At 37.5% G+C, this 57,671-nt stretch carries 54 protein-coding genes (1 of these 54 running past the window's edge); 32 read left to right on the top strand and 22 right to left on the bottom strand.

What is annotated here, in order from left to right:
• The 5 genes from BUA02_RS14625 to BUA02_RS14600 all read right to left on the bottom strand — a co-directional run.
• Window positions 1-204: the 5' end (the start) of a GTP-binding protein gene (locus tag BUA02_RS14625; RefSeq protein ID WP_072705494.1), read on the bottom strand. 744 nt of this gene lie to the left of the window's left edge; only the first 204 of its 948 coding nucleotides appear in the window; it begins with the start codon at window positions 202-204; its stop codon lies off the left edge, out of view.
• Window positions 205-274: 70 nt separating this feature from the next.
• A complete protein-coding gene (gene larC / locus BUA02_RS14620; protein ID WP_072705492.1) occupies window positions 275-1,468 on the bottom strand; it encodes a nickel pincer cofactor biosynthesis protein LarC in 1,194 nt (397 codons plus the stop codon).
• A 38-nt stretch (window positions 1,469-1,506) separates the two neighbouring features.
• Window positions 1,507-1,857: a hydrogenase maturation nickel metallochaperone HypA/HybF gene (locus BUA02_RS14615; RefSeq protein WP_242946519.1), complete on the bottom strand. Its 351-nt coding sequence runs from the start codon at window positions 1,855-1,857 to the stop codon at window positions 1,507-1,509.
• A 304-nt stretch (window positions 1,858-2,161) separates the two neighbouring features.
• Window positions 2,162-3,469: an ATP-binding protein gene (locus BUA02_RS14605; RefSeq protein WP_072705488.1), complete on the bottom strand. Its 1,308-nt coding sequence runs from the start codon at window positions 3,467-3,469 to the stop codon at window positions 2,162-2,164.
• A 41-nt stretch (window positions 3,470-3,510) separates the two neighbouring features.
• Window positions 3,511-4,677: a replication initiation protein gene (locus BUA02_RS14600; protein WP_072705486.1), complete on the bottom strand. Its 1,167-nt coding sequence runs from the start codon at window positions 4,675-4,677 to the stop codon at window positions 3,511-3,513.
• Between the two features lie 2,617 nt (window positions 4,678-7,294).
• On the opposite strand from BUA02_RS14600, the gene BUA02_RS14595 reads away from it, so the two are divergent.
• Window positions 7,295-8,122 (top strand): ParA family protein, encoded by an 828-nt coding sequence (locus BUA02_RS14595; protein ID WP_071174809.1) that lies wholly within the window; start codon window positions 7,295-7,297, stop codon window positions 8,120-8,122.
• The gene (locus BUA02_RS14590; RefSeq protein WP_071174810.1) at window positions 8,122-8,655 is read left to right on the top strand and encodes a hypothetical protein; all 534 of its coding nucleotides are present in this window, start codon (window positions 8,122-8,124) and stop codon (window positions 8,653-8,655) included. Before BUA02_RS14595 ends, BUA02_RS14590 begins: the two co-directional genes overlap by 1 nt.
• A 51-nt stretch (window positions 8,656-8,706) precedes the next feature.
• Here the strand turns inward: BUA02_RS14590 and BUA02_RS14585 are convergent, their stop codons facing one another.
• The 3 genes from BUA02_RS14585 to BUA02_RS14575 form a co-directional block, all read right to left on the bottom strand.
• Window positions 8,707-8,991 carry an HU family DNA-binding protein gene (locus BUA02_RS14585; protein WP_013282588.1) on the bottom strand — a complete coding sequence of 95 codons (285 nt, stop codon included), beginning with the start codon at window positions 8,989-8,991 and terminating at the stop codon, window positions 8,707-8,709.
• Window positions 8,992-9,135: 144 nt separating this feature from the next.
• Complete coding sequence (locus BUA02_RS14580; protein WP_072705484.1) at window positions 9,136-10,506, bottom strand: MATE family efflux transporter; 1,371 nt, start codon at window positions 10,504-10,506, stop codon at window positions 9,136-9,138.
• Between the two features lie 49 nt (window positions 10,507-10,555).
• Window positions 10,556-11,404 carry a MerR family transcriptional regulator gene (locus BUA02_RS14575; protein ID WP_072705482.1) on the bottom strand — a complete coding sequence of 283 codons (849 nt, stop codon included), beginning with the start codon at window positions 11,402-11,404 and terminating at the stop codon, window positions 10,556-10,558.
• A gap of 113 nt (window positions 11,405-11,517) precedes the next feature.
• Here BUA02_RS14575 and BUA02_RS14570 point away from each other — a divergent pair, with 113 nt between their 5' ends.
• Genes BUA02_RS14570 through BUA02_RS14520 form a run of 11 tightly spaced genes read left to right on the top strand, consistent with a single transcriptional unit; the run spans window position 11,518 to window position 21,083 of the window.
• A complete protein-coding gene (locus tag BUA02_RS14570) occupies window positions 11,518-11,739 on the top strand; it encodes an acyl carrier protein (protein WP_071174813.1) in 222 nt (73 codons plus the stop codon).
• 16 nt (window positions 11,740-11,755) lie between these two features.
• The gene (gene fabK / locus BUA02_RS14565) at window positions 11,756-12,688 is read left to right on the top strand and encodes an enoyl-[acyl-carrier-protein] reductase FabK (RefSeq protein ID WP_072705480.1); all 933 of its coding nucleotides are present in this window, start codon (window positions 11,756-11,758) and stop codon (window positions 12,686-12,688) included.
• 10 nt (window positions 12,689-12,698) lie between these two features.
• Window positions 12,699-13,634 carry an ACP S-malonyltransferase gene (locus BUA02_RS14560; protein ID WP_072705478.1) on the top strand — a complete coding sequence of 312 codons (936 nt, stop codon included), beginning with the start codon at window positions 12,699-12,701 and terminating at the stop codon, window positions 13,632-13,634.
• Window positions 13,624-14,367, top strand: coding sequence for a 3-oxoacyl-[acyl-carrier-protein] reductase (fabG, locus tag BUA02_RS14555; RefSeq protein ID WP_072705476.1), 744 nt, complete (start codon window positions 13,624-13,626; stop codon window positions 14,365-14,367). Before BUA02_RS14560 ends, fabG begins: the two co-directional genes overlap by 11 nt.
• Window positions 14,360-15,592, top strand: coding sequence for a beta-ketoacyl-ACP synthase II (fabF, locus tag BUA02_RS14550; RefSeq protein ID WP_072705473.1), 1,233 nt, complete (start codon window positions 14,360-14,362; stop codon window positions 15,590-15,592). Before fabG ends, fabF begins: the two co-directional genes overlap by 8 nt.
• 12 nt (window positions 15,593-15,604) lie before the next feature.
• A complete protein-coding gene (locus BUA02_RS14545) occupies window positions 15,605-16,027 on the top strand; it encodes an acetyl-CoA carboxylase biotin carboxyl carrier protein (protein ID WP_083572791.1) in 423 nt (140 codons plus the stop codon).
• Between the two features lie 10 nt (window positions 16,028-16,037).
• Window positions 16,038-16,478, top strand: a complete 441-nt coding sequence (gene fabZ, locus BUA02_RS14540; protein WP_072705469.1) for a 3-hydroxyacyl-ACP dehydratase FabZ — start codon at window positions 16,038-16,040, stop codon at window positions 16,476-16,478.
• Window position 16,479: 1 nt separating this feature from the next.
• Complete coding sequence (locus tag BUA02_RS14535; RefSeq protein ID WP_072705526.1) at window positions 16,480-17,820, top strand: acetyl-CoA carboxylase biotin carboxylase subunit; 1,341 nt, start codon at window positions 16,480-16,482, stop codon at window positions 17,818-17,820.
• On the top strand, window positions 17,811-18,641 hold the full coding sequence (locus BUA02_RS14530; RefSeq protein ID WP_072705467.1) for an acetyl-CoA carboxylase carboxyltransferase subunit beta: 831 nt from the start codon (window positions 17,811-17,813) through the stop codon (window positions 18,639-18,641). The genes BUA02_RS14535 and BUA02_RS14530 overlap by 10 nt, the downstream gene beginning before the upstream one ends.
• Before the next feature lie 22 nt (window positions 18,642-18,663).
• Complete coding sequence (gene accA / locus BUA02_RS14525; RefSeq protein ID WP_072705465.1) at window positions 18,664-19,419, top strand: carboxyltransferase subunit alpha; 756 nt, start codon at window positions 18,664-18,666, stop codon at window positions 19,417-19,419.
• Window positions 19,420-19,424: 5 nt separating this feature from the next.
• A complete protein-coding gene (locus BUA02_RS14520; RefSeq protein ID WP_143147445.1) occupies window positions 19,425-21,083 on the top strand; it encodes an AMP-binding protein in 1,659 nt (552 codons plus the stop codon).
• Between the two features lie 30 nt (window positions 21,084-21,113).
• On the opposite strand, the gene BUA02_RS14515 is transcribed toward BUA02_RS14520, so the two are convergent.
• A complete protein-coding gene (locus tag BUA02_RS14515) occupies window positions 21,114-22,877 on the bottom strand; it encodes a methyl-accepting chemotaxis protein (protein WP_072705463.1) in 1,764 nt (587 codons plus the stop codon).
• Between the two features lie 12 nt (window positions 22,878-22,889).
• Window positions 22,890-24,188: an ABC transporter substrate-binding protein gene (locus BUA02_RS14510; protein ID WP_072705462.1), complete on the bottom strand. Its 1,299-nt coding sequence runs from the start codon at window positions 24,186-24,188 to the stop codon at window positions 22,890-22,892.
• A gap of 201 nt (window positions 24,189-24,389) precedes the next feature.
• Here BUA02_RS14510 and BUA02_RS14505 point away from each other — a divergent pair, with 201 nt between their 5' ends.
• The 7 genes from BUA02_RS14505 (at window position 24,390) to BUA02_RS14480 (ending at window position 30,436) form a co-directional block, all read left to right on the top strand.
• Complete coding sequence (locus BUA02_RS14505; protein WP_071174824.1) at window positions 24,390-24,758, top strand: response regulator; 369 nt, start codon at window positions 24,390-24,392, stop codon at window positions 24,756-24,758.
• Window positions 24,759-24,793: 35 nt separating this feature from the next.
• On the top strand, window positions 24,794-25,198 hold the full coding sequence (locus tag BUA02_RS14500) for an amino acid-binding protein (RefSeq protein WP_072705461.1): 405 nt from the start codon (window positions 24,794-24,796) through the stop codon (window positions 25,196-25,198).
• A 26-nt stretch (window positions 25,199-25,224) separates the two neighbouring features.
• The gene (locus tag BUA02_RS14495) at window positions 25,225-26,412 is read left to right on the top strand and encodes a MalY/PatB family protein (RefSeq protein WP_072705460.1); all 1,188 of its coding nucleotides are present in this window, start codon (window positions 25,225-25,227) and stop codon (window positions 26,410-26,412) included.
• Between the two features lie 117 nt (window positions 26,413-26,529).
• Window positions 26,530-26,781, top strand: a complete 252-nt coding sequence (locus tag BUA02_RS15730) for a GIY-YIG nuclease family protein (RefSeq protein WP_143147444.1) — start codon at window positions 26,530-26,532, stop codon at window positions 26,779-26,781.
• Window positions 26,782-27,822, top strand: coding sequence for a 16S rRNA (cytosine(1402)-N(4))-methyltransferase RsmH (rsmH, locus tag BUA02_RS14490; RefSeq protein ID WP_143147443.1), 1,041 nt, complete (start codon window positions 26,782-26,784; stop codon window positions 27,820-27,822).
• A gap of 22 nt (window positions 27,823-27,844) precedes the next feature.
• The gene (locus BUA02_RS14485) at window positions 27,845-28,759 is read left to right on the top strand and encodes a radical SAM protein (RefSeq protein WP_072705459.1); all 915 of its coding nucleotides are present in this window, start codon (window positions 27,845-27,847) and stop codon (window positions 28,757-28,759) included.
• Window positions 28,760-28,903: 144 nt separating this feature from the next.
• Window positions 28,904-30,436, top strand: a complete 1,533-nt coding sequence (locus BUA02_RS14480; protein ID WP_072705522.1) for a flotillin family protein — start codon at window positions 28,904-28,906, stop codon at window positions 30,434-30,436.
• Between the two features lie 61 nt (window positions 30,437-30,497).
• Here BUA02_RS14480 and BUA02_RS14475 read toward each other — a convergent pair whose 3' ends face one another.
• Window positions 30,498-30,677 (bottom strand): hypothetical protein, encoded by a 180-nt coding sequence (locus BUA02_RS14475; RefSeq protein WP_071174830.1) that lies wholly within the window; start codon window positions 30,675-30,677, stop codon window positions 30,498-30,500.
• 207 nt (window positions 30,678-30,884) lie between these two features.
• Here BUA02_RS14475 and BUA02_RS14470 point away from each other — a divergent pair, with 207 nt between their 5' ends.
• The gene (locus BUA02_RS14470; RefSeq protein WP_072705458.1) at window positions 30,885-33,029 is read left to right on the top strand and encodes an ATP-dependent helicase; all 2,145 of its coding nucleotides are present in this window, start codon (window positions 30,885-30,887) and stop codon (window positions 33,027-33,029) included.
• A 309-nt stretch (window positions 33,030-33,338) separates the two neighbouring features.
• Here the strand turns inward: BUA02_RS14470 and BUA02_RS14465 are convergent, their stop codons facing one another.
• From BUA02_RS14465 to BUA02_RS14455, 3 genes are read right to left on the bottom strand one after another with little or no spacing between them, the layout of a single operon-like run.
• On the bottom strand, window positions 33,339-34,256 hold the full coding sequence (locus tag BUA02_RS14465) for a magnesium transporter CorA family protein (protein ID WP_072705457.1): 918 nt from the start codon (window positions 34,254-34,256) through the stop codon (window positions 33,339-33,341).
• 43 nt (window positions 34,257-34,299) lie between these two features.
• Window positions 34,300-34,950, bottom strand: a complete 651-nt coding sequence (locus BUA02_RS14460) for a potassium channel family protein (RefSeq protein WP_072705456.1) — start codon at window positions 34,948-34,950, stop codon at window positions 34,300-34,302.
• A gap of 11 nt (window positions 34,951-34,961) precedes the next feature.
• Window positions 34,962-36,329 carry a TrkH family potassium uptake protein gene (locus BUA02_RS14455; RefSeq protein ID WP_072705455.1) on the bottom strand — a complete coding sequence of 456 codons (1,368 nt, stop codon included), beginning with the start codon at window positions 36,327-36,329 and terminating at the stop codon, window positions 34,962-34,964.
• Between the two features lie 360 nt (window positions 36,330-36,689).
• Here BUA02_RS14455 and BUA02_RS14450 point away from each other — a divergent pair, with 360 nt between their 5' ends.
• The 3 genes from BUA02_RS14450 (at window position 36,690) to BUA02_RS14440 (ending at window position 39,890) form a co-directional block, all read left to right on the top strand.
• On the top strand, window positions 36,690-39,101 hold the full coding sequence (locus BUA02_RS14450) for a glycoside hydrolase family 3 protein (protein ID WP_072705454.1): 2,412 nt from the start codon (window positions 36,690-36,692) through the stop codon (window positions 39,099-39,101).
• Window positions 39,102-39,255: 154 nt separating this feature from the next.
• Window positions 39,256-39,480: a hypothetical protein gene (locus tag BUA02_RS14445; RefSeq protein WP_071174836.1), complete on the top strand. Its 225-nt coding sequence runs from the start codon at window positions 39,256-39,258 to the stop codon at window positions 39,478-39,480.
• 20 nt (window positions 39,481-39,500) lie between these two features.
• Entirely contained in the window at window positions 39,501-39,890 is a 390-nt protein-coding gene (locus BUA02_RS14440) for a DUF4342 domain-containing protein (protein WP_071174837.1), read from the top strand.
• Window positions 39,891-39,951: 61 nt separating this feature from the next.
• On the opposite strand, the gene BUA02_RS14435 is transcribed toward BUA02_RS14440, so the two are convergent.
• The gene (locus BUA02_RS14435) at window positions 39,952-41,139 is read right to left on the bottom strand and encodes a cation:proton antiporter (protein ID WP_072705453.1); all 1,188 of its coding nucleotides are present in this window, start codon (window positions 41,137-41,139) and stop codon (window positions 39,952-39,954) included.
• A 169-nt stretch (window positions 41,140-41,308) separates the two neighbouring features.
• Between BUA02_RS14435 and BUA02_RS14430 the strand changes: the two genes are divergently transcribed.
• On the top strand, window positions 41,309-42,076 hold the full coding sequence (locus BUA02_RS14430) for a hypothetical protein (protein ID WP_072705452.1): 768 nt from the start codon (window positions 41,309-41,311) through the stop codon (window positions 42,074-42,076).
• Between the two features lie 91 nt (window positions 42,077-42,167).
• Here the strand turns inward: BUA02_RS14430 and BUA02_RS14425 are convergent, their stop codons facing one another.
• The 5 genes from BUA02_RS14425 to BUA02_RS14405 all read right to left on the bottom strand — a co-directional run bounded on the left by BUA02_RS14425 (window position 42,168) and on the right by BUA02_RS14405 (window position 46,044).
• Window positions 42,168-42,809 (bottom strand): DUF4867 family protein, encoded by a 642-nt coding sequence (locus BUA02_RS14425; protein ID WP_072705451.1) that lies wholly within the window; start codon window positions 42,807-42,809, stop codon window positions 42,168-42,170.
• 111 nt (window positions 42,810-42,920) lie between these two features.
• The gene (locus BUA02_RS14420; RefSeq protein ID WP_072705450.1) at window positions 42,921-44,486 is read right to left on the bottom strand and encodes a DUF4153 domain-containing protein; all 1,566 of its coding nucleotides are present in this window, start codon (window positions 44,484-44,486) and stop codon (window positions 42,921-42,923) included.
• Window positions 44,487-44,488: 2 nt separating this feature from the next.
• Window positions 44,489-44,701: a helix-turn-helix domain-containing protein gene (locus BUA02_RS14415; protein ID WP_071174842.1), complete on the bottom strand. Its 213-nt coding sequence runs from the start codon at window positions 44,699-44,701 to the stop codon at window positions 44,489-44,491.
• Window positions 44,702-44,717: 16 nt separating this feature from the next.
• Window positions 44,718-45,194, bottom strand: coding sequence for a DUF2975 domain-containing protein (locus BUA02_RS14410; RefSeq protein WP_072705449.1), 477 nt, complete (start codon window positions 45,192-45,194; stop codon window positions 44,718-44,720).
• A gap of 226 nt (window positions 45,195-45,420) precedes the next feature.
• The gene (locus BUA02_RS14405) at window positions 45,421-46,044 is read right to left on the bottom strand and encodes a polysaccharide deacetylase family protein (protein ID WP_072705448.1); all 624 of its coding nucleotides are present in this window, start codon (window positions 46,042-46,044) and stop codon (window positions 45,421-45,423) included.
• 255 nt (window positions 46,045-46,299) lie between these two features.
• On the opposite strand from BUA02_RS14405, the gene BUA02_RS14400 reads away from it, so the two are divergent.
• The 7 genes from BUA02_RS14400 (at window position 46,300) to BUA02_RS14365 (ending at window position 54,322) form a co-directional block, all read left to right on the top strand.
• On the top strand, window positions 46,300-46,965 hold the full coding sequence (locus BUA02_RS14400) for a histidine phosphatase family protein (RefSeq protein WP_072705447.1): 666 nt from the start codon (window positions 46,300-46,302) through the stop codon (window positions 46,963-46,965).
• Window positions 46,966-46,985: 20 nt separating this feature from the next.
• Complete coding sequence (locus BUA02_RS14395) at window positions 46,986-47,702, top strand: sulfite exporter TauE/SafE family protein (protein ID WP_072705446.1); 717 nt, start codon at window positions 46,986-46,988, stop codon at window positions 47,700-47,702.
• A 65-nt stretch (window positions 47,703-47,767) separates the two neighbouring features.
• Window positions 47,768-48,556 (top strand): MBL fold metallo-hydrolase, encoded by a 789-nt coding sequence (locus BUA02_RS14390; protein WP_072705445.1) that lies wholly within the window; start codon window positions 47,768-47,770, stop codon window positions 48,554-48,556.
• A 106-nt stretch (window positions 48,557-48,662) separates the two neighbouring features.
• On the top strand, window positions 48,663-50,195 hold the full coding sequence (locus BUA02_RS14385; RefSeq protein ID WP_143147441.1) for a GH25 family lysozyme: 1,533 nt from the start codon (window positions 48,663-48,665) through the stop codon (window positions 50,193-50,195).
• A 55-nt stretch (window positions 50,196-50,250) separates the two neighbouring features.
• Window positions 50,251-51,252, top strand: a complete 1,002-nt coding sequence (locus BUA02_RS15625) for a GNAT family N-acetyltransferase (RefSeq protein WP_083572790.1) — start codon at window positions 50,251-50,253, stop codon at window positions 51,250-51,252.
• A 148-nt stretch (window positions 51,253-51,400) separates the two neighbouring features.
• The gene (locus tag BUA02_RS14370) at window positions 51,401-52,456 is read left to right on the top strand and encodes an alpha/beta hydrolase-fold protein (RefSeq protein ID WP_083572789.1); all 1,056 of its coding nucleotides are present in this window, start codon (window positions 51,401-51,403) and stop codon (window positions 52,454-52,456) included.
• Between the two features lie 42 nt (window positions 52,457-52,498).
• Entirely contained in the window at window positions 52,499-54,322 is a 1,824-nt protein-coding gene (locus tag BUA02_RS14365) for an ABC-F family ATP-binding cassette domain-containing protein (protein WP_072705442.1), read from the top strand.
• 1 nt (window position 54,323) lies between these two features.
• Here BUA02_RS14365 and BUA02_RS14360 read toward each other — a convergent pair whose 3' ends face one another.
• Window positions 54,324-55,328 carry a substrate-binding domain-containing protein gene (locus tag BUA02_RS14360; RefSeq protein WP_083572788.1) on the bottom strand — a complete coding sequence of 335 codons (1,005 nt, stop codon included), beginning with the start codon at window positions 55,326-55,328 and terminating at the stop codon, window positions 54,324-54,326.
• A gap of 14 nt (window positions 55,329-55,342) precedes the next feature.
• Window positions 55,343-57,340: a methyl-accepting chemotaxis protein gene (locus tag BUA02_RS14355; RefSeq protein ID WP_072705441.1), complete on the bottom strand. Its 1,998-nt coding sequence runs from the start codon at window positions 57,338-57,340 to the stop codon at window positions 55,343-55,345.
• Window positions 57,341-57,671: the final 331 nt, after the last annotated feature.

The following is a 57,671-nucleotide window of genomic DNA, read 5'->3' as shown; positions in this document are numbered from 1 at the left end:
CCCATCTCCTCCAACTATCATCTCTAAATTGCAATTATCACTCGCAATATCCTGAAGAATCACCATGTCTACATTTATGGCACCAAAATCATTTTCAATTATGCATATTCTTTCGCCTTTATCTAATAAATACTTAGCATATTTCTTCAAAAAAGTGGTTTTCCCTGCGCCTAAAAAACCTGTTATAAGATCGATTTTAATCATTTTCATACCTCGTTTGCAAACTTTTAATAACCACCTCATTAAAAAAGGCCGCAATATTCGGCCTTTTTTATCATTTAACAATATCTTTTTTTATTTCCAGAAGTGATTTTCCAGATTTTCTTGCTAGCTCTACCAGATCATCATATTCTGGTTTTACCCTATCTACTCCATAACCGTATGATCTTTTAATTCTTATTTCTCCATACTGTGTGTCATTCTTCTTTATCTCTCTTGCAAGAACATACCTGTTGCAGACAGTTTCACGTATACCTATGGTTGTAGTATTTTTAAATAATTCCCTCACCACTTCATCTCTTTCTTCTTTTCTGCACATGCAAGTTAACAAAATTCCGGGCCTGTTTTTTTTCATTCCTATTGCTGTTGTGAATACATCCAACGCTCCTACTTCCAATAGTTTTTCCGTAGCAAAGCCTATTTCTTCAGGAGTCATATCGTCTATATTACAGGAAAGCTCAAACACCTGCTCTTTGTCTTCTTCAATCTCTCCTAAAATTACCCTAACACAGTTTACCTGTTCAAAATCTTTTTTGCCCATTCCATAGCCGATTTTGCTAACCCTCATAACAGGTTGTACGCCATTATCCGTTGCAAAATACTTGACTAATGCAGCACCCGTTGGTGTACATAATTCTGATTTTATGGTCTCGCTCTCATAATATGGGATACCTGCTAAAAGAACTGCTGTAGCTGGTGCTGGTACTGGTAAAACTCCATGCGCCGCCTTAACCGTTCCACTTCCAACGTTAATCGGCGAAACAATGATCTTATCAACAGCCAGGCAGTGTATAAGATAGCATGCTGCAGTAATATCTGCAATCGCATCTAAGTTTCCAACCTCATGAAAATGAATTTCTGACACAGCAATACCATGTACCTTGCTTTCAGCCTCTGCAAGAAGTTTATATACTTCTTTTATATCATTTTTTACATCTTCACCAATGGCTAATCCTTCAATAATCTGTTCAATTTCCGAAAGAAGTCTATGATGATGAGAATGCTCTCCAAAATCATGCTCATGACTATCTAGTGATTCACCTTCTTCATGACCATGAACCATCACTCTCATATGTCTGCCTTTGATCCCAGCTTTATTAGAATCTTCAAGTACATAATCCACATGAGGAATACCCAGCCTATTAAGTTCATTTACTTTTTCGCTAGCGTCATCAAAAAGGTCAATAAGAGCTGCTGTTAGCATATCTCCAGCGATTCCCATTTTGCATTCTAAATACAAACTCTTCATAAACGCCCCGTTTATATAACATATATTTTTGATATATGTTATATATCTTCTACAACAATATTCTTAAGTGTTACACCCTTGCCCTCAATAATGTGTGCCTTTCTTCCGCCACAGTGTGTGCAAAGATATCTGTTTTCACTAGTTGGATAGTATTCTTTACCACATTCTTCACACAATGCTTTTACTGGAACTTCCTCGCAAATAAGTTCAGCCCCTTCCAAACGAGTTCCCTTAACTACATCTGGATAATACTTATACATATAAAACGGCATTACACCGCTTGTTTTTCCTATTTGTACTTCAATACGCTTTACCTTTACTGTTGTATCCTCTTTAATAACATCCAGCGCCATTTCAACCATTCTGGTAATATAACTCATTTCATGCATATCACTTACCTACATATTTTTATTAAAAATTTTAAAGGATTTTATTGATTATATATTTTTTTCTAGCATAATTAAATATATAGGAGGATATTATGGCTCACAATATCGAAAAAACCTGTGTAGGATGCGGCAGAACCTTTATAGCACGAAATAGTAGCGCCCCTTTTTGCTGTAAAGCATGTAAAAAGAGGTATTCCTATCACTATACTTTTAAATGCAGTGAATGTCGTAATGCTTCTTGTGAAGTACGAAATAATTCTCTTAAAGGATGTGCTCCTAACTGTCCAAATTTAAAATGGGATCCTTAAGAATTTGCGCCAGCAAGATGATTAATATATTGCTGCGCGCATCTTCCCGATATTCCTCCATGATTAAGTTCCCATTTATCAGCTTCAGCAAGGAGTACTGATTCTTCAAGTTCTATTCCACTCCTTTTTGCTAGCACCTTAATTATGTCATAAAATTCCTGTCTGGATGGTTTGTAATACCCAATCGTCACGCCAAATCTGTTTGCCAGCGACAATTTTTCCTCCATGGTATCAGATCTATGTATATCACCATCCTGTTCAACATCTCTTCTATCTTTCCAGGTCTCTTTTATCAGATGTCGTCTGTTTGATGTTGCATAAATCAAGATATTATCAGGTCTCGTTTCAACTCCACCTTCAATAACAGCCTTCAAAAATTTATAATCTGATTCATCTTCTTCAAATGATAGATCATCCATGTAAATTATAAATTTATAATTTCTGTTTTTTATCTGTGAAATTAGCTGCGATAGCAGTTTAAACTGATGCTTATAAATTTCGATCATTCTAAGGCCATCACCATAGTATTCATTTACAATTGCTTTAATACTTGTTGATTTTCCTGTTCCACTATCCCCAAATAAAAGCACATTGTTTGCTTTTTTACCCTCAATGAAAGCCTTTGTGTTTGCTATAAGCTTTTTCTTTTGTATTTCATAACCTACAAGGTCATCTAAGACCACTTTGTCCATATTATTTATTGGAGCAAACGCCACCTTACCGTCTTTTTTTTCTCTGATTCTAAAAGCTTTATTAAGACCAAATTCGCCTACTCCAATATTTTTGTAAAACGAGGTAATCACATTAAAAAACTCTTCATCAGATGAAGCTTTCTCTAATGCTGTACTTAGCGCTCTCACTTTTTCGCTTACGTTGCCATTATACATAAGCTCTGGCTTTTCTATAGCCTTGTAATTTGTCAAGCAGCTAAAGCAATCTATGCCAAGTTTTTCTTCGATTTCTGAAAAGTCGTAATCAAATAAACATCTAAATTCATGAAAATCATTGATTGCAAAATGATTAACACTTCCGTCCTTACTTCCAACCTTCTCACAGCACAAACTAAAAGGATTTTCATCCATGACCAGCAAATATGCTAGGTAGTTATGCCAGAGATTATTATCAAAAGCATTATCTGTTCCAAGCACTAAAAGACGTTTTACCTGTTTGTATGTTCTCGATACAAGGTCTTCTTTGTTGTAATTCCCACTATGCAGGTCTTCAAAAACCGATGCTAACTGCATTAGAATTGTATCCTTGGGCCGATCTCCATAAATTAAGAGCTTTGACACAATCTTTTCCATCATATACCTCGCATTATAATATATATGTTATATAACATATATCAGTTATCTAGTAATTGCTTTTCAAGTTCCTCGAAGTCATAATCTGTCTTCTGTTCAAAATTATTAAATTTATTCTTTGCCTTCAACGGTTTTGATTTACTGTTATAATATTCATTTTTAATGCATTCTTTCATGAATGCGATTGGAACATCAACATCGTTATTATAGTTTTGCATATACTCATATGCTTTTTTTATCTTATCAAAGTCATAAGACGCCGCTTCAGCTATTTCCCTGATCTCTTTTATCTTGAAAGTATCATGCATAAGTTCAATAAGATCATCTAATACTTCATCCTTATTGATCTTTACTTCTTTTTCAACCTCTTTACCATTAACATCCTTTTTATCAACATAAAAACGAATACCTACAGTTTTTCTACCACTCTTTATAGGATCATAGTCAACTATAAGGCTCGTTTTTTTGTTTAGCTCTTCTTTAGCTTTTGCAAGTACATTTCTATTAAAGATTTTGTACTCTTTATATTTTGTTTGTCCCGTTTTTTCAACTAATTCCTCTAGCTTAGCGTAATCTGGATGCTTCTTTTCAAGTTCGTTTTTAATTTTATTATCTCCGCCTGAATTGATAATTCCTAATTCAAATTTAAGATCTATCAGGTTGTAGTCACAAACTTGTTCCCCTGACTGTTTTGTAATTGCCTTTCTGTAATCGTATGCTGATTTAAGCATTTCATATAAGCGCAATGAATAGACACTCTTCAAACTAAGCGTGTCAGCTAAACTAAGTACTGTATAATCCTTTTGTAGATTGACGATCTTATCTGTAAGGGAGTTATTGTATCTTAAAGTAAGCGTTCCATTTTTAAATGATGCATCTGTTACCACCTGATGAACTTCGATTTTGCCATTTTCTTTGTCTTTCATCAGAAGATTCCAGTCAAAAATAGTTGCGCCCTTTATCTGCTTGTCACAAAGTGCCTCAATATGCTCGTACAAAGATCCGGAAGATGACTTAAACATCTTTCTTAGTTCAGTACCATAAATAGTAGCTACAACGTTATTAGTATCATCTACTGTAATATTTTGCATCCCTATGGCAAAAAGTTTCTGACTGAGTGCTGTACCCTTGCCCATGGCATTAATCAGTTCATTTGATTTCTTATAGGTATGTCTCACTATAAGCTGCTCACGCTTTTCTTCTTTCATTGTTCCCCCGTATTATCTTCCACCTGTATGTATTCTTCCTTTTTTGTACACCTTAACAATTATGATATCTTCCCTTTTTTTTCACCTTTAAAAATTGTGTTCCAAATATCTATTCCCTTTTTATAAACCTTTTTCTATTATTATATTCCTTTTTTTGTCACCTTCAAGTTAATTTTCGCTAGATTTAGCGGTTTTGTCAACTTTTAACCACAATAAATAGTTGACCTAATTGGTAAATTTTTCCGTTCCCTATTTATGCACCTTAAGAGGCTATCGTTCCCCTTTTATTTACTTTTGACTATTTTACATTGACTATACAGGTAAATTCTCTTCCCCTTTTTGTCACTTTTAGCCATAAATTTCTGAGTACAATCTTTAAAGAGTCCTTTTCCTGTTTCATAAGCCTTCTACCTTATGTCCAATACTCTATGATCTTATTTGCTACTTATTTCCACATTATATACTTTGCTTATATACCTATCCTTCCAGCTCTTTTCTGTTTCTTTCATTTTTCTTTCAGATTTATTATTCTGGTAGATACTAATCTTAAAACTTGTATATTCCCTTTTTTGTCACCTATAATTTTTGTTTCTTGAAATATAGGCCCCTGATCATAGAATTTCTAACTATGACAATCCCAAAAATCGCTCTTCCCTTTTTGTTCACCTTTGCGTTCCCTTTTTTGTCACCTTATTAAAGATCCACAACCAGAAGCCCCGAGTTTACTGGCTTTTCTGTTCTTATTTCTTGTTTCAAGGCTGGAATCATCTGATTCCCTTTTTAGTCACTTTTCAACCCTATTTTGATGCTTGTGCTTCCCTTTTTATACACTTTTAACTCTTTTAACTTAATCCCTTTTATGTCACTTTTCATTCCAGAATCATTTACCTCCCAATCCCTTTTTGTTCCCCTTATATTCCCTTTTTAGTCACTTTAACTTTTATAAAGTCGCATATTCCCTGGTCATATATTGATTATTAATTAATAAACAATTGTTGTTATAAAAAACTAATAAAACAACAACATGGTAGTTAAACTGTATTACATTTAATTTTTTATATTAAATTTTTTTGTTATTTAATATTTCTAACATTATCACTTAAAATATTAAGCTTTCATTTTAAAAAGCTATTTATAAAAACAAAAAACGTATGAATTAAGATATATTAAGTTATCTTTTAACATATCTTAATTAATACGCTATTTATGGTTTTACTTTATTGTACTTTTATTGAAAATCAACTAAAATTTCTATTTCTTTTATTTCTGATACGATCATTTGATATTTTATTTGTTAACAATTGAACTGACAATAAAATGTATTGTGAAAAATCGATTATTCAATTCGGTCAATTCTTTTAATTACGCGGTCATTTTTTGATTAAATTGCACTTGTTGTTATACCTTGAATTAATTATCTTTGTTTATCCTTTATTTTTAGGTAGTTCTTTATGATTAACAACCTAATATTATCTATTCATTTTTGGAGCATTGCAAGTCCTATTGCATTCTATCTTCATTTACTTGCATTTTTTAAATTTAGCGCTGTGCTTCGCGGGGCTATGATAATTGGTGCACTTGCATCTTTTTGATTTCTTTTTTTATGTTTTGTTTAGTTTTGATTTATGTTTTTAATAGTTTGTTTATTGGGATACACGTGTTTTTAAGATCTAAAACGATAAATGTAGCTGTTTTAATTAATTTTTGTGCATTTGTTGATAAAAATTAATATAATCCTACTTCTGGGCCAGGGATTTCTTTTTTTCTTAGTTTAGTATTTCTGCTCTTTTATTTTGCTGCTTTTTTGTTGTATATTTTATGCATCATATTTATATTACATAGTGATTATATCATATCTACTATATATGAATCAACTATAATATATTACCTATATTTTTTATATTTTATATCTCTCATATTTAAATTATTTAATGTCTATTCTATATCTAACATATCTATCATCTTATAAATATATACTATCAATTAGATATATTACATATGTATGATATCTATCATATATAAAGTTCTCGCAATAGCTTTAGTAGTATATAACATATATATTATATTAACTGAAGATAACATATATAATTATATTTGCTATCTAAAATATATTATATATATAACATATATATTATATATTTCGTGTATAGCATATTTATTTAATTGTGCATGCTGGTTTATGCAGGGAAGGTATTATAGAATGTATATATGATATATATTATTAAACAAAAGATAGTGGTGGAAAACGCTTCACAAAATCGTTCTTCTATATTTGAACGAAGTAATTAAATAGAAAAGAACATTAAGTTAATATATAGATATATAACATATATAACAAAGCAAAACATAAAAAATGAAGGGCTAGCCCTAATATTAATATAACATAGATGATATAAATTACATATATTATGCATATAAGTTATATAACAGAACGCAAAGAAAGGATATATAACATATTTAAGAGAGATAACAAATATAAAGAATATAACAAAGATATAAAATATAACATATAAAGCGGATATAAAACATATTATATATTGAAAATGAATATAAATAGAATTATAATATCTAAAGACTAAATATGTTATATAACTGATATATGTTATAGGGAGGAAATATGCGAATAGTAGCATTTAGCAATCAGAAGGGCGGAGTAGCTAAAACTACATCAAGCTATGCAATGGCTGTTGGATTATCCAGAAGAGGATATAAGGTATTGGTAGTAGATGCAGATCCACAGGAAAACTTATCAATGACTGCTGGAATTGATTTAAATGAAATAGATCCTGATCCAGAAGATATTGAACTTCTTACAGAAGAGCAACAGGAATACTTTTATAGAAACGTACCTGCAAAGTTATTTGAAGTAATGGCAGGCCAAAAAGATATAAATAAAGCAATCATACCAATAGCAGAGAATCTAGACCTTATTGTAGGTGGTATTGACCTTGCTTCTGCTGATATGAATTTTGGAATGGTTGGAAGAGAACGTCTAATAAAAGAAGCATTTACAAAGCTTAAAAAAGAATATGATTATTGCATTTTTGATTGTAGCCCTGCTTTAGGCGTTGTTCTAATGAATATCTTAACTGTAGCTGATGAAGTAATTATTCCGCTCGAACCAGGTGCATATTCTTTGCAGGGACTATCAAGATTGTATAAATTTATTGGCCAGATTCATGATTTTACTAATGACAAAGTAAAGGTTGACGGTATTCTTGTTACAAAAGTAAGAAATACAGCAAACGCAAAGATCTGGATCAATGATATAGAGGAAAAAGCAGCAATTCTTGGAACTAAGGTGTTCAAATCAAAGATCAGACTTAATGTATCTGTTGAAGAGGCACAGACAATGAAGATGGATCTATTTGAATACTCAGGTGGCTCTAGTGCAGCAAGAGACTATGATGATTTTATTGATGAATTCTTAGAGGAGGGTAAATAATGGCTAGTAAAGCAAGTATGTTAAAATCTGGAGTAAAAAAGACTGGAACAGGACTTTTTGCTGGGATGAGCCCAATCAACGAAGATAAGAATAGCGTCAAATCAAATGCTGTAGTCAAAAAAGTAGAAGAAATTGTAGAAGAAACACCAATTCCAGAACCAATAGTAGAGGCGGAGGCAGAACAGGTTAAAGAGATAGTAGAAACAAAACCAGTTCAGCGTCAGAAGATTCAGCAATATGAAGAGCCTGTTCAAAGAGTTACGAACGAGTATGTTGAGAAACAAGTAGAGGAAGCTACACTTCCAGTAGCAAAGAAGACAGAGGCTAAAGCGAAAAATAGTAGATATGAAAAAGAAAAATTTCTTTTGCTTGATATAAGAGGCCTTAGAGATTATGTTGAACATATGGCTAAAGCGTCAAATACATCAGCTACTAAGTACATAAGAGAACTGATCGAGAACGATATGAAGCAAAACATGGATATTTACATTGCACATAAACAATTGGAAGAAAGACTAAAAGAAAGAAAATAAATAAAAGCAATAAAAAACGGTGGTCATAGACCACCGTTTAATATTTCAAAATTATTTCTTCTTGCCGTTAACAGCATCCTTAAGAGCCTTACCAGCTTTGAACTTAGGAACTGTAGCTGCAGGAATCTTGATAGCTGCGCCAGTCTGAGGATTCTTACCTGTTCTAGCTGCTCTCTTAGCAGTCTCGAATGTACCAAATCCAACAAGCTGAACCTTACCCTTTTTCTTGAGCTCCTTAGAAACAGCTTCTGTGAAAGCCTTTACAGCCTTCTCTGAATCCTTCTTTGAAAGACCAGTTTCCTTTGCAATAGCATCAACAAGTTCTGTCTTATTCATGGTATAATACCTCCCTCAAATTGAGTATTTTCACTACTAGAATAAATTTTAAACCCATTTTATGCACATTACAAGTATATAATAGCGAAAAAGTGCCAAAATTTATGATGTTTTTTAGTGCACTATTATGAAAAAGCGAGTATATTACAGCGTTGAAACAGTTTGCTTGTAAAGTTTCCTGAAAAATATGGTAGATAACGAAAGTGATGCAAGCTCAGCAATAGGAAATGCAAGCCAAACAAGATCAAGGATGCCAGTTTGTGAGAGCAACCATGCAACTGGGATCAGTACAACGAGCTGACGACCTACAGACACAATAAGAGAATAGAAACTGCGAGCGAAAGCTTGGAATATCGAACCCATAGCAATACAAATACCTGCAAGTGGGAAAGATAAGCAGATTATTCTAAGTGCAGGCGTGCCAATTTTTATCATATCTTCAGAAGCATTAAATAATTCAAGTAAAAGCTCAGGAACACTAAGGAAGACGATTGTGCCTACAACCATAATAGAAACAGCAAGAGTAAGAGCGAACCTTAAAGCTTCAGAAATACGCTGTTTATTACGTGCTCCATAGTTGTATGCAAGGACTGGAATAAGTCCATTATTTAAACCAAATACTGGCATAAAGAAGAAGCTTTGTAACTTAAAATAAACTCCAAATACAGCAGTTGCAGTTGATGAGAATGTACCAAGAATGCGATTCATCAGGTAAGTCATGACTGAACCAATAGACATCATAAGTATAGAAGGAACGCCAACAAAGTAGATGTCTTTTACAGTATTGAGATCAAGATGGAGAATTTTTTTAATAGAAAAGCTGATCTCTTTGTTAAATTTAAGGTTACAGAACAAACCGATACAAGAACCGATCATCTGGCCAAGAATTGTAGCATAAGCGGCTCCTGCAATGCCAAGAGCAGGGAATGGACCTATTCCGAAAATGAGGAGCGGATCAAAAATGATATTGATGATTGCTCCCGTACCTTGTGAGATCATGCTGTATATAGTCTTTCCAGTTGATTGAAGTAATCTTTCAAAAGTCAGCTGGAAGAATAACGCAATTGAGCAACAGTTGATAATTCTAAGATATGTTACGCCATAAGAGGCGATAACATATGAGCTTGTCTGGGAATGAATAAATCCCTCTACAAAAAATATTCCAATTAAAAGAAACAGCAGATAATTAAAAAATGTAAGTAGAATACCATTGTTTGCTGCTAGGTCGGATTTTTCATAGTTCTTTTCGCCAAGAGATCTAGAAAGAAGAGCATTGATACCAACGCCAGTACCTGACCCAAGAGCAATCATGAGATTCTGCATTGGAAAGGCAAGTGTAACAGCGGTAAGAGCATCTTGACCAGCGGTAGCGGTTTCTCCGACAATCTGAGAAACGAAGATACTATCTACCACGTTATATAAAGCCTGTACAAGCATAGAGATCATCATAGGCAAAGACATAGAGATGATCAGTTGTTTTACGGGCATAACACCCATTTTATTTTCTTTATTCATAAGTTAATCCTCTTAAAAATTAAATTGCATACGGCATATGAGTATAACATTACTTTACGCATATGAAAAGGTACTTGTAATATGTATGATTTTTCTCTTGATCGTAAAGGTTAATGAGGCTGATAGAGAAAAGATCAGAACATGCGGTTAGTTTGTTTCTTTTTATATAGGAAACAATTTTCCTATAGGTCTTTTCAATATCCGGGGCATTATGGTCATGGTAACATAAAACCGCTTTGGTACCAGGAAGCGGGAAAGTACCGACATTATCAGCAGGTAAGAAAGATAAACTTATAATTTTGTCGTAAACGTATTTTTTATTGATCAGGTCCTCGTAAGTAATGGTGACACCTGAAGGAAAAGCAGATAATGTATCGCTTTCGGCTGCTTTGGCAAGATGAACGGAAATGTCTGAGGCTATATCAGCGGTATGAAAAGAACTATTCTTGTCAGCAATCTTTGTTTCTGCAACGCTCATGGCAGGAAGAGAGTCCATAAAAGGAATTCCAGGTTTGTGAGATTCAAACTTTCCGAGTATCCACATCCCCAGATGAAGAGCACTTATCTTTTTATTTATAAGATAGAGTTCCTGTTGCATGGAAAGAATCTTAGAATTAACTAACTTTACTATACCGTCTTTTGTTGAGTTATGAATGATATCGCTTATCTCTTTAATAGAACATCCAGCCTGTCTCATGGTGGAAATAAAATAAAAAGAACTGATCTGAGATGCGGAATAGTAGTGATATCCATTATCTGGGTCTACCCATGGAACAATAATGTTCTGTTCATAATAATATCTCAAAGTATCTCTTGTGGTGCCACATAGTTTTGCGAACTGGCTTACGGTAAGTGAATATTCCATTTCTTTGTTTTCAAAATTATTAAATGTAGTCATATAATTCCTCAAAAAAACGACAAAAAAGTATTGACCTGGGGGTAAGCCCCAAGATTATTGTATCAAAGAATTCAAATTGTACAACCCGGTAGAACGGGAGAAGGAGAACTAAAATGAAAGACGTAAAGGGAACAATTATCAAAATAATCGCAGAATATCTCGACAAAGAAGAAGCAGAGATTTCTCCAACAGCAACATTTTCAGAAATCGGACTTGACTCATTGGACATTATGGAGCTTGTTATGCAGATGCAGGAAGAACTTGACTGCAAGATCGAACTTTCACAGGAAATTACGACAATTGATAAATTAGTAGAACTTATTGAAAAGCAGTAACTTTGGAGGAAGTTTGATGAGTAAAAATCCAATATGCGAAATGCTTGGAATCAAATATCCGGTATTTCAAGGAGGAATGGCATGGATTGCAGACGCTGAGCTTGCTTCAGCAGTATCGAATGCTGGTGGATTGGGAATAATAGCAGCCATGAACTCTAACGGAGAACAACTTAGGGAGCAGATCAGAAAGGCAAAAATGCATACCGACAAACCTTTTGGAGTAAATCTTATGCTCATGAGCCCTTATATAGAAGAAGCTGTTGACGTAGTTTGTGAAGAAAAGGTTCAGGTTGTTACAACTGGTGCTGGAAATCCTGCAAGATTCATGCAAAAACTAAAAGATTCAAACGTAAAAGTAATCTGCGTTGTAGCAAGTGTGGCGTTAGCTGTAATGGTAGAAAGAATGGGAGCATCTGCGGTGATTGCAGAAGGATGCGAATCAGGTGGCCATGTAGGAGATACAACGACGATGGCATTAGTGCCACAGGTTGTTGATGCAGTAAACATACCCGTCATAGCAGCTGGAGGAATAGCTGATGGTAGAGGAATGGCGGCATCTTTTATGCTGGGAGCTAAGGCTATTCAGATGGGAACAAGATTTCTTACAGCAAAAGAATGCAATGTTCATGAGAACTATAAAGAGAAAGTTTTAGGTGCAAAAGATAGAGACACTATCGTGACGGGTAAGTCGTTAGGACATCCAGTACGAGCTTTAAAAAACAGGATGACTAGAGAGTTTATACAAAAGGAACAAGATCCAAGTACTACGCCAGAAGAACTTGAGGCAATGGGAGCCGGAGCGCTTCGAAAGGCGGCTATTGATGGAGATGTTAAGTATGGATCATGCATGTGTGGACAGATAGCAGGATTAGTAAACAGCGAAGGCACATGTGAAGAGATAATAACGGGAATATGTCAAGAAGCATACTCTTTGCTAGGAAGTTTATAAAGGAGCACTGATGGGGAAGATCGCATTTTTATTTGCTGGTCAAGGAAGCCAGTACCCAGGAATGGGAAAAGATTTATTTGAAAAAATAAATGAAGTTCATGACTTTTTTGGAGTTGCTGAAGCTATAAGACCGGGAACATTAAGCCAAATGCTGGCAGGAACAGAGGCGGAATTAAAAAGAACTGAAAATACGCAGCCATGTCTTTTCCTAGCTGATATAGCCAGTGCTTTGGCACTTGCTTCCAATGGGATTACGCCAGATGCTGTAGCAGGATTTTCTCTAGGGGAGGTTGTCGCTTTGGCAGTTTCAGGAGTTCTGTCTAAGGAAAATGCCTTCAAGCTTGTATGTAAGCGAGGTGCTTTAATGCAAGATGCTGCTGAGAAAGAAAAGGGAAGTATGGTAGCAGTGTTAAAAATGGACAAGAGTGAACTAGAAGAAATGTGCTCTGAAGTAGGTGCTTTTCCGGTTAATTACAATTGTCCTGGACAGATAGTCGTTTCTGGAAAGGATGAAAGGATTGAAAAACTAAAAGAAAAGTTAAGCAACAAGAAAGTAAGATTCATACAGCTTTCAGTTGGAGGGCCTTTTCATACGCCTTATATGAAGGAAGCTTCGGAGGAACTGAAAAAAGAAGCAGAAATAAATATGTTATATAACATAAATAAATCATATATTCCACTCTACTCAAATATGACAGCAAAGCCATATCCAACTGATGCAGAGGGAATCATACAATCTTTTTCTGAACAGATTTCGAGTAGTGTAAATTGGGAAGGCACTATAAAGAATATGACAAAAGAAGGAATAGATACATTCATTGAATGTGGCCCTGGTAAGACTCTTACTGGATTTGTTAGGAGGATTGTTCCACAGGCACGAATATACAATGTATGTGATATGGAGTCATTAAAGGCTGTTGTAGAGGAGTTAAAAAATGATGCTTGAAGGAAAAGTTGCAGTGATTTCAGGTGGCACAAGAGGAATTGGTAATGCAATCGCTTGGAAATTTGCTGAGCAGGGTGCAAACCTTGCACTAATAGCTACCAGTGATAGCGAACGTAACAAGAAGGCGGTAAAAGAGCTTTCTGAAACAGGAAGAGATGTAAGGCTTTATATATGCGATGTAAAAGACCCTGAGCAAGTAGTATCAGTTGCAGAAGAAATTCTAGCTGATTTTGGCACAGTAGACGTGTTAGTAAATAACGCAGGTATAACCAGAGACAATCTTTTGCCAAGTCTAAGCGTAATGGACATTGATGATGTAATAGATGTGAATCTTAAGGGGACCATCTATTTAACAAGGGCTTTTGTCAGAAGGTTTGTTAAACAAAGGCACGGAAATATAGTGAACATCAGCTCTGTTGTGGGACTTATGGGCAACAAGGGACAAGCTAATTATGCCGCTTCTAAAGCAGGAATAATAGGGTTTACCAAGACGGTTGCCAAGGAATATGGACGTAGAAACATACGGTGCAATGCAATAGCACCCGGGTATATAGCAACAGAAATGACGGCAACACTAAATGAAGAACAGACTAATGAAATTGCAAAACAATTACCTCTAGGTAGACTTGGCCAACCAGATGATGTGGCAGATCTTGCGCTGTTTTTAGCTGGAGATAGCTCTCGATATATCACAGGTGAGGTAATAAAGGTTGATGGAGGTATGTATGTGTAGAGTAGTTGTCACCGGAATGGGGGTAATTTCTCCTATTGGTAATTCGGTAGATGTCTTTTGGAAGAATCTTACTGATGGTGTCTGTGGTATAGACAAAATTAACAGGTTTGATGCATCTAATCTTAAGGTGAGCCTAGATGCAGAAGTAAAGGATTTCGAGCCGAAGGATTTTTATGACACCATGCAGGAAATCAGAAAATCAGATCTTTTTATGCAGTATGCCATGGGTGCAGCAAGGCAGGCTGTAGACCAGAGTAAGATCCTAGAAAGCGATATAGATAAAGAAAGACTTGGAGTATATGTGGGATCCGGTATTGGAGGAATTAACACTACTTTGCGTGAAGTCAAGAAACTAAACGAAAAAGGCCCTGATATGGTTTCACCATTCTTTGTTCCTATGATGATAAGTAATATGGCCGCAGGTGCTATTTCAATAAAATTTGGTGCAAAGGGGCCAACACTTCCAGTGGTAACGGCATGCGCAACGTCAACACATACCATCGGTGAAGCGTACAGAACGATCAAGCACGGATATGCAGATGCAATCATCGCCGGAGGAAGCGAAGCTTCTATCAACGAGCTTGCGATGGCAGGATTTATTAATTGCCAGGCGCTGAATCTGGCTGAAGATCCATCGCAAGGAAGTCTCCCTTTTGACAAGAGAAGAGGTGGATTTGTCATGGGTGAAGGAGCTGGAATTCTGGTGCTTGAGGAATATGAGCATGCAAGGAAAAGAGGGGCCAAGATTCTGGCAGAAGTGGTTGGTTATGGAAATACTTCTGATGCATATCACATAACAGCACCAGACCCGGAGGGAGATGGAGCAGTCAGAGCTATAAAGGCAGCTGTAAATGAGGCGCATATTCAGGATAGGGATGAGATTTATGTTAATGCCCACGGAACAGGAACTCACTTAAATGATGCTATGGAGACAAAAGCTCTTAAAGAAGTATTTGGTAAAAGAGCTTACGACCTTCATATAAGTTCAACAAAATCCATGACTGGCCACATGATGGGAGCCACAGGTGCAGTAGAAGCGATTGCTTCTGTGCTTGCGCTTCATAATGGAGTAATTCCGCCAACAATAAACTACAAAGAAAAGGATGAAGAATGTGATCTTGATTATACGCCAAATAAAGCAGTGGAGGCTGATATTAACTTTGCCATCAGCACCTCTTTAGGTTTTGGCGGACACAATGCGTGTATAGCCTTTAAAAAGGCATAAGTGGAGAAAAATATGAGTAATTCTTTATTAGAATACAGCGAGTTGTTTAAAAATCTAGGGTTGACTGAACTTTCCGTTGAAGAGGGGGATTTTAAGTTATGTCTTAAACGAAAAGTACAAGTTGATCCATGCGAAAGACAAATGAACTTGAAAGTTGTTGATTCTGTTGAAAAGACAGCTGACTTAATGAAACCTGAAAAAAAGAGTGGGGATAAGGTTAAAGCACCGCTTTTAGGTATATTTTATGGAAAAGTTGGAGAAAAAGAAGCATTAAAGATTGGAGACAAGATAAAGAAAGGCGATGTTTTGTGCACCATTGAAGCTATGAAGATGATGAATGAGGTCAAAGCTTCAAAAGATGGCACCATTGCCGAAGTTCTTGCAAAAGAAGGAGATCTTGTGGAGTACAATCAGGATCTTTTCATTATTGAGTAAAAGGGGGCTTATGAATAGAGAGGAAATTAAAAAGATCTTACCTCATAGAGAGCCTATGCTTTTAGTCGATGAGGTGGTGTTAAATGAGGATGGAACCGCAACTGGTTATTATACAGTTCGAGGAGATGAATTCTTTTTACAGGGTCATTTTCCTGGCAACCCAATAGTACCAGGTGTTATTCAATGCGAAATGATGGCACAGTCTGCATGCATTATGTTTGCAGATAACATGCGAGAGAAAGGCGCGTTACCAGTATATACAGGGCTCGATAAAGTGCGCTTTAGAAATATGATAAAGCCGGGAGATACGATAAAAATAGATACAAAGTTGGTGCGTGAATATCATCCAATGTACGTGCTTCACGGAGAACTAAGCGTTGATGGCAAGAAGTGTATGAGCGGAGATTTTTCTTTTGCTATTGTTTCTGATGAGGAGAAAGCTAGTGGCTGAAATGTTTTCAAAGATCTTGATAGCTAATAGAGGTGAAGTTGCTGTAAGAGTCATAAGAGCATGTAAGGAGATGGGCATTGAGACTGTTGCAGTTTGTTCTGAAGCTGATACAGATGCACTTCATGTAGAAATGGCTGATGAAAGTTACTGTATAGGAGGTCCTTTAGCCAAGGACAGTTATCTAAATATAGACGCGATCATAACTTTAGCCAAAGAAGTAGGAGTGAAGGCAATACATCCAGGATACGGGATGCTTTCAGAAAATCCGGAATTTGCTAAAGCCTGCGAAAATAATGGAATAGTTTTGATTGGCCCTGGAGCAGAAGTTATGGAAAAAATGGGTGAGAAAGAAAGAGCGCGAGAGATAGCGATATCATCAAGCGTTCCAGTAGCACCCGGGAGCGATATATTAACTGATATTAATGACGCTGAGAATAGTGCAGAGAAAATAGGTTACCCCATAATTTTAAAGGCAAGAGCAGGCGGTGGAGGGAAAGGCATTCGTGTTGTAAGAGAGAAAAATGAGCTTTCAGGAGCGTTTTCGCAGGTCAAAAAGGAAGCCTATAACTCTTTTGGCGATGATGGCATTTTCATGGAAAAATATCTTGAAAATGTTAAGCATGTGGAAGTTCAGATTCTAGCTGATCGAAGCGGAAAAGTGATTGTTCTAGGAGATAGAGATTGCTCAGTTCAGCGCAAAAATCAAAAGCTTATTGAAGAATGTCCGGCACCTGTATTATCAGATGAGACCAGAATAAAAATGTATGAAGCAGCTGTCAGACTTGCTAGTTCTGTGGGGTACGTTACTGTTGGAACCATTGAGTTCCTGGTCAAAAATGATGATTTCTATTTTATGGAGATGAACACAAGGCTTCAGGTAGAACACTCCGTAACTGAGATGGTTTGCGGAATTGATATTGTAGAATGGCAGATCAGGACTGCAGCGGGAATAGATATTCCATTTGACCAGAAAGACATATCAAATAGCAGGCATGCTATAGAATGTAGGATTTGTGCAGAAGACTCAAAAAATTTCAGGCCTTCTACAGGCCGCGTTGAACTTCTCCATATTCCAGGTGGAGTGGATGTACGATTTGACTCAGCTTTGTATCAAAATTGTGAAGTAACCCCTTTTTACGATTCGATGCTGGGGAAGTTGGTTGTATGTTCAGATACCAGAGATGGAGCAATACGCAAGATGAAATGTGCATTGTCTGAGTTTGTGCTAGTAGGAGTTGAGAACAATCGCGAAATGCATATGAGATTTATGGAAGATAGCAAGTTTTTGATCGGTAATTATGATACCAGTATCTGCCAAAAGGTTTTACAAGCATGGAATTAAAAAAACTATTTTTAAAAGCAAATAATGAGCTGGAATATGGTGAAGTAAAAGTAAAAAGCAGGCGAGTAGTCTGCAAAAAATGCCAAAAACAGATTCCAGTATATAAGATAAGAAAAAACGACTTTGTTTGTCCAGAATGTGGGCACTATTTTCCTGTCAGAGCTAGAAGAAGAATACTAATGCTGACAGATAAAAGGAGCTTTATAGAACATGACAGGGATCTGGAATCTATTAATATTCTTAGATTTCCTGACTATGATGAGAAGCTTTCTTTGGCAAAAGAAAGAAGTCGCGAGAACGAAGGCGTAATATGCGGAGTTGCTGCTATAGGCGGTTATAGAGCCTGTATATTTGCCATGGATGCAAACTTTATGATGGGATCCATGGGAGCAATAGTAGGTGAAAAGATAACTCGATTATTCGAATATGCAACTAGCATGAGCCTTCCAGTAATAGGAGTAACTGTTTCTGGTGGCGCAAGGATGCAGGAGGGGATGATCTCCTTAATGCAAATGTCTAAGGTTTCAGCGGCAGTCAAGAGGCATAGTAATAATGGCAACCTTTACATAGCTCTTTTGACAAATCCAACAACAGGTGGCGTGGATGCAAGTTTTGCGATGTTAGGAGATATTACGCTTGCTGAGCCCGGAGCTAGAGTTGGATTTGCGGGGCCAAGAGTAATAGAAAAGAGCCTTAATCAAGAGTTGCCTAAGGATTTTCAGAAGGCAGAACGAGTATTAGAGTGCGGATTTGTGGATCTTATTGTTCCAAGGAGCAGGCAAAAGGAGACGCTTACAGCGATTCTTAGGCTGCATAGTTAAAAGCTTTTTTGAGAGGAAAAGAATGGAAGATTACGAGATTGTGCTTGGCGCAAGAAAAGATAACAGGTTAACGGCGATAGATTATATATCATCTATTGTACAGAATTTTATTGAGTTTCATGGAGATAGATATTACGGTGACGACAAAGCTGTTATAGCAGGGATAGGGCAGATTGGCAACATTCCTGTTACAGCTATAGGAATAGAAAAAGGGAAGAACACGGAAGATAGGATATTTCATAACTTTGGTAGTGCGCATCCTGAAGGTTACAGGAAAGCCCTTAGACTGATGAAGCAAGCAGAAAAGTTTCATAGGCCTGTCATTTGCTTTGTCGATACTGCAGGGGCCTTTTGCGGTATTGATGCGGAAGAGAGAGGTCAGGGAAGAGCTATAGCGGAAAATTTGTATGAAATGTCTGATCTAAAAACGCCGATTCTTTCAATTGTTATAGGTGAAGGTGGTAGCGGAGGAGCTCTTGCCCTTTGTCATTCAGACAGGATATGGATGATGGAAGATGCGTATTTTAGCGTGGTATCTCCAGAAAGCTGTGCCAATATCTTATGGAAGAGCACAGATAAGGCAGACGAGGCAGCAAAAGCGTTGGGGCTTACTGCAGATAGGCTTTATAAGCTTGGATTAATAGATAAGGTGTACAAAAAGGGAAGACTTAAAGAGTTGAAGAAGGACATTGAGGCGGAAATAGAAGTTCTTTTGTCAATGACTTCAGATCAGCTGATTGATGGAAGATATAGGCGTTTTAGAAAGGTTGGATATTAAGGACCATGGGACACATATATGAAGATTACTACAGGGAAGTAAGGGATTCAAAGGGTGAAATAGTAGAGATCAAGACGACATGCCCTCCAAATTTCAATTTTGCTTATGATGTAGTAGATAGGTTTGCATTTGAAAATCCCGATAAATTGGCTCTTGTTCATAGGAGCGCCGAAGGAAAAGAGACAAGGCTAAGCTTTGGAGAGCTCAAAAGGCTTAGCGACAAGGCAGCGAACGCATTTAAGAAGCTTGGAATTAGTAAAAACGATTCTGTTATGCTTCTTTTGAAGCGAAGATATGAATTTTGGATCAGCATCTTGGCTCTCCATAAACTTGGAGCCATAGCTGTTCCCACTTCACATATGGTGTCCGTCGAAGATATCAGTGAAAGAGCAGCTGTATCAGGCACTAAGGCGATAATCTGTGTTAATTCAGAGAGTATATGTGACAAGGTAAAAGAAGCTATAGATAAGAACGATATTATTCAGATCGTGGTCGGGGATAAATATGAAGATAAAGCAGATTTTTATGAGCTTATTGCTGGAGAAAGTGACGTTTTTGAGCGAGTAACTACGAGCAAAGATGATAGCATGCTCTATTATTTTACGTCTGGGACAAGTGGTGCTCCAAAGGCTGTTATTCATGATTATTCTTATCCGATAGCACATATTTTTACAGCCAAAAACTGGCATGGAATGAACGATGGCGACCTTCACTTGACAGTTGCGGACTCTGGCTGGGCTAAATCTGCATGGGGAAAACTCTATGGACAGTGGTTTTTGGGTGCCGCAATAATGGTATATGATTATGAGCAGTTTTATGCTGCGGACCTTCTTAGGCTTTTAGAAGAAGAGAAAATAAACACTTTTTGTGCTCCTCCAACGATATATAAATATTTAGTTTTGGAGGACCTTAAGAAGTATAATTTAAATAACTTGCGTTATGCTACAACTGCAGGAGAGCCGATGCCTAAAGAAGTGTCACAGCAGTTTACGTCACAGACAGGGATAGTTATCAGAGAAGGTTTTGGGCAGACAGAAACAGCGTTGCAGATATGTACAACGATAGAACAGAGCTCTTTTCCTGGGTCCATTGGAAAAGCATCTCCTTTATACCAGATTAAGCTTATGGATGAAGATGGAAGGATTGTACCGGCAGGGGAAGAGGGAGAAATTGTTATTGTTCCTAATGGAAATAGAAAGCCTATTGGTATATTTAAAGGCTATCTTGGGGATGAAAAGATGTATGAAGAAGTGTGGAGCGGCGGAGTCTATCACACTAAAGATAAAGCGATCATGGACAAGGACGGTAATTTCTTTTTCCTAGGAAGGAATGATGATGTTATAAAATCTAGCGGATACAGGATTGGACCATCTGAAGTTGAGGATATACTTATGAAGCACCCTGCGGTATTTGAGTGCGCAGTTACCGCGTTTCCATCTAAGAACAGAGGGGCTGTTGTAAAAGCAAGCATAATCTTAAATACCGGCTATGAAGCAAGCACAAAGCTTGGAACAGAGATTCAGGATTTTGTAAAAAAGAGAGCGGCAATTTATAAGTATCCAAGGATTATCAAATTTATTGATAAGCTTCCTAGAACAAGTAACGGAAAAATAAGCAGAGCTAAGATTAGGCAACAGGATTATAAAAAAGCATTGGAACACTGATAAGTGTCCCAATGCTTTTTAAAAACATATTTAAAGGGAAGTAAACTTCTGCGTTGTATCACTAAGTTGCTCAGTGATTTCATTGTTTTTATTGATCGCATCTGAGATCTTTTTGATACCACCAACAATCTCCGAAGAATTCTCTGCGGAAGAAGAAATTGCAATAGAACTTTCTTTTATTGAATCGGTTATCATTCTTACGGACTCAACCATTTCCTGCATTGTGGAATTGAGACTTTCCGCCTTATTATCAAATGCAGCCAGCATATTATTCATTATATCTGCTGTATGTTCGTACTTTTCACCAGTCTGAACGAAGTCATCATAATCTCCAAGAACAGTTCCATTGATATAATCAAGCGCTGCCTGGGCGTTTTCAGCAAGTCTGTTAACAGCTTCTGTTACTTCATTACTAATATCCTGGATATTAGAAGCAGTAGAACGGCTGTTTTCGGCAAGAGCGCTTATCTCTGTTGCTACAACTGAGAAGCCTTTTCCTGCTTCACCTGCTCTTGCGGCTTCGATTGAAGCATTAAGAGCAAGAAGGTTAGTGCGTTTTGCTATATCCAGGATTACATTTGTAAGTTCGTTGATCTGGCTAACTTTTTCAGAATCCTGTACAGACTGAGTGAGTACAGTAGAAAGCTGAGAAACCTGGTCGCTAGCCTGTAATTTCTTCTGAGTTACTCTTTCTTTAAGTTCGTTGGCTTCCTGCTTGATAGAGATAGCGGTTTCGGTTCCTGCCTGTGCCTGCTCTGTTATCTCCTGAGAAGCTGCTTTAACATCTTCAACCTTAGTGTTGATAGAAGAAACAGTTCCTGAAACGGTTTCCATATTTGCAGAAAGCTCTTCAAGGGCTGCAGAGGTATTTGTTACGCTATCATCTGCAATCTGGAGTTGTGAGATAACTTCCTCTGAAGAACTTGTGAGAACCACAGAACCATTTTTTACATCTCGCATGATACCTTGTAAAGTCTCGATAAAGTGGTTGATACCAGTTGTAATGAACAACAGCTCAGATTTTGTCTTGGTCTTTATTCTAGCTGTAAGGTCACCATTGCCTTTTTCGATATTAGTGATCATTGTGTTTACTTCAGAACTGATGGATTTGATCTTTTTAACTATATTGATATAGCTGATAAGGAAGTTGAGTACGATGAGTACCAGAATGATAGCCATTCCGATCACTGCGACGACTACACCTGAAACCATCAGTGAATTCATCTGGTCCGTTGTTGCATTAGCCGACTTTGTGATCGCTGCATCCAGGGCTTTTGTCGAATGGAAGATGGCTATTTTCTGAATTTCAGCTTTATCAAACAGGATAGAATAAGCAGCTGTCTGGTCACCGGCATCACATCTTGTTATAGCGTTGTCGATAAGGGCGGAGAGTCTAGAGTATTGTTCTGAGATCTCTTTTAGCTGAGCAGTTGCTTCTTCATCATTATAACCAGCGAAGTCATCGTTTAAAGTCTTGATATCTGCAGAGATTGTTTCTTTTGCGATATTTATCTGTGGTAAAAGAGCTGCTTTAGTTTCATCAGCATCTGCTGCAACATAGCTAGTTGCTTGGTCATACAGAGACATTACATCTGATTTTAAGTTGGCCTCATGGGTAGTAAGGTTCATCATAGAGCCAAACATTGTTATACTGCTTGTGGTAGATGTTTGCATAGCAGACATTACCATGACCATAACTACTATGAATGCTACTAAAATAAGCAGATTCAAGGCAGAAAGCTGAAATACTATGGAATCTTTCTTTTTTACATTTACGCCAACATTTTCTTTCACGATTCTACCTCCTTATAGTTTTGAGTACCAGTCTTTTGCAATTGACTTGATCTCTAGTACAAAACCAGCAGTATCAACTTCTCCTGCGGCAAATTTATGGAATGCGAATGCAAGGCCTTTTTGACCTAGGCCTTCAGGCATATCCATCCAGTGCCAACTGGAAGTCTTTCCTGCTGAGATATAATCTGAAATGACCTTCGCAAATGGATCAGAAGCTACATATTTGCAGTCCTTGAAAGGACTAATAAATCCGGCTTCCTCTACCAGAATCTTTTGTGCAGAATCCTCAGAACACCACTGAAGGAAGGCTTTAGCGGCATCAACTTGGCCTTCTTTTGGAATAGCCCACCAAGAAGGTGCACTCGTAAGAATTGTCTCCATTCCGTCTTGGAATGCATATGGAACCATTCCTACTGGAAAACTTCCGGCTGCCTGGTATTCGCTAGCATCATCGCCTACTAAAGTTGCTCCAATCCAAGAACCCTGGGTTACGAAAGCATACTTTCCTGATGCAAATCCAAGAACCTGATCGTTGTATGTACCTGCTGTTAACAGGTCTGGATCTGAGTACTGATTGAAAAGGCTTATCATTTCTGCATAATCTGCAAAACGGGTATCATCTACTTGTCCACCATTATTCAGAAGATCAATGTATGTAGTGTCAGATCTGTCGAGACCAGAGTCTATATATGCACCAAAGATGTGGTTTCCTGATGACCATCCCAGGTTTTCAGGTTCTGCGCAGTAACCTATGACTGCCTTAAGACCTAACTCTTCTTTCTTGGCATCAATGGCTTCAAAAGCAGCTCTCATAGCGCCTGGGCTAGTGATAGAAGCAGGATCGACTCCGCATGCTGAAAGGATATTTGCATTATAAGCAAGACCAATAGCCTCGGTTGTGTATGGAAAACCGAGGGTTCCATAGGTTGCATCTTTGTATGCAGCATCTGTTCTGGTTGCCCAGTTTTGATCACTCAGGTCCACCAAGAGACCATCCCAGTTTGCAAAGCTGGAGGCCTCGCAAGCAATGATATCTGGCATTTGATCAGATAGATAGTAGCCCTTTAACGTGGCTTGAGCATTTGCACCAGATTCAACGCCTAGAACTTCGATTTTTATCCCGGTTTCCTGCTCATATTTAGCAGCAAGGTCATTTATTTGTGATGTGACCTCGCTTTTAGTATTTAGGAGGGTCAGTTTTTCTACGGAAGTTTCCTCTTCTGGAACTTCTACTGACTCTTTTGCGCAACCATTGATTATTGTTGAGAAAACCAGTATTACGATTAGTGTTAGTGCTTTCCAGTTTTTCATTTTGATCGCCCTTCCCTTCAATAATAGAAACATTAAATCATATATTAATTATCGAACATACAAAAATTTATGCAATTAAAAAACTATTAAATCGTATGATTTCTGTTTAATTCTTAAATAATCAATATTATAGTTGTATTAGATGACCTTTTACTGTCATAATATAAGTGCTACATTTCACATTATTTCAGGAGAAAAATTATGCGAAAAAAAATATTGATAGCCGATGATACAAATTTTATGAGACAAATGTTGAAATCTGCTCTGGATCCTGAGAAATATCAGATAGTAGGTGAGGCACTAACTGGAGTGGATGCTGTAGAGCAGTATAAAGAAAAAAAGCCAGATCTGTTGATTCTTGATATCAATATGCCTAAAATGAATGGTATTGATGCCTTAACGGAAGTAATGGAGTATGATCCAAAGGCGAATGTTATTATGTGCTCAGACCAGAAGTATGAGAATATGATCATGCTTGCTCTTAAGAAGGGCGCAAAGGACTTTGTCGTTAAGCCATTCACTTCATCTGATGTTATAAAGGCGGTCAAGAAGATTTTAGGAGACGAGTAATTTTTTGCTAGCTTAGTTGGACAAGGGAGGATGTAATGCTTAAACAGGTATCTATTTACGCTGAAAACAAGAAAGGATGTTTACAAAATATTACAGGTATTTTGTGTGAGAATGGAATCAACATTTTGGGATCTGTAACTAATGATTCTGCTGAATATGGCATTATCAGGATGGTTGTTTCTGATCCTGAAAAGTGTATTGAAGTTCTTCAGAAAGAAAATTATATTTGTAAGACAACTCCAGTTCTTGCTGTAGAGTGTCAGGATGAAGTAGGAGCACTTGATAAGATTCTCAAAACGCTCTATTCAACTAATATAAATGTTAATTACACATATCTTTCATTTAATCGTGAATCAGGCAGACCTATTATGGTGATCAACACAGATGATATTGAGGCTGTCGAAAACATTCTCGTTAATAAAGAATATAACTGTATCTGATAAAAGAACTATTTAGGAGCCTTTTTATGTATGATTTTGTGACTAATCCTGTTAGTGACGCTAAAAGTTCCTATAAGTATAAGGATATGTATGATAGAAATCCGGATGTTCCTGATGGGATAGTACCTCTTTCTATTGCGGATATGGAATTTATCATAGCACCTGAGATCAGAGAGGGAATAGGTAAATACTTAGCTGATAGAACTTTGGGTTATACATTTGCTTCCGAAGATTATTACGAAGCAGTCATAGAATGGATGCAGAAAAGACATTCATATCATTTAGAAAAAGAGTGGATCGCGCCATCTGATGGAGTTGTTACAGCAATAGGAGACTTAATCCTTAGTGTAACAAAGCCAGGGGATGGCGTTATTGTCTTTTCACCTTCTTACAGACCATTTAGAAGAGCAGTGGATATAAAGGCTAGGAAACTCGTTGATATTCCTCTGATTTTTGATGAAAATGGTTACAGGATTGACTTCGAAGCGTTTGAGGAAGCAGCAAAAGAAATATCGAATAAGCTACTTATCTTTTGTAACCCACATAATCCAGTTGGACGTGTGTGGACAAAAGAGGAACTGCAGAGAGTATGCGATATCTGTCTTGCAAATGATGTATTTATCATTGATGATGAGATCCACAATGATCTAATAATGCCAGGTATTACTCATACTGTTATGAGTACAATTTCCGGTGAAGCAAGTATGAATATGGCAGTATGTACTGCCCCAAGCAAAACATTCAATTTATCTGCACTTCAAACTTCGAACATAATAATAAAGAACCAAGAGGTTAGGGATAGATTTATTGGATCGAGATTGGAAGGCTTTAGATCTGGAACTAATGCTTTGGGAATGGAAGCTTGTCGTTTAGCTTATAGAAGCTGTGAGAAATGGCTTGATGAATGTATAGCAGTTATAGCAGATAATGCTACGTATGTGAGAGATTTTTTTGCCAAGAATATGCCTGAGATCAAAGCACTACCTTTAGAGGGAACTTATTTGCTATGGTGTGACTTTAGAGCATGGAGATTGTCTGATAATGAACTAGAGAATTTCATGGTCAAAAAAGCATATATATTTGCGGATGAAGGCTATGTTTTTGGGGCATCAGGAAGCGGATTTGAAAGACTAAATCTGGCATGTCCGGAAAATGTTATCAGAGACACGATGGAACGCTTGTTACGAGCTAGAAATAAATATATTTACAAATAGGAGAAGAGAAATGTCTACAAGAAAGTTTAAAAAGCCAATAGCGATTATGGCACTTATTTTGATAGCAGCTATGGTACTTGGAACTATAGCTAGCGCACTTTTTTAATTGGAGCAAAAATGAACTATACATATATAGTTGAATGTGCAGATGGTTCGCTATATTGCGGTTGGACAAATGATCTGGATAAAAGGATAGCAGATCATAATGCAGGTAAAGGAGCCAAATACACAAAGCCTAGGCTTCCAGTAAAACTTGTATATTATGAAACCGCAAATACCAAAGAAGAAGCCATGAGCAGAGAATGGCATATAAAAAGGCTAAGCAGAAAAGAGAAGCTTAGGTTAATACAAGGAAAAAAGGGTAAATAATTGGAAGAGAAAAAGCACAAAAGACGAGTACATTACTCAGGTAAATATCCCAAAAAATTTGAGGAAAAGTATAAAGAGCATGATCCAGAAAAGTATGGAGATACAATAGCACATGTTATTTCAAAAGGCTCCACACCTGCTGGGATGCACATTTCTATCATGGTAAAAGAGATTTTGGATTTCCTTCAGATCAAACCTGGCCAGCAAGGTCTTGATTGTACTCTTGGCTATGGTGGTCACACAAGAAAAATGCTAGAGAAACTTGGAGGAAATGGCTGTATATATGGTCTGGATGTGGATCCTATAGAATCGAGCAAGACTGTTGAGAGACTTAGGAATGCGGGATTTGATGAGGATCGATTTAAGTTTAGATTGATTAATTTTGCAAACATTGATGAAGTGGCTAATGAAGCCGGTAAATTTGACTTTGTTTTGGCTGATCTTGGTGTCTCATCTATGCAGATTGATAATCCTGAGAGAGGATTTTCCTATAAGATAGATGGACCACTGGACTTAAGGCTTGATCCTTCTCATGGAGAATCTGCAGCGGAGAGACTTCAAAACATAACAAAAGAAGAATTTGTGGGAATGATGGTGGAAAATTCCGACGAGCCCTATGCAGAAGAAATTGCTGATAAAGTTTTTTCGCTTATGAAAAAAGGAAAAAACATCGATACCACGACAGCGCTTAGAGAAGCGATAGAGCAGGCTCTTTGGAAGGTTCCTAAGGAGGAAAAGGAGCAGGCGATCAAAAAGAGCTGCGCAAGGGTTTTTCAGGCGCTTAGGATCGATGTTAATAGTGAATTTGAAGTTCTTTATTCTTTTTTAGAAAAATTGCCTACAATCTTAAATCCGGGAGGAAGAGTGGCAATCCTGACTTTTCATTCTGGAGAAGATCGATTAGTAAAAAAGGCTTTTAAAGAACATCTTAAAGAGGGTGCGTTTAGCGAGATTTCATCTGATGTGATCAGGCCTTCAGCAGAGGAATGCAGGATAAATCCAAGAAGTAAGTCAACAAAAATGCGTTGGGCAATAAAGTAATTGCCATCATATGTGAATAAAGATGACAGAACAAGAATTATACAAAAGCTGTACCTTGTGTCCAAGAAAATGTTCTATAGATAGGACTGTGACCAAGGGTTATTGCAATGAAAAAAGTGAATTACATGTAAGCAGGGCTGCTCTTCATATGTGGGAGGAGCCCTGTATTTCAGGAGAGCACGGATCTGGAACCGTGTTTTTTTCTGGTTGCAACATGGGATGTGTCTTTTGTCAAAATAAAGAGATTAGTCGTGGTGAAGTGGGTAAGATAATACCTACCGAGAGATTGGTTGAGATTTTCTTTGAGCTTCAGGAAAAGGGCGCAAATAATATAAATCTTGTCACAGGTGATATGTTTATTCCCACTATCAAAACTGCAATTGAAAGAGCTAAAAGTAGAAATATAAAGATTCCTTTTTTGCTGAATACTTCATCATATATTGAGGTAGATACCCTTAAGATGCTAGATGGACTTATCGACATCTATCTTCCAGATTTTAAATATATTAGGGAACAGGATGCAGTTAGATATAGTAAAGCAAAGGGTTACGTTGATGTTGCAAAAGCTGCGATAGATGAAATGATAAGGCAGCATCCAAATTGCGAATTTGGATCAGATAACGATGAAGAAAACCTTATTAAAAAAGGGGTAGTAGTTAGGCACCTTTTGATGCCTGGAATGCTTATCCAGGCAAAAATGATCGTAAGGTATCTTTATGATAAATATGGAGACAATATTTTTATCAGCCTCATGAATCAATATACGCCTAATGGACAGCTGCAAGACTATCCAGAGATTGATAGGAAGGTCTCAGAGCGAGACTACAAGAGTCTTGTTGAATACGCAGCATCCATTGGAGTTGTTAACGGATATATGCAGGTCGGGGAAACGGCCAAGGAAAGCTTTATTCCAAGCTTTGATTGTAGCGGAGTATAAATATTCTTCCAAAAAGGAAAAATATAAGATAAAAAGACGCTAAAGACGTGATTTTTTTGGTAGTGAGTAGCATATAGAATTATCACATAAGGAACCGGTAAACAAAGTGGTTCGTTTATGTGGCACATTAAGTGCTCAGAAAGGATGATGAATATGTTATTCGACACAACAACAATTTTAATCGCAGCAGTAGTTGTTATCGCAATTATTGTAATTGCAGCGGGGTACGTAAAGGCTCCCCCAGACAGAGCGTTTATCATATCAGGTATTAGAAGAAAACCTCGAATTCTCATCGGCAGAGCCGGCGTAAAGATCCCATTCTTTGAAAGAGTCGACAAATTGTATCTTGGACAGATGACTGTAGACATCAAGACAGAACAGTCAGTTCCTACAAACGATTTCATTAACGTTAACGTTGATGCTGTTGCAAAGGTAAGGATTGGTACAACTCCTGAAGCAATTCAGCTTGCTGCCAAGAACTTCCTTAACAAGGATCCAGAGATGATCACAATGGACCTTCAGGATTCATTGCAAGGTAATATGCGTGAGATCATTGGTACACTTGCTCTTAAGACTATCAATACTGATAGAGATAGCTTCTCAGATCAGGTTATGGAAAAAGCTTCAAAGGATATGAACAAGCTTGGTATTGAGATCCTTTCATGCAATATCCAGAACGTAACTGATGAAAATGGACTTATTAGTGATCTTGGTATGGATAATACAGCTAAGATCAAGAAAGATGCAGCTATTGCAAAGGCGCAGGCTGACAGAGACGTAGCTATTGCAAAGGCAGAAGCTGATAAAGCAGCAAATGATGCAAGAGTTCTTGCTCAGACTGAGATTGCTGAAAAGAACAATGCTCTCGCTATCAAGCAGGCAGAACTTAAGAAAGAGGCAGACACAGCAAGTGCTGTTGCGGATGCCGCTTATGAAATTCAGCAGCAGGAGCAGCAGAAGTCAATTCAGACAGCTACAGTTAATGCTCAGATCGCGAAGGCAGAACGTGAAGCAGAACTTAAGCAGAAGGAAGTAGTAGTAAAACAGCAGCAACTTGCCGCTGAAATTGAGAAACAGGCTGACGCTGAGAAGTATCAGGCTGAAAAGAAAGCTGAAGCAGAACTTGTTCAGAGACAGAAGAAGGCCGAAGCTGCTAAATATGAGCAGGAAAGAGAAGCTGATGCAAAGAAAGCTCAGGCTGAAGCTCAGAAGTTCGCTGCAGAGCAGGAAGCAGCTGGTATTAAAGCAAAATATGATGCTGAAGCCGCTGGTATTGCTGCAAAAGGTAAAGCTGAAGCTGAAGCAATCAAGGCGAAAGGTATTGCAGAAGCTGAAGCAATGGAAAAGAAAGCAGAAGCTTATAAGAAGTACAACGGCGCAGCAATGGCTGAAATGATGATCAAGATCATGCCTCAGATGGCTGCTGAAATTGCTAAACCTCTTTCACAGATCGATAAGATCAATATTTATGGAACAGGGGATGGCACAAATGGTGCAAGCCAGATTTCAGGTAATATGCCAATTGTTATGAAACAGGTTTTTGATACAATGTCAGAAGCTACAGGCGTAGATTTTACTGAGATCATGAAAGCTGGTACATACGACGCTAAGGTTAATAAGAACATTAACTTAAGCGGAGATGGTGTTAGCGTAAATATTGATAAGACAAACAAATAAGCAATAAATTAAATGGGCCGCTTGTTCACAAGATGAACAGGCGGCTTTTTGGTATAAGCCTTTAACATAAGAACATAATTGCTAATGATATAGCAATCAAGGTGGTCAGTATTGCTGTTACAGAAATGATTTTTCCTTTTAAAATACTTGGATCCATATATTTGCCGTTATAGTTTACGGCGTCAATAACCTTAGCAGGTTTTTTGATTTTGCTATTGATATCTTTGTGATTAACATCCATCGCAGACACCTCCTTGATGAAGAATAATATAAGTTGAGGCAACTCATTTTTTAATACTATAACTCACAAATATTTCTTTTTCCTAACTTGGTTATAAATCTTTTATAAAAATTACCAATGGCAGGATAAATCCTATATTACGAAGTTTTTTGCTTAGAAAAAAGTATATAGACATAAGATGTGCTCGTAACATAAAATTGTATCGTTATGAGTTATTTGACAGATGAAGAGTTTTTTAAAAGATATGGAAATAAATTAAATGATGAACAAAAAAGGACCGTAAAGGCTGTTGAGGGCCCGGTCCTTCTTTTGGCAGTTCCCGGCAGTGGAAAGACGACGGTTCTAGTAAACAGGCTGGGGTATATGCTTTTTGTAAGTGGAATTGCACCAGATAATATACTAACTCTTACGTATACAGTTGCAGCAACAAGAGATATGAAAAGCCGTTTTGTAAACATTTTTGGTAACGACGGAGCAACTAACTTAGAGTTTAGAACTATCAATGGAATTTGCGCTAAGATAATAAGCCATTATGGAAGGCTTATTGGTAAGAAATCATTTGATCTTTTAACAGATGAGAAGGTTTCAGGTAAGATCTTGACTGACATTTATCTGAATGTAATGAAAGAGTATCCCACAGAGAGTGATATCAAAAACATCCGTACTTTGATAACTTACTGTAAAAACATGCTCCTTACAGAAAAAGACATAGTAGAGATTGGTAAGGATCAAGGAATAGATCTCTTTAAGATTTATGAGGAATACAATTCAGAGTTAAAGAAACGCAGCCTTATGGATTATGATGATCAGATGATATATGCATATAGGATGCTTAAGGGTTCTAAGGAACTTCTGGATCATTACAGAGATCGGTACAGGTATCTTTGCGTTGATGAAGCGCAGGATACATCCAAAATACAGCATATGATCATATCTCTTTTAGCAGGAAAAAATGGCAATCTTTTTATGGTAGGAGATGAAGATCAGAGTATATATGGTTTTAGAGCAGCATATCCAGATGCGTTGCTGAACTTTGAGAAGGATCATCCAGGTGCAAGAGTGCTTGTGATGGACAAAAATTACAGATCAAACGCTAGAATTGTTGAAGTGGCGGATAAGTTCATTCAAAAGAATTTTAGTCGCCATGACAAGCATATGAATGCTACAAGAGAAGCGGGCGAAGCTATCAGATTTGATGTACTTAGGAGCAGAGAGTCGCAATATGACTATCTTCATAAGATGGCTACCACGGTAAAAGAGCAGACGGCAGTTTTGTACAGGGATAATGAGTCTATTTTACCTCTTATTGATATTCTTGAGAGAGATGAAGTTCCATATAGGATTAAAAATACTGATATGAGCTTCTTTTCACATAGAGTGGTAGTGGATGTGACAACTATCTTGAATTTTGCATTAAGCCCTATGGATCCTGAACTTTTCATGAAGGTGTTTTATAAATTTCAGACGTACCTGAGCAAGGCTGATGCTGAGAAAATGTGCTACATTGCCGATTATAAGCATATTGGGATCCTCGATGCAGTCGAAGAACTTGAGATAAATCGAAGAATTTTAGGAAATGTCAGAGACTTGCGTATCAATTTTAGAAATATGGTATCTGAGAATCCTATTAAAGCCATAAATCGCATAGAAAAAATGGGATATGGAGAGTATCTAAAGAACAACAATATTGATGATAATAAGCTTTTTATCCTAAAGATGCTTGCCAAAAATGAGGCTACAATAGAGGCATTTCTAGACAGACTTATCCAGTTAAGGGATATTCTTGCTAACAAGGAAGAAAACTACAAGTCAAAATTTATTTTGTCTACGATTCACTCAAGTAAAGGCCTTGAATATGAGCATGTTGTTCTTATGGATGTTGTTAATGGAGTTTTTCCAAGTAAGATCATTAAATCGTTCAAGACAGCAACAGTCCAAGAGAAGAGAGATTATGAGGAAGAGCGGAGAATCTTTTATGTTGGAATGACCAGAGCAAAAGATACGCTTACCATTCTAAAATATAGTGATAAGCCATCACTTTTTGTTGGAGAGCTATGCAAAAAAGAAGAAAAAACTCCAGTGAATATTAAGGAAAAAACTAAGCCACGAGCTATTTCTTCATATAAAAAGAAGCTGCAGGCAAAGACTTCCAGCGATAATGTTCCCAAAATACTTAAGACTGGCGATAAAGTGAATCAATCAAAATATGGTGACGGTGTGATTACCGACGTAACTCTTGATGATGACGAGATACCAACAAAGTTTGTGGTTAGATTTAATGATGGAACGGAAAAGATATTTATGTTTCCATTTGCATTCATTACAGGAATGAAAATTATAAAGCGAAGATAGTCATTCACGGAAATAAAGAAAAGGTTCAGTTTCAAATAAGGAACTGAACCTTAAATAATTACTTCTTTTCAGCTTTTTCTTCTTCCATTTTCTTTATAAGTTTATCTATCTCAGCCTGAGACAGCATAACATTATCATTATTTGTTTCAGCCATATTATCACCTCTAAAAAAATCATTTGAGATATTTATAACATAACGAGTCAGTTAAATAAATAATAAAAATTAAAAAAACAGGTCTAAATGAAATAAAACTCCAAACTGAAATCGCTTTCACTGAAGCGATTTTTATTTTGGGTTGCATGACCAAATTACAGTATCTTTTTTATCTTAAAGAAGATAAGACTTCCTACTACGATCAATATGCTGAGGAGAATTACAACAGGGTATCCCATCTTTGATTCAAGCTCTGGCATGTATTTGAAATTCATTCCATACCAACCAACGATCAGTGTGAGTGGCATAAAAATTGTAGTAACCACGGTAAGCACAGTCATAATCCTATTTTGCTTAACATCGAGCTGAGACTGATATAGATCATTTAACTGGATGGTATAATCTCTTATATGAGTTGCGGCTTCATACAGTCTTTCAACTCTGCTTGAAAACATTCTGAAGTATCTGAGGTTTTCTTCATTAAAAAAGCCATTTTCATTTTCTTCTAGTTCCTGACCAAGATCTAGGAGCTGTTCATAATGAGTTCTAAGATCTCGTATGTCGCTACGAATGTCATTATTTCGGCTCATGTCAGCAGCTTCTGTATCTGTCATTATTTCTTTTTCCAGATTATCGAGCTCCATCTCATAGCGCTGCATCGTAGAGAGGTCGTCATGTATGATAAGTTCCAAAAAGTCATAGAAAAATCTTTCGAGAGAAGGTTTTTTCCATTTTTTGAATCTTTGAATGCGTTTAACGATGTTCTCTACAGTATCCCCATTATCTATGAATACAATGCCAGTTTCATCAAGTGCATATGAAAACTTTTGAGGATCATCTGTGTGAGAAGATTGAGTTGGAATGCAGAAAGTTCCAGTGAGAGAGTCATAGTTAACTTCTGCTTTTGTAGTGAATATTTCCTCATTGCTTATATCAAAATCAAGTCCCATATCAAAGTTTTCACTTTGTTCTGCCCACTGTGCAGGAGTCAAGATAGCAACATATGGGGAAGCGGCATCATGACACTGTTCTGCGCTGCATTCTTCTAAAGTGTTATTGATCAGAAAATACATATTTTACCTCCATATGCGTTAAAATCGATGATAACAAAAATCATCAGTTTTTGTTGATCTTGTTTAGCTCACTAGTTTCTATGATAACAAGTAATGTAGTGTCTTTACCAAGTTTTCTTTGAGAATCAATGAATCCCCAAGGAGTCTGGCTATCTTTAACTGCAACTACGTTTAATTTGTATTTTTTTCTGAGCTCTAATTCAATAAGATTTTTACCGATCCAATTCTCTCTAGGTTTGATCTCTACTAAAGAAAGAGTATCGTCAAGCTGGAAGTAATCCATAAATGTGTCAGAGAGCAGGATTCGAGCTGACTGATTTCCACCAAAATCCTCAGGAATTATGATCTTGTCTGCTCCAACTTTCTTTAGGATTGAAGACATTCTTTCTGATGAACTTTTGGCCACAACAAGAGGAACTCCAAGCTCTTTTGCTACGGCTACTACCATGATACTTGCTGACATGTTTCGTCCCATGGCACATACTACAATGTCCATGTTTTTGAGATCTAATGCCTTGATCTCTTCTTCGTTTTCTAGATCAGCAACGACAGCAACTGTGCAAAAGCCAGCCATTTCCTTTATGGTATCTTCGTCTTTATCAGCAACAAGGACATCTGCCCCCATGTCGTAGAGGGTCTTTGCCAGGCTGACGCCATATCTTCCAAGTCCTAGAACTGCAACTGATTTTTTCATTTTTTTCTCCTTTATCCGACGTAAAATTCGCCTTCAGCGAATTTGCATGAATTCTTATTTGGCTTACGGTTAGCAAAAAATATTGCCATTGATATTGGACCAATTCTGCCTAAATACATTGCTATGATAATTATAATACGACCGGCAAGATTAAGGGTCGGGGTAACATCTCTTGTAAGACCAACAGTGGCTGAAGCGCTTATTACTTCAAAAAGTGAATCAACTACCGTGATGGCAGGATTTGTTGCCAGTAGTATAAGAGTAAGGACAATTACTGTAAAAGAGCTAACGGCAAGTATGACAGAAGCTTTTCTCATGAGATCTTCGGTTACTCGTTTGTGAAAAACCAGATTCTTTTCATCACAATTTATATAGTTGATTATATTGATAGCTGCGAGGAAAAAAGTGACTGTCTTTATTCCACCAGCGGTACCTACAGGGGATCCGCCTATAAACATTAGAACATAGGATATTACGCATGATATATCTGTCAATCCCTTCTGCGAAAAGCTTGCAAAACCGGCAGTTCTAAGAGTTATAGACTGAAAAAAACTGTTTATGATCTTGTCGGAAAGCGACATGGTTCCTATTGTTGCTGGATTGTTGTATTCAGCAAAGAAAATGATCAAAGCACCCAAAAGTATGAGTGAAAACGTCATCGTAAGGACTAACTTGGTGTGTTCAGTAAAGCGTTTTATTATTGTTTTGGGTGAATAGTTTTTCTTGATACCTTTTTTTATTCCGGATGATATGTCGAACCAAACAACATAACCAAGGCCGCCAAGTACAATTAGTGTCATTGTGATCAAAAGAACTGCTGGATCAGAGTGAAACTGCCCCATGCTCGTTGGACCTATGATATCCATTCCTGCGTTACAAAAGGCAGAAACTGAATTAAATAATGATGCCCATAATCCCTTTGCTAGACCTAAAAGTGGTACGAGACGAAATGAATAAAGGATAGCGCCAAGAAGTTCTACCATAATTGTTCCACGGATGATCCTGACAAGCTTTCCAAGTATACCAGATCGTGAATTTAGATTTAATGCATCTTTGAGCATCATTCTTTCGCCCATAGTAAATTTCTTTTGGGATACTAGTAAAAATGTTGATGCAACGGTTATTATTCCAAGTCCGCCAATTTGAGCCAGGATAAGGATAATTACTTGACCAAAGGTGCTCCAGTGACTATATGTATCTGTAACAACAAGACCTGTAACGCAAACAGATGTAGTTGCTGTGAAAAGTGCTGTAATAAAGTCGGTAGTTTCGCCCATTGCAGTAGATATTGGAAGTAAAAGGAGTATTGTTCCAATAACAATTGCTCCTAAGAAGCTCAGTGGTATCAAATGTTCAGATGAAAAACTCCACTTTTTCATGGTGCTCCTCCACATAAAAATCATTAACAGTAATAATATAATAATACATCCCTCAAAAAGCAATAAATATCGCATTTATGGTAATTGTTAGAGTTATTTTGCTGGTGCATAGAAATAAAACAGGCAGGTCGAATGACCTGCCTGTTTTGAGCCCTCAAGAAACCACATCCACATTTTTATGCTCCGGTAAAGCTACGCTACCATCGCTAAAATGCATGTTCCAAATTTCATAAGGAGATTATACATTATATGTTCGAATGAAAGCCTAAAAAAAATAAGAAAAATTTATAACTAATCTATTAACAAAATGGTAGTATTAGATTGATTTATTTATTTTGAAAAGAATGAAAGGGATATCTTATGAAAAAATGGGTTAGAGCAAATTATCAGCCAGCTATGCCACTTTACGGCGATACAAGGGTTACAGCCGGCACTGAACATATCGAGTTGTCAAAAAATGCCGCTCTTGAAGGGATGGTACTCTTAAAGAACGAAAAGGGAGCTTTGCCGTTATCAAAGGGCAAGAAGGTAGCTCTTTTTGGAAAAGGAACCTTTGATTATGTAAAAGGTGGTGGCGGAAGCGGCGATGTTTACACCAAATATATTCATAACATCTATGATGGATTCAAAATCCTTGGAGTAGATGTATATGAACCAGTCTGTGATTTTTATAAGAAAAATGTGGAAGAGCAGTATAAAACTGGATCTGCTCCTGGAATGACAGTGGAGCCTGTCTTAGAGGATGAACTCATAAAGGGGGCTAAAGCATATACAGACACAGCGATCATCAGTATCAGTAGATTTTCTGGAGAAGGTTGGGATCGTTCAGATGTAGAATATGACGGAGAATACAATCCTTGGGGCAATGAGGTAAGCATGCCAAAAACAGCAGGAAAGATATTCCCTGAAGGAGATTTTTATCTTACAGAAAACGAGAAAAAGCTGATTAATCCGGTAAAAGAAGCCTTTGCAAATACAATAATTGTGTTAAATACAGGCGGTATTGTAGATACAAAGTGGATAAAGAACGACAGTGCTATAGAAGCAGCTCTTTTAGCTTGGCAAGGTGGAATGGAAGGCGGATTAGCTGTTGCTGAGGTTCTTATGGGATATGTTAATCCATCAGGTAAGCTCCCAGACACATTTGCTGCAGACGTAGACGACTATCCATCAACAGCAGGGTTCCACGAGTCTCCAGAATATGTTGATTACACAGAAGATATATTTGTGGGTTATAGATATTTTGAAACCCTTTCTGGAGCAAAAAATAAAGTGGTATACCCATTTGGCTATGGCCTTTCTTACACAAACTTTGAAAAAGAGATTATTAAAGTAAAAGAAAAAGGCGATGACATAACTTTTGTTGTTAATGTTACAAATACTGGAAAAGTTAGCGGAAAAGAAGTTGTAGCCATTTATCTTTCAGCACCACAGGGTAAGCTTGGAAAAGCGGCAAAAGTATTAGTTTCTTTTGAAAAGAGCAGACTTTTAAAAGCTGGAGAATCCCAGGTAATGGAGCTTTCAGTTAATAAATATCAGTTAGCTTCATATGATGATCTTGGAAAGATAGAGAAATCTTCCTATGTTGTTGAAAAAGGTGATTATAAGTTTTTCATTGGTGGAAGTGTAGCTGAGGCTGAGGAGATTGACTATACATACGCTCAGGATGACGATGAGATATATGAAAAGCTTTCTGAGAAGCTTAATCCCGTGTCATTAAAGAAAAGGCTTCTTGCTGATGGAACCTATGAAGATCTTCCTACAGGTCCAGCTAGAGACAAGGATGAATGCATTTTTGAAAAGATGGTGCCAGGAACAGAAGAGGCAATGGTCCCAGAAGAGAAAGGAAGAGCAAGGTACCTTCTCATGAATCCATATAAAGAAGGTGTTAAGCCTCTTATAGACGTGTTTGATGGCAAAATGTCTGTTGATGAATTTGTAGAGCAGCTTGATGATGAAGATCTTATAGATATTCTTGGTGGTCAGCCTAACAGAGGTGTTGCTAACACATGGGGAATGGGCAATAAGCCTGAATATGGTATTCCAAATGTTATGACTGCTGATGGCCCTGCAGGTGTAAGAATTAATTCGGAATGCGGCGTTGCAACAACAGCTTGGCCTTGTGCAACACTTCTTGCTTCTACATGGAACAAAGAGCTGCTGTATGAAATTGGTGTTGCAGGTGGAGAGGAGCTCAAGGAAAACAACCTCCAGATATGGCTTACGCCAGCTGTAAATATTCACAGAAGCCCACTATGTGGTCGTAACTTTGAATATTATTCAGAAGATCCATATCTTGCTGGAAAACTTGCTGCGCAGATGGTTAAGGGTATTCAATCAAATAACGTAGCATGTAGCGTAAAGCATTTTGCTGCAAATAATAAAGAGACCAATAGAAAACACAGTGATTCAAGAGTTTCAGAGCGTGCGCTTAGAGAAATATATCTCAAGGTATTTGAAATTATCGTTAAGGAAGCCGATCCATGGACTATCATGTCGTCATACAATGTGATAAACGGACAGAGGGCGTCAGAGTCAAAGGATCTTTTAACAGGAATTCTGCGAGATGAATGGGGATTCAAGGGAATGGTAACAAGTGACTGGTGGAATAGATCCGAGCAGTATAAAGAGATTCTTGCAGGTAATGATGTTAAGATGGCAAATGGTTACCCAGAAAGAGTAAAAAAAGCACTGGAAATGAGAGCTATTACCAGAGAAGACCTAAAAAAGTGTGCTAAGCGTGTTATTGAGATGATCTTGAAGCTGGATTGATTCATTGCAAATAGAACAATCATATCTTGCAATAAAATCGAAATATGGCACATAAATTTCCTGTTATGAATATATATTTTTAAAGCTCCATTATATACAATATTTTCAACAACAGATAACATTGGTTTTTATTTTAGAAAGGATGGTGAGGATCATGTTATCAATGCTGTTTATCATATTTTTCCTTATGATCTTTGGAAGAATGCTTGGCTTTGCAATTAAAGCTACTTGGAGCATCATGAAAGTTTTGGTGTTTCTAGTATTTCTGCCACTGATATTGATAGGTTTGTTGATGGGGGGACTTATTTACATCGCATTCCCAATTCTTATCTTGGTTGGAATTGTAAGTTTAATTGCAAAAGTTGTAGTTGCTAGTTGATTTGAAAGGAGAATACAAATATGGAAATTACATTAGAAGCTGTTGAAAAGGTAATGGATCAGACAGGAGTTGAATTCAAGGTTGCAAAAGAAGCACTTCAGAAAACTGATGGCGATGTTGATGCAGCAATCAAGCTTATTCAGCCAGATATGAAAGATATAGGTGAAGACACAAAGGCAATAATTGATAGACTTAAGAAAAAGGTTGAAGAAGGCAATGTCGATAGAATCCAGATCAAAAAGGATGACGAAGTAGTATTTAGTGTTCCAGTAAATGTTGGAGTTGTTGGTGGAATCCTTGGTTTTGCCGCAGCACCTTGGGCACTTATTGCAGGAGCTGCAGCCGCATTTGGACTTGGTTGTAAGCTTGAAGTTGTAAAAAAAGATGGAACTACAGACGAAGTAAAGTAACCGCTAAAGGAAAATATGAAAAAACAGGTCAGATGGTTTAAAATGTCTGACCTGTTTTTTTTTATGTAAGATTATTGTTTTTTTCATCTACGGAATAAATTGCTTTAAGAATTATTGGCGTCAAAATAGAGCTAACTACGATCAAAAGAATTACCGAAGTAAAATATTTACTATCGATGATCTCGGCCTTAAGCCCCCTTTGAGCAACGATTAGTGCAACTTCACCTCTTGTCATCATTCCAACGCCAATCTTAAGTGCGTCAGAGTTATTGTACTTTAAGAGTTTGGCAACTAATCCGCACCCAATTACTTTTCCCAAAAGACCGGCCAAAACAAAAGCCATGGAAAAAGCTAAAATTGAAAGATCTACGGTTCTAAGGTTGGTCTGTAGTCCGACACTTGCAAAGAAAATAGGGCCAAATATCATATATGAACTAATATCCATTTTTCTGTCGATATAAGCAGAATCGTCAAGAGAACTTAGTATAATACCAGCAACATAAGCACCGGTGATATCGGCAACTCCAAAATATTTGTCAGCAACATATGCAAGAACAAAAGCCAGTGCCATTCCTATAATTGGAATTCTACGAGTATGAGGCCATCTGCGAACAAAACGTTGCATGATCTTAAAGATAATAACACCGGCAATAAGTGAAAGTGCAAAGAACGCTACAGTTTTGATGCACACAGCACCAAGATCAGCATTTGGGTCCTTTAGACCAAGAACAGCGGTAAGCACAACAATACCGATTACATCATCGATAATAGCTGCACTCATTATTGTCGTACCTACATCAGTTGATATCTTGCCGAGCTCCTTAAGGGCTGAAACAGTGATGCTAACAGAAGTAGCAGTAAGAATAGTTCCAATAAATACAGCTTCCACAAATGTAGAAGTTCCAGGAGCAGAAAAACCATAAAAGCACATATACATAATTGTTCCGAGAACCAGAGGAAAAGAAACTCCAGCAATAGCAATTGCTGTAGCCTTTAGGCCAGATTTCTTTAGGTTGTCGATATTGGTTTCAAGACCAGCGCTGAACATTAGGAGTATTACACCAATTTCAGCCATTCCTGACCAAAAATCATTGTCAACAACTATATTAAAAAGAGAGGGACCAATAAGTAGACCTGCGATAATTTCTCCAGCTACTTGTGGAGCCTTGAGTTTACGGGCAATAAGACCAAATAGCTTAGCGCTTATAACAATGATAGCCAGATTTCTCAATATTTCTAATGTATCCATTTTAAAAATCCTTTCGAATCCTAGTAATTTTCGTGCAACGTCTTAAATTATACTTCCGACTTTTGTTAATAACAAGCGTCAAACTGCAACTTATTTTTTCGTAGTAAATGTGTTATACCTGTAAGGTGTGCTTAAGGGCATCAATTTTTTGTTGAAAGGGTATACAAAAATGAAAAAGGTATTTGTTATTATGCTTACAGGGCTCATGATAATAGGGACTATGGGTTGTGCAACAGAAAATAAGAAGGAATTTGTAGTAGCCGAGCATGAATCTGTAGAAGCTATTTCAGAAGAGTCTTTGGACGAGGTGACTGAAGAGGAATCCACAGAAGTTGTTACGGAGGCTTCTTCAGTTGAATCGACAAATGAAGGAAAAAGAGCCGCTAAAGAGGGCAATGAATTGTTTCAGCAATTTCTCAATGATGAGCTTGAAGTTAACGGAAGTACATTTTCTGAGATATTTGAAGAAGTAATAGAATTCAATGGAACTCCTGATGCTTACTACATTGATCTTGACGATGATGGAGAAGATGAGCTACTTGTGGATAGTTTCTACTATGGTTGGGAAGTATACGACATTATTGATGGTGAGATTAAGCATATAGATGGCGGATGTGGAACAGCAGACAACACTAGTATTAGAAAGGGAAATGGGCATTATTATATTGCACATACTGACTTCATGCATTCAGGAAGAAAGTTCATGGAGCTTGTAAGGTTTGATGAAAAAGGCGAAGTAATTGAAACCATCTACATTATTGCTATCTATGAAGGACAGGATGACTATGACGAAAACAGTACCTTCTATTATTACGAAGGCGATATAGAGAATGCCTATGATGACGCTAATCTCATAACAATGAAGCAGTATGATGATTACATGGATAGTTACGTTTCTCTAGAAGAATCGGAATATAAATCAGCTTGGGAAGAATAAAAAAGTCATATAAATAGGATACGCCTCGATGAGCGATGCTCCTCGGGGCGTATTTATTAGGATTATAATTGGTTGTTTTTGATAAAAGGAATTAGATATCAGCTGCTATGTCAATGTTCTCGCCTGTGATTCCAATCCAAGCGCCGTTCTTGGCTTCTGATGATTCAGCATGAGCAAGGAGCCACTTATTTGTAGCTGTCATAAGCTTGTCTTCCTGATTGGCAGGTGTAAAGCTAGGCATTCCTACGTTTGTGCCTTTTGGCAAACCAACAAGAACCTGGAAGCCTGAATCTTTGCTAGCCTGACATGGAGCATAATGAAGCGCTGTAGCGTACACCTCGATCATTGTTCCTTTAGGGCAAAGGAAAGCCTTAACTTTGCTGGAATCTATCTTGTGATCTACAATCTCTTCTCTTTTCGCAAGAAGAAGGATAAAGTCTGTAGCACCAAGGTTGATCTCGCTTGAACGATGATATTCAAGGCAGTTAAGTTTTGTGTTGTGACCATTGCACCATCCAAACTGCATTGGTGAGCCGCCAAAAAGAGAGTTAGCGATTCTGTCAGCTGCTGGAAGCTCCTGAAGAACTTTCTCTTCAGCTACATAGTCTGTTCCTTCAGGGATTGGAGTTTTATCTCTTAATGCTTCTTCAATCTGTTTTTTTTCTTCTTCGTAGCCTTCAATGATTCTTCCATAGTTTGTAAACTCTGGATCTGTTACTTTTAATATTTTCATTTTGCCCTCCTATAATAGTCAAAATACATCCTCTCATTTTTCAATGATACATCTTGTGACGGATCATTTCTTATCATTATGTAGCGAAAACAGTTCAAATATTGCTGAGAGTTATTTCAAATATTGCATGGCTATATAGTAGGAGATATTAAATCTTCTAAATCCTGAGTATTTTTTACTGTCTATATAGATCTCAGAATATCTGGAATAATGAGCAGTTTCAAAGGCGTTCATTAATTCTTCATTATCTATAATTGCAGGAACGGCGTCGTAGGATAAATTGTTGCAAATGTAACTTTTGACGGAGTCGTAATCATCAATCTGTTCTTCTGCAGCAGTAAGATCATAGCGGGCAATTTGATAATCTGGGTTGCTATAAATGAAGGCTAAAAATGCGAGGGTGATCGCTACCATGCAAGCTCTGAATACAGGAAAATTCTTGACGTACATGCTTGCAATAAGGAACGCGAGCCAAAAGCACAAAACTACGAGGAACCATAGAACAAAGAGTCTAAGGAATGTTAAATGATATACTTCAACGTAAAGGATCATTCTCATGGCAGATGAAGCGATCATTATATATGTGCAGGTTGCAATTAAGGTCAAAAGAATCTTCAACACCTTGGATTTGCTGAAAAATGCCTGGCAGATTGAGACCATTATAATGTTTAAGATACATACTGCAAGAAGCTGGTAAAAGCCTTCGTGGGCATATTCTGCGTATGTATATCCCGCGGGAAGAGCTATGCTTCCGCTAAAGAGATAGAGAAGCTGAATGGCGCAAAATAAAACATAAACAAGTCCTATAATGCTAGTAAATGTGATGGCTATTACTGGATTTGTTGTACCTTCACCTTTAACTTTGATTCTAAGCTCTTTTAAAACCATGGAAGTAATAATGGTATATGCGCTCCAAAATCCCAAAAGGGCTGTCAGAAACATCATGATTCCGTGATATACGTCTTCAGATATATCAAAGTCAAACTTGATGCTTGAAAGGAAGTTTTCAAAAACAAGGTCAGCAGAGCACAGTAGTGGAATAATAATTATCAAAAGTGGAATGGCGATAGAAATACCAAGGAACACTGCTGTAATTGTTTTTTTCTTCTCGTTATCGACAATTTTTCCATTAGTTATCTTGTAAGCCTTATGATCTGAGATAGGACGAGCAAGGTGTTCAAGTGGCTTGAAAATGACACACAACAAGCTTAAAAACCATGCGCCAATATCAAAACCTGTTGTATCAACATACAGATAGACGATAAAGCTAAAGAATAAAAGAAAAATGGCAAGCCTCTCTAAAAATTCGAGAGCAGAGCTGGTTGTCATGCATCTGTGTATAGAAAGAAGCATCAAAGAAACAACATAAAATACTCCTAAACCCTTTTTACCATGGCAATCTGCTAATAATGAAAATCCATCTTTAGCTCTAAACAGCTTGAGAATGATAAGAGCTCCAGCCATAAATATAGGATATGTAATGCTCGCGTGATTATTGTACAAGCAAAATCCGTATACTAAGCCAAATACAAGAGATAATAATCCGTACTTTTTAAAATGCTCAGCATTTCCTGTAGGTGCAGATGTAGGTGGCATAGGTGTAACGTTGTTGAATTGAGGTGCCTGTGCACTAGAACCATTATTGTACTGTGGCATCTGATTATTGTTGGTTTCCATACTTATTCCTCCTGATCATCAACATATTCTAGGATATCTCCCGGTTGACAATCCAAAGCTTTACATATTGCATCAAGGGTCTCTAAACGAACCGCTTTTGCTTTGTTGTTTTTTAAAATAGATAGATTAGCCAAGGTAATTCCTACTTTACCGGCTAGCTCAGTTAGTCCTATTTTCCGTTTTGCCATCATGACATCTAAATTTATCACTATCATATCTCTACCTACTCCATTAAATGGTCAAATCATTTTCCTGTTTGTATCTCACAGCCTTATCAAATACTCTTGCCAGAACCTTGCTAAATAGCCCAGCGAAAAGAAATACACCAGCAATTACAATGGCTGAAGGAGTGAAATATACAAAGCATCTAAGGAGCTTTATCACAGTTACTACAAATGCGTAGGTACCCATACGATATAAGCTTTTAACATTAGCATCAACAAAACAGTCATCATCTATAACAGTCTTCATCATCTTGCGAAGCTCATACAAGATCAGAAGTGCTGCGATTCCAACAAGCATTATCGAAACAACTGCATACCAATAATGGTCATTGATCGCGGCATATTCCGTTGTTTTCCCCAACACTTGTAACGCAAGCTGTACGGCGTGTTTTAATAGAAAAGGAACGGCGATGACTGCCACAAGGCCAATATAAAAACAAAAATCTAAGATGGCTTTAACGAAATTATTTAGTTTGCTATCCATGTTAACCTCCAAGTACTTGTATATTGTCTTTATAACATGGATTTTTTTGATTTGCAATATAATTTTATTGTAAATCAATAAATATTTTTTGAATCACAGAAAAGAACCATAAAAAAATGAAACACCTTTTGGTGTTTCATTAAGCATAATTGAAAAGACATTTATTTGTTACGTTGTCATCGAGAAGATAGCGATGTTTAATCTATCAATTCTAGAAAGATAAGTTTTATTGGTCGGTATATGAATAAACCTCTTTTTTTGCGTTACTATAATTTATTCCAGCACGCTTAAACAGTTCAGTGATCGTCACAAATTCGTATCCCTGCCTTTTGAGCTCTGGGATAATAGTATCCAAGGCTTCAACAGTAGCGTCATTACCTTCTAGATCGTGAAGCAGTACTACAGCACCATCTTTTGCGCCTTCAATAGCTTTTTTGGCGCGCTCTGCAGCTCCGACTTCAGGAACCCAATCATCACAACCATAGCCACTTATAAAGATAAGTGGAATTGATTCCATCATTAGATCATTTACATAGATGTAAGGTGGTCTAAAAAAAGTTGGTTCCTTACCTGAAATGGCAACTATTCTTCTGGTTGTTTCATCTATTTCAGCTTTTATTGTATCAGCGTCAAAGATTCTCATATCAGAGTGAGTAAGAGAGTGGTTTTGTATATCACATCCGTAATCAAGTTCCTCCTTCACGATATCTTCTCTTCCAGGAATATAATCGCCAATAAGAAAAAAGCTTCCTATAACGCCATATTTCTTGAGTTTATCAAGAACTTTTCTTGTTGTTGTGTCAGATGGACCATCATCAAAAGTAAGTGCAATGTATTTTTTCTCGTTCATAGTCAAAATGCCTCCTTACGTCAGGTTATATAAACTATATAACTGTATTAAGACAAAATCTACTTAAAAAAACATCTTCTATTATCAAAAAATGGCAATGTCAGGGGAGCCTTTCTTGCTATACAGAATATGAAAAGCTGTTTCTCCGCTTAAAATCTTGAATACATGGTATGCAGCTTATATAATGCTAGAAGGATAGTCAATATTATAAGTAATCAGGCCGCGGTTTTTGTGTAACATCAGGAGGATAGACATATGAGAATAGTATTTGTAAGACACGGGGAACCCAACTATGAAAAGAACTGCTTGACCGAAACAGGTATTGTTCAGGCTAAGCTTGCTGCTGATAGGCTAAAGGAAGAAGGAATAGAAGAAATATGGTCATCTCCTTACGGAAGAGCTATGGAAACCGCTGAGGCTACTGCTAAAGTATTAGGTCTTCCAATTAAGATTCTAGACTTTATGAAAGAACTCGATTGGGGAGGAATAAATGATGTTCCTATTTTTTCAGATGGACATCCTTGGGATATTGCAGATGAAATGGCAAAGCGTGGAATGGATCTAAATGATCAAAATTGGGAAAAGAATGAGTTTTTTTCTCATAACAGGGTTGTAAATTCAGTTCACCAGGTTGAAAAAGGCATAGACGAATGGTTGTCAGAACTTGGTTACGATAGACACGGCCTTTATTACGATCATAAAGTTGCTGAGGATGAACACAAAACAGTGGCATTATTTAGTCATGGAGGTTCATCAAGCGCGGCACTTGCGCATATTTTGAATCTTACATTTCCATACATGTGCGCTCTTTTACATACAGATTTCACAGGCATTACCGTCGTACGAATGGATAAAAAGTCTGGTATCGGTTCAATGCCATGTCTAGAGATTGCAAGTGATTCAAGACATATTCAGAAATGACAAGTAACAGGAAAAAATAAATGATAACATGGATAATTGCCACTATTGCAGCTTTTTTTATCAAAGGACTATGCGGCTTTGCGAATACGTTGGTTTTTAACAGCATTTTGGCTTATGGAAATAACAATATAAATGTTTCTCCAGTCGAATTACTACTAGGTTACCCTACAAATATCATAATGACTATAAGAGAACGAAAATCGATCAAAATATCCATCTTTATTCCAACAGCGATATTGGTGATTGCAGGTAGTATACCAGGAGTTTTTTTACTAAAAAATCTGGATGCCGTTATCGTTAAGATCATCTTTGGAATTGTTGTCATACTGATCGGCCTAGAAATGCTCATAAGAGAATACTCCAATAGTAAAACAAAGGGATCTAAAGCACTTCTAACTGCTATAGGATTATTGTCGGGTCTTTTATGCGGGCTTTATGGAATAGGTGCATTGCTTGGAGCTTATATCAGTCGCGTGTCAGATGATACAAAAGAGTTTAAGGCCAACATATGCGCAGTTTTCATTGTAGAAAACACCTTTAGGATTGTTTTATATGCGTTGACCGGCATAATGACCTTAGAAGTGATAAAAAAAGTCATTCTTCTTTTTCCATTTATGATACTTGGACTGCTTTTAGGAATAAAATTAAGTAGTATATTAGATGATAAGGTAATCAAAAAAATAGTAATTGTCATGCTGATTATTTCAGGGATAGCCTTGATCATTAACAATATCTGATGGCTATTCAAAAGCACATGTTATTCTAAGCTTTTAATATATCAATAGGAATTGGGGGTATATCTATGTTTGAAGACAAGGAATTATATATTAAAAAATTGAAGCCATATCTTTATCTTTTGGATGAGAACCACGAGGCAAGTGCATTTGTAGTAATCGGAGAAAAGAAAGCGTGCCTTATCGATACTATGTTGGGATATCATGACTACAAGAAAGTCATCAGTGAAATAACTGATAAGCCTATAATGGTCATAAATACTCATGGTCATCCCGATCATATCTACGGAAATATCTTTTTTGACGAAGCATATATCAATCCAAAAGACATACCAATGACAGAAATGTTTGTAAATGACCCTGCGTTTGCTGAACCATGCAAGGCTATGGGTATATCAATGCCTCCATTTAAAGAAATAAAAGGCGGAGACATTGTTGATCTTGGAGGAAAAACGCTTGAAATCTATGATCTTCCAGGCCATACATATGGTGGAATACTTCTTTTGCTGAAAGAAGATAGGATCCTTTTTACCGGAGATTCGATCAATCATCATTTATGGATGCAAACTCCTGGCGGAGTATCCCTTACAGACTGTTTAAAAGCCATTGATAACGTGCTATTTCTGGAAAATGAAGCCGACCTTATATTACATGGACATGCAAGAGATTATGATGATATCTCACTTATGAGATGTGTACGAGACGGAATTCAAGAAATCATCGAAGGAAAAACTCAAGATGATAAACCATATGAATGGTTCGGAGGAGTGTGCAAGCAACATGCGTTTAAGGTATTAGAAGGCAAGCATTATCAACAAGATGACCATGTGATCGTGTATCAAGAAAATAATATTTAAACTCTAAAGACCGGCTTCTGAATAAAAGTCGGTCTATTTAGCTTATTGTGCTATAATCATAAACAATTATTAGTAAACTAAGTAGCATTACATGAAGGTGAGTAGAATGAAAAAAGTTATCATAAGTGGGGGAATCTTAATAGCTTGCTTGATAATAGGTATAGCTTCTATACTTCTTTTAAATAATAAATTAGCTGATGATAATGATATAAGCGCAGAAGTGATAAGTGTCGAGGATATTTCCGATATAAGTGAAGCATCTACAACTTCTACTACAATAGCAGAGACAAGCTCGGAGGCTAGCACAGAGGCAAGCTCAATTAGTAATATATCTGTTACAGAAGCAAGTTCAAGCGATCCTCAAGCTGCAAGTACTGAAGAAACTGGTGAAAAAATAAACCTTTCAGACCTAGTTAATGCTAGTAGTGTAGGCGAAAATTCTTCAGTTACATATGGAATTGACGTATCACGCTTTCAAGGAACTATCGACTGGGCTCAGGTAGCTTCCAGCGGCGTCGAATTTGCGATGATAAGAGTTGGTTATAGAGATTCATCAACTGGTGAAATCAAGGCAGACACAAATGCAAAATACAACATGCAAGAAGCTGAAAAGAACGGAATAAAGATTGGAGCATACTTCTTTTCAACAGCAGTTACTACCGATGAAGCAAAAGAAGAGGCGAACTGGGTTGCAAGTTATATTGCACAGTACCCCATTACCTATCCAGTAGGGTATAACTGTGAAGGCTTTGAAAATACATCCAGCAGACAGTATAGTCTCACGCAGGATGAACGTAGCAACATAGCAATAGCTTTCTTAGAGCAGATCTATAATGCTGGATATACACCAATCTTCTACGCTTCAAGAAATGAATTGTCAGAAAACGCCAAGTGGAATACGTCTCAGATAGAAAAGAAATATAAGATTTGGATGGCTTGGTACAATCAGGACACTTCAAACATAGCAAAAGGCCCTGCCTATGGTGGACAGTGTGCAATGTGGCAATATACCAACAATGGCAGCGTGGCAGGAATCAGTAAACCTGTCGATGTAGATGTGGCCTATTTTGGTTACAATGGCATAGAATCAGCAAAAGACACATCTGAAAGAGAAACCGCTTCTGCCGATGTTGAAGCACTAATGAAATTTGATCCTGTAGATGAGACCGTTACAGCAAAAAGCACCACAAATTTGCGAGACAAGCCAAGTCAGGGAAGTGATAGTACAGTAAAAGTAACGTTGCAAAATGGTCAAACTGCTCAGAGGACAGGAATAAGCCCAAGCGGTTGGTCGAGACTTGTATATGAAGGCAACACATATTACGCTGTATCAAGCTTTTTGACCACAGATCTAAGTGCACCAAAACAGGAATCACCTCAGTCTGCGCAGCAGACTTCTGATAATTCAAGTTTCAAAACAAAGTTTACTGATTGCAACGAGACTGTCACTGCAAAAGATGTAGTAAATCTTAGAAATAAGCCAAGTGTAACAGATGCAGATTCAGTTGTTGTGGCTACACTTAGTGCAGGTGACACGGCAGTCAGAACTGGTATAAATAATGAATACGGCTGGTCTCGCGTAGAATATAACGGTCAAACACTATATTGTGTAAGTAGCTATTTAAAAGTTGTTGAATGATTATTGGGGAATAATCAAAAGACTAAGTGAAAATGACATCTAAGGAGATATGTAAATGACTGCAGAAGAATTGTGGAAAGAATATTGCTCCAATAAAAATATCGATATAAATACACCTTATGAAGCATGGGCTTTTGGGGGTGATCCTGATGGACTTGCGCAACTTGTTCTTGAAGGAAAAAAGTTTGGAACAGCAAGTTTGTACGATGCATATGTAATTGAAGATGCTCTCGATGAGATTCCCAAAACAGGTGACTATAGTGTCATATTAAATGCAAATGATGAGGCTTTATGCGTAATAAGGGATTATGACGTATATGTCAGACGTTTTGGAGATGTCTCCCCTTTTCACGCATATTCAGAAGGAGAAGGAGACCGATCCTTAAACTATTGGAGAGATGTCCACCAAAGATTTTTTGAAGAAGAGCTAAGTGAATATGAAGACACAAACCTTACGATCGATCCAGAAACAAGGATAATCTGTGAAAAATTCTGTGTTGAATATATTCCAGGAAAAGAGCTTGATGATGACCTGATCTATATAGAACCCACCATGGAACTAGCCGACGAAATAGCAGCGTACAAGCAGGAAATGCTAGATGCAGGTTCAAGTTTTGATGGTTGCTTCTCTATGAAAAGGCATGACGAAATAAAAGATTATGTTGATGATTGCATTAACTGGGCAAATCCTAGACGAGAAGCTGATGGACATGGAGCTTGGGGAAATGTTATCTTTGCACTTCGTAAATCTGATAACAGAATTGTAGGATGCATGCAGGTTCACAATGTTCTTTCCGAAAGAATGGAGAAATACACGGGACATGTAGGATATTCTGTAAGACCTTCAGAAAGAAGAAAAGGTTATGCCAAGAAAATGCTTGCTAAGGCATGTGACTTCCTTTCAATCTTTGGATTTGACGAAATAAATGTCAGCTGCCTTCCAGAAAACGAAGCCAGCAGAAAAACCATCCTTGCTAATGGGGGCGAATATATAGAAACCGTCTTCTTGGAATGTGATGGAGTTAATCTTGAGAGATATAAAATAAGACTTAAATGATCAATTGATCGCAACACCGGACTATTTTACTTAGTCCGGTGTTTTTTATTCGCAATATCTGAAGCTTAAGTGCTATAAAGTGATAAGCATAAACAAAAAGCCTAGCTTATACTTACTCAAAAGACAATATGAAAGAAGACATCGCGTTATGAAAAGGAAATTACTGATTGGGTTAGTAACACTGGGAATAATATTGACTGGTTGTGGAAAAAGCTCTATTTCTGCCGATGAAGAAAGTTCTATAGCCTCATCTACGGCAACTGAATATGAACCTGGGATAGAAGAGGCCATTGCCTTGGAACAATCCTACACAGAGGAAGCCTCAGAAGAAGCCTCTCAAAGCACCTCATCAGAAGAGCAACATGCAGAAGTAGGTGATATTGTCCTTCCAAAATATACAGCCATGAGAACTGATGAAAAAGGTGGCACAATAGAGCATATCACTTACACAGCGCATGATTACGCAGGTGATGGCAGCGAATATACCAAAGAGGCCAATGTTTATCTTCCTGCTGGGTATAGCACAGATAAAAAATATAACGTAATGATCATCCTCCACGGAATCGGCGGAGACGAGAACGAGTGGGGCCTTAATAAATCAACTTCAAGAGTTAAAGCAATCATGGACAACCTCGCTTACTATGGCGATATTGAACCATTTATCGTAGTTGCTGCCAACGGCCGCGCAGGGAAGGTTGGAGGCAAAGAAGGCTCTGGAATAAATTCTTTTTACCTCTTTGGTCAAGAGCTCAGAAATGATCTGATTCCATATATTGACTCTCATTACAGTACCTATGCTGACTATTCTGAAGGATATGACCTCTCGGAAGCAAGAGAGCATCGCGCGATTGCAGGTCTTTCAATGGGTGGAATGCAGACTATTAACATAGGAATGGGAGAATGCATAGACATATTCGGCTATTTTGGAGCTTTTTCCGCTGCACCTACAAGTAATACTGCTTCAAAAACAGCATCTATTCTCAAAGATAATGAATATCCTATATATTATTTCTATAACATCTGCGGTCTTCAAGATAAGGTTGCTTATCCAAGTGCATCAGCTGCAGCAAAAAACCTCCCTCAGCTCTGCGACCAATTTGTAGATGGGGAGAATTTTATGTGGCAGGAGATTGCCGGAAATCACGATTTTAGAATTTGGTATCTTGGATTTTACAATTTTGCTCAGCTAGTGTTTAATAAGTAGTGCAAATATTTAGCTAAGCAAAATTGGAGTATAAGTTTTTTAATGAATATCTTAAATGTAGAAAATGTATCTAAAACATACATGGCAAAGTCTGTCCTTAACGATATTTCTGTAGGAATAAATGACACTGACAAGATTGGCGTAGTAGGCACCAATGGAACTGGAAAATCCACGTTGCTTTCAATAATTGCAGGAGTTGTGGAACCAGACGCGGGCCAAGTCGTTATCAGTAACGGTCTTAGAATCTCATATCTTCCTCAGAATCCTGAATTTGATATGAATAAGACACTTTTGGAAAATATTACAGAAAAAATCTACGCCGGTAATGATCACTGGGACAAAATGGGGGAAATAAAGGCGAATCTAGCTAAATTTGGTATCGATGACCCTGAATGTAACCCTTCAATATTATCCGGTGGCCAAAAGAAAAGAGCTGCTTTAGTTGCAGCGATAATGACACCATCAGATCTTTTGATCCTGGATGAACCTACAAACCACTTGGATTCTGATATGATAGAGTGGCTTGAAGACTTTTTGCAGCACTTTAGAGGTGCACTTCTTATGATCACTCATGACAGATATTTCCTAGATGAAGTGACAAATCAGATTCTTGAGATAGACAAAGGATCTGCGTATCGTTATGAGTCCAATTATTCAGGCTTTCTAGAGCTCAAACAGCAGCGCCTGGACTACGAACAAGCTGCCGAAAGAAAAGCCCAGTCTCTTTACAGAAAAGACCTCGCCTGGATGCTGAGAGGAGCCAGGGCCCGTTCTACCAAGCAGAAGGCACATATCCAAAGATTCGAAGAACTCCGCGACAGACAACGTCCTGAAGAGGAAAGACAGGTTCAGCTTAGCTCACTTCCTAGCCGAATGGGCAATAAGACCATTATCATTGACAAAATTTCTAAGTCCTACGAGGACAAAGTTCTTTTTGCGAACTTTTCCTATACCTTTAACAAGCTTGATAGGATTGGGATCATAGGTCCTAATGGTTGCGGCAAATCGACACTTATGAAATGTATTATTGGCCAAATTTTGCCAGATACAGGATCTATCGAAATAGGCCAAACTATCAAGATTGGCTTCTTTGGACAAGAGAATGAGGCCCTTGATGAAAATAAAAGAGTCATTGACTATATCAAGGACACTGCTGAATTTATAAGAACTTCAGAAGGCCTTGTTTCAGCTTCCGTCATGTGCGAAAGATTCCTCTTTAGCCCTGACATGCAATATGCACCTATTTCAAAACTTTCTGGAGGGGAAAAGAGAAGATTATACCTCTTGAGAGTGCTTATGGAGCAACCAAACGTCATAATCCTGGACGAGCCAACCAACGATCTGGATATTCAAACCTTACGTATTTTAGAGGATTACCTCGACGGCTTTGCAGGAATAATCATAACTGTAAGCCATGACAGGTATTTCCTTGATAGAGTAGTAACAAGGATATTCGCTTTTGAACCAGACGGCTCACTATATCAGAGTGAAGGCGGCTATTCAGACTACGTAGTTCATAAAAAAGCTACCGAAACAGTTAATGATAAGGTCCCTGGCAGCAAAAATGCCACATCACAGTCACAGACTGATGATACATGTGGCAAAGGAAAATATCGTACTCCACGTGAAAAGACTAAGCTTTCTTATAACGAGCAAAAGGAATATGACAATATCGAATCTGAAATTGAAAAATTAGAAGAGCGAAGCGCCCAGCTGGAAGCAGCCATAACTGAAGCTGCCACGGATTATCCAAAGCTCGTTTCTTTAACCAAAGAAAAAGATGAGGTTGACGCTGAAATTGAGCGCAAAATGGACCGATACGTTGAGCTTCAGGAAATGGTGGACAGCTTCCAGAATGGGAAATAGCTTATTTTATTGATCCTGCATTGGCTTTATCTACCGGTGAAAAAGGCACCCAAACATACTTACAGTCAGGTGTTACATACTCTACATCCTTGATCGTACCTTTTTTTGCAAGAGCGATAGCTGCTTCAACGCATGCTGCGCCTTGTCCGGAAGCAGACTGATAAACAGTGAACTGCATGCCACCATCAAGAATAGACTGGCATCCTTCCGCAGTTGCATCAATACCTACAACAGGTATCTTGGCTGTATCAATTCCCAGTTCCTGCATTGCCTGAACAACACCAAGAGCCATGGAATCATTGTTACATATAACACAATCATAAGGCTGTTTGGTTCTTAAGAAAATTTTGAACCCTTCAGCCGCTTTTTCTGTATCCCAATAAGCAGTGTCATTAAATACATAAGTTGCATCTATGCCGTTATCTTTAAAGTATTTTTTTACCGCCTTGGTTCTGTTGATAGCTGCAGGATGTCCGGGCTGCCCCTGGAAAATTACGACATTTATTGAACTTGGTTTTCCAAGCTTGTTCCATACATACTCTGCCTGCATCATTCCTGCGTCAATTTCATAACTTCCAACATAAATATATTTATCCGCACTAAGATGTTCCTCATCGGGCTGAGAGTTTGTGAATATGATAGGAATATCCCCTGCAGCAATTTCAAGCTGTAAAGCTGTGTCGATATCTACCGGATTGCAGATGATCGCACTGTATCCTTTAGTTGAAGCTTCTCGAATCTGCTCAACCTGTTCATCAGCGGTAGCACATGGAGCCCCAAGATCAACAGTTACTCCGGTTCTAGAGCCTGCTTCAACAACAGAATTCATAATGAGCTCCTTGAAGTCATCCAGGACAATTGTTGAGAAAAAAACTTTGACTCCAGAGCCATCTATAGAAGCGCCACCAGCATTTGCAGAAGCATTACCACATCCTGCTACGGTAAAGGTGGTCACTATAGCAAGCATTGCTATACTGATTATTTTATTAAATATAGTATTCTTCACAATAAGACCTCCTCTTAAATCTTAAACTGTTGAACATGGGAAGAAAGAGTGTCAGATGTATTAGCAAGTTCGTGGGAATTGTTAGCTACATCTTCACTGTTTTTAGAAATAGTCTTGGCCTGTTCAACCATGTTCTGTGAGGTTGCCAGTATTTCATCAGCGCTTGCTGCCTGTTCCTCAGAAATAGCAGCAACGTTGGTTGCTACGTCATCTACCTTCTGAACATCTTGTATCATTTCTTCTATGCAGTCATTGGAAGCTTGAATGTTTTCATAAATCTGATCAAAAGTTTGAACTGCAATACTTATAAGTTCGCTGTTTTCTTCGATACTCTCAGCACTGGCATTTGCCTGTCCCACTGCTTCATCGATAAGTCTGTGCACTTCTTCAATGAGATTTGAAATATTTGTTGCGCTTTCTGAGCTTGTCTGGGCAAGTTTTCCAATCTGAGTAGCAACTACAGCGAAACCTTTTCCTGCTTCTCCGGCGCGAGCAGCTTCGATAGAAGCATTGAGTGAGAGAAGATTGGTCTCTTCTGCAATTTCAGCGATCATGCTTACAATATTCGTAATTTCTTCTGAGGCTGTTCCAACTTCATTGATCGCATCTACAAGCTTGCCGTTAGCAACCTGTATGCCCTCCATAGCATTGGAAAGCTTTTCCATATCCTCGCGGCCTTTCTGCGAAATCTTCACTGTTTCCTTCATGGCATCGTCAGCCTTGTGAGAATTATCACGTGTGTCGGCAACAACAGCTGCAAGTGTTGTCGCATTATTAGCAATATCGCCTACAGCAATAGCCAGCTGATCTACAGTCTCATTTAACTGTTGCATTGCTTCAGCCTGTGACTGTGACGCTTCGTACATATCCTTTGATACAGAATCGGAATTCTCGGACTCCTGTTTGAGCTTCTGAGATTGATCACTGATACTCGAGATCATATTTCTCATACTTTCAACGAATTCTGCAATTCTACCACTCATTACGCCTATTTCATCATTACTTTCCTGCTGGACATCTATTGTAAAGTCGCCTTCACTCATGGCGCGAATACTATTGGTAATTCCTGCCAAAGGAGCTACGACTTTGCTTACAACAAAGATAATAAGGATAATAATGACAATAACAGATATGGTTCCTGCAATAACCAGATAATTAGTAAGCTCCTGTATGCTTGCCATTATGACATCTTCTGCAATATATGAGACAAGAACCCAGTCTGTACCTTTGATTTCCTTGAACGCTACTACATAGGATCCAATTTCTCTTGTGCTATATTCTCCATCCTTGATAGCCTGAGCTACGCTACTTAGTAGCGCGTCACTGCTGTCAGTGCTCAGAGTTGTAGAAACAAGGGAAGAATCTCTGTGCGCAAGTATAGTGTTATCGTTTGTATCAACAAGGAAAGAACTGGCCTTCTCCATCTTTACTCCGGAGTTAACAATAATACTGATCTTATCAAGCGTAACATCCGCAGCGATAACCTTTATGGAATCATCGCCATAATTAATTATGGCAGATGCGCTGACAACGTTCTTACCTTCTGCATTTTTATAGGCAGTTCCATATTGCATATTTGCCCTGCTAAGTCCCTGCTTGTACCAGGTAGAATTTGTAGGATCTGATTCTTCAAGCTCAGAATTTGTGGGTTTTATAAACTTTCCATCAGATGTAGCAATATGAAGTCCTTCAGGGGAATTACTGTTGAAACCATAGTAGGAATTAAGAATAATCTGAAGCTGTTCATCATCTGGATTTAAGCCCTCAATACCTTGCTTCGCTGTTTTGAAAAATTCAAGATTTTCATTCAACCAGGATTCGATGTTATTCGTCTGATTGGAAATAGAAGAGTTGAGGTTTGAAGTAGCAAGATCAGTCATGCGTCTTTTAGACATAGTAGTTGCAATAATAACAAGTACTGCAATCATGATCACTACTATAGGAACAATGTAAATAAGCAGTTTGTTTCTAATCTTCCCGCTCCTGCGGATTATGGTACTTTTTTTACTCATAATGAGCTCCTTAATAAAAGTATAGAGAAAAAAACACAGCCATCTACTATTAAATTTAGCACATTAACAAACGCAAATCTGTATTTTTGTTATTAAATTTTCATTAACCATTTGATTCAAATTCTTCCAGATAAAGGCTTCCAGATACTTCCAGATAAAACAAGTAATGCAATGTTTTACGAAAAATTACAATTTTGCGAAAATGTGATGCGAATAACCCTCTTTGGGTGATATGAAGTAAAATACATATTTTAATGCGGATATACGAGACTTAATGCTTAATAAAATAGTATTATGCAATAAGTTCCGGATGTATTTATAATTATAGTAT

It is taken from the genome of Butyrivibrio hungatei DSM 14810 (genome assembly GCF_900143205.1).
Lineage (GTDB): Bacteria > Bacillota > Clostridia > Lachnospirales > Lachnospiraceae > Butyrivibrio > Butyrivibrio hungatei.
This window is presented reverse-complemented; position numbering and strand designations above follow the sequence as displayed.

Excerpts from the sequence above, each read along its gene's own strand:
- larC (WP_072705492.1), bottom strand. The coding sequence starts at position 1,468 with ATGAAGAGTTTGTATTTAGAATGCAAAATGGGAATCGCTGGAGATATG.
- BUA02_RS14615 (WP_242946519.1), bottom strand. The coding sequence starts at position 1,857 with ATGCATGAAATGAGTTATATTACCAGAATGGTTGAAATGGCGCTGGAT.
- BUA02_RS14605 (WP_072705488.1), bottom strand. The coding sequence starts at position 3,469 with ATGGAAAAGATTGTGTCAAAGCTCTTAATTTATGGAGATCGGCCCAAG.
- BUA02_RS14600 (WP_072705486.1), bottom strand. The coding sequence starts at position 4,677 with ATGAAAGAAGAAAAGCGTGAGCAGCTTATAGTGAGACATACCTATAAG.
- BUA02_RS14595 (WP_071174809.1), top strand. The coding sequence starts at position 7,295 with ATGCGAATAGTAGCATTTAGCAATCAGAAGGGCGGAGTAGCTAAAACT.
- BUA02_RS14590 (WP_071174810.1), top strand. The coding sequence starts at position 8,122 with ATGGCTAGTAAAGCAAGTATGTTAAAATCTGGAGTAAAAAAGACTGGA.
- BUA02_RS14585 (WP_013282588.1), bottom strand. The coding sequence starts at position 8,991 with ATGAATAAGACAGAACTTGTTGATGCTATTGCAAAGGAAACTGGTCTT.
- BUA02_RS14580 (WP_072705484.1), bottom strand. The coding sequence starts at position 10,506 with ATGAATAAAGAAAATAAAATGGGTGTTATGCCCGTAAAACAACTGATC.
- BUA02_RS14575 (WP_072705482.1), bottom strand. The coding sequence starts at position 11,404 with ATGACTACATTTAATAATTTTGAAAACAAAGAAATGGAATATTCACTT.
- BUA02_RS14570 (WP_071174813.1), top strand. The coding sequence starts at position 11,518 with ATGAAAGACGTAAAGGGAACAATTATCAAAATAATCGCAGAATATCTC.
- fabK (WP_072705480.1), top strand. The coding sequence starts at position 11,756 with ATGAGTAAAAATCCAATATGCGAAATGCTTGGAATCAAATATCCGGTA.
- BUA02_RS14560 (WP_072705478.1), top strand. The coding sequence starts at position 12,699 with ATGGGGAAGATCGCATTTTTATTTGCTGGTCAAGGAAGCCAGTACCCA.
- fabG (WP_072705476.1), top strand. The coding sequence starts at position 13,624 with ATGATGCTTGAAGGAAAAGTTGCAGTGATTTCAGGTGGCACAAGAGGA.
- fabF (WP_072705473.1), top strand. The coding sequence starts at position 14,360 with ATGTGTAGAGTAGTTGTCACCGGAATGGGGGTAATTTCTCCTATTGGT.
- BUA02_RS14545 (WP_083572791.1), top strand. The coding sequence starts at position 15,605 with ATGAGTAATTCTTTATTAGAATACAGCGAGTTGTTTAAAAATCTAGGG.
- fabZ (WP_072705469.1), top strand. The coding sequence starts at position 16,038 with ATGAATAGAGAGGAAATTAAAAAGATCTTACCTCATAGAGAGCCTATG.
- BUA02_RS14535 (WP_072705526.1), top strand. The coding sequence starts at position 16,480 with ATGTTTTCAAAGATCTTGATAGCTAATAGAGGTGAAGTTGCTGTAAGA.
- BUA02_RS14530 (WP_072705467.1), top strand. The coding sequence starts at position 17,811 with ATGGAATTAAAAAAACTATTTTTAAAAGCAAATAATGAGCTGGAATAT.
- accA (WP_072705465.1), top strand. The coding sequence starts at position 18,664 with ATGGAAGATTACGAGATTGTGCTTGGCGCAAGAAAAGATAACAGGTTA.
- BUA02_RS14520 (WP_143147445.1), top strand. The coding sequence starts at position 19,425 with ATGGGACACATATATGAAGATTACTACAGGGAAGTAAGGGATTCAAAG.
- BUA02_RS14510 (WP_072705462.1), bottom strand. The coding sequence starts at position 24,188 with ATGAAAAACTGGAAAGCACTAACACTAATCGTAATACTGGTTTTCTCA.
- BUA02_RS14505 (WP_071174824.1), top strand. The coding sequence starts at position 24,390 with ATGCGAAAAAAAATATTGATAGCCGATGATACAAATTTTATGAGACAA.
- BUA02_RS14500 (WP_072705461.1), top strand. The coding sequence starts at position 24,794 with ATGCTTAAACAGGTATCTATTTACGCTGAAAACAAGAAAGGATGTTTA.
- BUA02_RS14495 (WP_072705460.1), top strand. The coding sequence starts at position 25,225 with ATGTATGATTTTGTGACTAATCCTGTTAGTGACGCTAAAAGTTCCTAT.
- BUA02_RS15730 (WP_143147444.1), top strand. The coding sequence starts at position 26,530 with ATGAACTATACATATATAGTTGAATGTGCAGATGGTTCGCTATATTGC.
- BUA02_RS14485 (WP_072705459.1), top strand. The coding sequence starts at position 27,845 with ATGACAGAACAAGAATTATACAAAAGCTGTACCTTGTGTCCAAGAAAA.
- BUA02_RS14480 (WP_072705522.1), top strand. The coding sequence starts at position 28,904 with ATGATGAATATGTTATTCGACACAACAACAATTTTAATCGCAGCAGTA.
- BUA02_RS14475 (WP_071174830.1), bottom strand. The coding sequence starts at position 30,677 with ATGGATGTTAATCACAAAGATATCAATAGCAAAATCAAAAAACCTGCT.
- BUA02_RS14470 (WP_072705458.1), top strand. The coding sequence starts at position 30,885 with ATGAGTTATTTGACAGATGAAGAGTTTTTTAAAAGATATGGAAATAAA.
- BUA02_RS14465 (WP_072705457.1), bottom strand. The coding sequence starts at position 34,256 with ATGTATTTTCTGATCAATAACACTTTAGAAGAATGCAGCGCAGAACAG.
- BUA02_RS14460 (WP_072705456.1), bottom strand. The coding sequence starts at position 34,950 with ATGAAAAAATCAGTTGCAGTTCTAGGACTTGGAAGATATGGCGTCAGC.
- BUA02_RS14455 (WP_072705455.1), bottom strand. The coding sequence starts at position 36,329 with ATGAAAAAGTGGAGTTTTTCATCTGAACATTTGATACCACTGAGCTTC.
- BUA02_RS14450 (WP_072705454.1), top strand. The coding sequence starts at position 36,690 with ATGAAAAAATGGGTTAGAGCAAATTATCAGCCAGCTATGCCACTTTAC.
- BUA02_RS14445 (WP_071174836.1), top strand. The coding sequence starts at position 39,256 with ATGTTATCAATGCTGTTTATCATATTTTTCCTTATGATCTTTGGAAGA.
- BUA02_RS14440 (WP_071174837.1), top strand. The coding sequence starts at position 39,501 with ATGGAAATTACATTAGAAGCTGTTGAAAAGGTAATGGATCAGACAGGA.
- BUA02_RS14435 (WP_072705453.1), bottom strand. The coding sequence starts at position 41,139 with ATGGATACATTAGAAATATTGAGAAATCTGGCTATCATTGTTATAAGC.
- BUA02_RS14430 (WP_072705452.1), top strand. The coding sequence starts at position 41,309 with ATGAAAAAGGTATTTGTTATTATGCTTACAGGGCTCATGATAATAGGG.
- BUA02_RS14425 (WP_072705451.1), bottom strand. The coding sequence starts at position 42,809 with ATGAAAATATTAAAAGTAACAGATCCAGAGTTTACAAACTATGGAAGA.
- BUA02_RS14420 (WP_072705450.1), bottom strand. The coding sequence starts at position 44,486 with ATGGAAACCAACAATAATCAGATGCCACAGTACAATAATGGTTCTAGT.
- BUA02_RS14415 (WP_071174842.1), bottom strand. The coding sequence starts at position 44,701 with ATGATAGTGATAAATTTAGATGTCATGATGGCAAAACGGAAAATAGGA.
- BUA02_RS14410 (WP_072705449.1), bottom strand. The coding sequence starts at position 45,194 with ATGGATAGCAAACTAAATAATTTCGTTAAAGCCATCTTAGATTTTTGT.
- BUA02_RS14405 (WP_072705448.1), bottom strand. The coding sequence starts at position 46,044 with ATGAACGAGAAAAAATACATTGCACTTACTTTTGATGATGGTCCATCT.
- BUA02_RS14400 (WP_072705447.1), top strand. The coding sequence starts at position 46,300 with ATGAGAATAGTATTTGTAAGACACGGGGAACCCAACTATGAAAAGAAC.
- BUA02_RS14395 (WP_072705446.1), top strand. The coding sequence starts at position 46,986 with ATGATAACATGGATAATTGCCACTATTGCAGCTTTTTTTATCAAAGGA.
- BUA02_RS14390 (WP_072705445.1), top strand. The coding sequence starts at position 47,768 with ATGTTTGAAGACAAGGAATTATATATTAAAAAATTGAAGCCATATCTT.
- BUA02_RS14385 (WP_143147441.1), top strand. The coding sequence starts at position 48,663 with ATGAAAAAAGTTATCATAAGTGGGGGAATCTTAATAGCTTGCTTGATA.
- BUA02_RS15625 (WP_083572790.1), top strand. The coding sequence starts at position 50,251 with ATGACTGCAGAAGAATTGTGGAAAGAATATTGCTCCAATAAAAATATC.
- BUA02_RS14370 (WP_083572789.1), top strand. The coding sequence starts at position 51,401 with ATGAAAAGGAAATTACTGATTGGGTTAGTAACACTGGGAATAATATTG.
- BUA02_RS14365 (WP_072705442.1), top strand. The coding sequence starts at position 52,499 with ATGAATATCTTAAATGTAGAAAATGTATCTAAAACATACATGGCAAAG.
- BUA02_RS14355 (WP_072705441.1), bottom strand. The coding sequence starts at position 57,340 with ATGAGTAAAAAAAGTACCATAATCCGCAGGAGCGGGAAGATTAGAAAC.